This window comes from Kitasatospora sp. NPDC087314 (assembly GCF_044744365.1).
GTDB lineage: Bacteria > Actinomycetota > Actinomycetes > Streptomycetales > Streptomycetaceae > Kitasatospora.
Map to the genome: position 1 here is coordinate 112,057 of NZ_JBIUYE010000019.1, position 55,619 is coordinate 167,675.

Consider the following 55,619-nt stretch of genomic DNA (forward strand, 5'->3'; position numbering starts at 1 on the left):
GACGGCGGCGTCTCGGCCGGCGGTGATGGCGGCCGGGCAGGGGGTACGGCGGTAGCCGAGTTCCTCGCCGGCGGAGGTCCAGCAGAGGACGGCGAGCACCTCGACGTCGGTGCGGCGGGCTTCGGCGACGGCGTGGTGGAGGGCGGCGAGGCTGCCGAGCGAGCCGCTGACGCCGACGACGATCCGGCCCTCACGGTCGGGCCGCTCCGCCACCTCGTCCGTGCCGGCCATGCCGCTTTCCGCCATGGTTCGCCCCGCCTCTCGGTCCGTACCGCCGTGCCGTGCTGTCGCCTCCCAGCAAAGCGGGCGGGTGCCGCGCGCCCCGCGTCCGTTGACGCGGCTCTGACGCGCGGCCGGGCGTTCCGTACGCGTCCCTGATGCGGCTACGGCGCCCGGGTGGGTCGGACGGGACGGCATCGCCGTGCGCCGTTCGGATGCCGGCCGCGCCCGGTCGGCGGGGCGGACGTCCCCGGCCCACCGAGTGTGCAGGATGGCGGCCATGAAGAGCGCACTCCCCGTCCGCGCCGTCGGCGTCCTCCTCACCGCACTCTCCCTTGCGGCCTGCCCGAGCGCGGCCGGGACCGCGGTCGGCGAGGGCCGACCCGCCCGTACGACGTCCGCCTGGTTGCCCTGGTGGGGTGGGGACGGCGCGCTGGACGACGCCCTGCAGCACGCCTCGCAGCTCCACACCGTCAGTCCCTTCTGGTACGAGGCCACGTCCGACACCACCGTCGACGGCTACCAGGGCGCCGGCGATCAGCGGATCGTCGACCAGCTGCACGGCAAGGGGATCAAGGTCGTGCCCACCGTCATCGAGACCCCCGGTGCCGAGGCCATGGCGGAGCTCCTGGGCGACCCGGTACGCCGCACCGCCCACGCCGACGCCCTCATGGCGGTCGCCGCGAGCGCCGCGTACGACGGCCTCGACCTCGACTACGAACGCATGGCCGAGACCGACGACGAGCAGCTGCGCGAGCGGGTCCGCGTCGGCTACGACGCCCTCACCGACGAGCTGTGCGCCCGCCTGCACGCCGGCGACAAGCAGTGCGTCGTCACGGTCATGCCCCGCACCCGCGACTCGGGGCGGGCCTACGACTACGCGCACCTGGGCAGGGTCGCCGACCGGGTGCGCATCATGGGCTACAACCTCCACGACGCACTGGACCGGCCCGGCCCGCTGTCCTCGCTCGCCTGGTACGAGGAGTTCCTCGGCTACGCGACCGGCGTCGTCCCCCGCGAGAAGCTGGAGGTCGCGCTGCCCGCCTACGGCTGGGACTGGACCGTCGGCTCCACCGACCGCGCCAAGCACGTGACGTCCACGGAGGCCGAGGCGCTGCGCCGGGACAGGAAGGCCGAGTACGTCTTCGACGAGGCCTCCGGCACACCGCACTTCACCTACACCGACGGCGGCAGGCGGCACGAGGTCTGGTACCAGGACGCGCGCGGCAGCGCCGCCCACCTGGCGGTGATGGGGAAGTACGGCGTGCGCAACAGCGGCCTGTGGGCCCTGGGGTTCGAGGACCCAGGGCTGTGGCAGGCACTCGCGCAGCAGTAGCCCGCAGCGCGGGACGCCCGGTGCGCTGCCCTGGCCGCCAGGGCACCGTCACCGGACTCTCCGGACGTCGGTCGCCCGGAGAAACGCGAGCCGGTGGTTGAAGCGGATGGCGTAGTAGGTGTCCGAGCCGACCACCAGGATCCGGTCGTCGGGTGGCTCGCCGTCGATGGTGCGTTGGTGGAAGAAGTCGGCCGGCTGGGGCGTGTCGTCCACGGCGACGTACGCCTGGCCGGCCGCCACGGACGCCTGGAGCGCCACCACCGGAGGTGCTTCGACGGCCGGGTACGGGGTGTAGGCGGAAGCCTGCGGGTAGGCGCGGCCGTACACCGGGATCGTGTCCAGGCCCGGTCGTGGCGTGAGCACGGTCCGGCCGACCGGGCCCACCGACGGGGACGGTGACGGGCCCGCCGGCAGGGACAGGGACGGTGATCGCGGCTCGGTGCGGGTCCGGACGCCGCCGGGGTCGAGGAACCAGCACTTCCGTCCGTCGTACCAGATCGCCGTCCAGTCCCCCGCCCGGTCCGCGACCACGTAACGGGCACCGGTGACCGCCGTGTCCGTCCAGTCGTCGGGGCTGGTGGTGCCGCCGTTGACCAGCGGGGCGTCGGCGGACGGCCCGGTGCGCAGGTGGACGACGGTGCGCGGCTCGGTGTCCCGGCCCCCGGCGGGGAGGCGGCCGGCCTCCTCGGCGGCCGTGGCGATGGCCACCGTGTCGCCCGGCCGCGGCAGGTCGCCGGTGCCCGGCGGAGGCGTCGCCCCGAGCAGCTCCAGGTAGTGGTCCCAGTCCCAGAACGGGCCCGGATCCCAGTGCATGTCGGCCACGGCCTCCTGGGTCGGTGCCGGGACCTCCTCGTGGCCGATGACGTGCGCGCGGTCGAGCGGGATCCCGAACCGGCCGGCGAGGTAGCGCACCAGCTCCGCCGAGGAGCGGTAGAGCTGCTCCGAGTACCAGGTGGGCCGGTCGGTGGGCAGCGCGAAGCCCTCGTGCTCGATCCCGATGCTGTGCATGTTGACGGTCTTGTTGCCCGCATGCCAGGCGATGTCCCGCGTCGCCACCAGCTGGGTGACCTGGCCGTCGGACGCCCGCACGAGGTAGTGCGCGCTGACGCGCTCCCGGGGGTCCTGGAAGGAGTCCACCGCCGCCGTGTAGTCGCCCTCGGTGTCGTGGACGACGATCTGGCGGATCCCCAGCCCGTTCGCCGGGCGGTCGGTCGGGTTGTAGTTCCCGTACGAGGTCGGGTCCTTGGGGTCGGTCAGCGCGTACGCGGCGGGCGCGACATCGCACCCGAGCCCGGCCGGGCACTCGGCGGCGGGCTGTCCGGCCCGGCGCGGGGGCTGCTGCGGCCGACCGGTCACCGCGAGGTGCGGTTCGGCGGCGAGGCTCATCCGCGCGCCCTCGGACGTGGTCCGCTCGGCGCCCGTACGCAGGGTCTCGTACACCCGGTCCGCGAGCAGGCGACCCGCCGCCTCGTCCCCGTCGCCGGCCGCACCGCCGCGCCCGAAGAGCAGCACCGCCCGGTACCAGTGGCCCGCGTCGGCGTGGGCCGGGCCGCCGACCGCTCGCTGGTACGCCGCCAACAGCGCCGCACCACCGCGGATGTTCTGCGCGGTGTCACGTTTCAGCTCCTCGGCCGGGCGCCGGATCAGCTCCGCCGCCGTACGGAGGGTGTGGAGCGCCGGCGAGTCCCCGACCGGCGCCGCGGCGGCGCCGCCCGGACGTGTGGCGCCGCCCGTGCCGTCGCCCTCCCCTGCCGGGCTCCGCCGACCGGCCCGGCGCGCGTTGACGGCGGCGACGTCGACATCGGTCAGGCCCAGCACGCCGTGGTTCCCCGTCGTGCTCGCTCCGCCCTGGTGGGACTCCCAGCGGCTCTCCTGGTACGCCAGCGCCAGGAGCACGCCGAGCGGCACCCCGAACTCGGCTGCCGCTGAGGCGAACTGTCGCTGCATCAGGTTCTCGCGGCCCCGACCCCCGGCGTCCGCGCCGGACGCCACGACCGGCCATCCGGTGCCGACCGCGGGAGCCAGGAGCGCCGCGCACGTCCCCAGCAGCACCGACCACAACCGCACGCCCCGTCGCATGCGGTCACCCTAGCCAGCACGGGCTCCCGCACCGGCGCGGCGCGAACGACCCGCCCTCCGATCGGCCCAACCCGCCCGGGGCGCACCGTCGACCGGATCATCCGGTCCGACGGACACCGCACGGGACCAGCAGGACCAGCAGGACCACCGGGAGCAGCGGGACCGGCGGGACCGGCGGGACCGGCAGCCGCTCAGGCGTCGGGCGGTGCGGCCTCCCAGAGGTCGGCGAACATCCGGTCCAGGTGCTCTTCGCCGATCGGGGGAACGGGCAGCGGGTGGGTGGCCTGGGCACGGAAGCCGTCGAGCAGCAGAGCGAGGTAACGGCGCCAGAGGTCGGGGCGCAGTTCGGTGGTGGCGGGCAGGGCGCGGCAGAGCGGGCCGAGCATGAACAGCAGGTCCATGGTGACCACGTCGCGCCGCATGGTGCCCTGCTCCTGGGCGCGGGCGATGAGGGCGCCGACGGTGGCGGCGTTGCGGCGGCCGATCTCGATCATGCCGGGGATGGTGGGGATGGCCTGGGTGACCAGGTCGTTGATGCCCCGGTCGGCGGCGACGAGTTCGAAGATCCGCTCGTAGTAGCGTTCCAGGGCGGTCCAGGCGTCCTCGGCGGCGAGGGCTTCCTCAGCCGCCCCGGTCAGGGTGGCGGCGGCGTCGGCGAACACCTCGCCGATCAGCGCCTCGCGGGTCGGGAAGTGACGGTAGAGGGTGGCGTTGCCGACCCCGGCCTCCTTGGCGATCTGGTCCAGCGGGACGTCGAGGCCGTTCCGGGAGAACATGTCGCGGGCGGCGGCGAGCAGCAGATCGCGGTTGCGCTGCGCGTCGCGCCGGAGCCGTCCCGGGGGGTTCGCGCTGCTCGGTGCCATGCCCCGACCCTAGCAATCCCGGAGCCGGGCGGCCGGGCGGCGACCAGCTACCGTACGGAGGCGCCGGGCCCGCGAGAGCCGGCGGCAGGGCCCACGGGCCCGGGCCCGCGAGGGGCCACGAGGAGACGAGGGGGCGGCTGTGGCCGACGTGGTGGAGTTGCGGTACTACCCGGTGAAGGGGTGCGCCGGGGTCGAGGCGGCGAGCGCGGAGCTGACCTTCGCGGGACTGGCCCACGACCGGGCGTTCATGGTGGTGGACGAGGACGGCGTGTTCCGCTCCCAGCGCCGGGACCGCCTGCTGGCCGCCGTCCGCCCGACGGTCGGTGAGGACGGCCGCCGGCTGACCCTCGCCGCGCCGGGCGTCGAACCCGTGAGCGTCGCCGTGGACACCGAGGGCCCGCGCCGGGCGGTGCAGCTGTTCGGCGCCCCGTTCTTCGGGATCGATCAGGGCAAGGAGGTCGCCGACTGGCTGGCCGAGGTGCTGGGTGTGCGCAGCCGGCTGGTCCGGGTGCCGCCGGAGCACGACCGGGTGACCGACGGGCTGACTCCGGGCACCTCCGGCTACGCCGACAGCTGCGCGGTGCACGTGCTGTCCCGCGCCTCGCTGGAGCGCTTCAACGCGCTGAGCGGTGGAAGCCCGCTGTCGGTGGACCGGTTCCGCCCGAACCTGGTGGTGGACGGCTGGGACGAGCCGCACACCGAGGATCTGACCCGTCGGATCACCGTGGGCGGCGCCGAGTTGGGCTACGCCAAGCTCGCGATCCGCTGCGCGGTGACGCTGGTCGACCAGTCGACCGGCGCGAAGGCCGGTCCGGAGCCGCTGCGGACGCTGGCCCGATACCGCCGGGCGGCGGCCGGCGGGGTCGCGTTCGGCAGCAAGTTCGCCGTCCTACGGCCCGGCACGCTGCGGGTCGGGGACGAGCTGGTGGTGAACGCCTGGGGGCCGTCCGAGCTCTGAGTCCGCGCCGGGGCCGCGCCGGGGCCGTGTCTGGACCGACGGGCGCCACGGCGGCCCCGGCGGGGAAGTGCGCCGGGGCCGGGAAGGGTGGAGCGGGGGGTGTGCTTCAGCAGCCCTGGTCGATCAGCGAGAACGTGGCGTAGTGGTCGCCGGTGTAGTAGTCCTCCTGGGTCGCCTCCCCGGTGATGATCCGGCGGGTGCCACGGGTCGGGGCGCCGGGCGTGATGACGGTGTACTCGTGGTAGTAGCCGTAGGACTGGCTGGGCAGGACGTGCTCCCGGTTCTGGAACACCACACCGTCCTGCGAGTACGGGAACGGCCCGTCGCTGGCGATCAGGTTGAGGGTGTCGGTCGCCTCGGCCGGGAGGGCGGACAGACACACCGTGCCGCTCACGTCGGCGTGCGCCTCGGTGGCGACGGCGACGGGCGCGAGGGTCATCAGGGCGACGGCGGTGACGGCGGCAGCGCGGGTCTTCCACGCGCGTAGAGTGCGAGTCATGTCCCTCAGTGTGGCGAGCCACCGACAACTCCGGAAGCCCTTCGACGAACTGTTAACCGGCGGGTAACTCCTCTGTCCGACCAGCGACTTGACTCGTATTCCGGCCCCAGGTCGAGCCCCGCCGGCGCCGTTCACGAACCGCCCCGACACCCCATGGGTCGACCGCCGTCGAACCAGTGCCGCCGCCGCTGTCGGCATCCTCACACCTTCCCCACGTTCGCTTCCCGCTCCAGTCGCGCCGCATAGAGTCGGCGACGGATCATGTCGGGCCGGAACGACCGCTGACGGGGTGGGCATGGGTACGGGCAGGGGAATGAACACGGGCGCCGGAGCGGGTGCGGGCACGGGGGCGAGGTCGGCCACGGGCGCGGGCACTGCGCTGACGGCGCGGCAGCTGATCGGGCTGCTGGTCGACCCGGGCAGCTTCCAGGGCTGGGACGAGCCGCCGGCCGGCCCGCCCGCCGACCCCGGCTACCGCGCCTCCCTCCACCGGGCCCGCGAACGCACCGGCCTGGACGAGGCCGTCCTCACCGGCGCCGGACTGGTCGGCGGGCGACCGGTGGCGCTGGTCGCCTCCGAGTTCGGCTTCCTCGGCGGCTCGATCGGCGTCGCCACCGCCGAGCGCATCACCCGCGCCGTCGAGCGCGCCACCGCCGAACGGCTGCCGCTGCTCGCCCTGCCCGTCTCCGGCGGGACGCGCATGCAGGAGGGTTCGGCGGCCTTCCTGTGCATGCTGCGGATCACCGCCGCCGTCCAGGCACACCGCGCGGCCGGACTCCCCTATCTCACCTATCTACGGAACCCGACCATGGGCGGGGTCTTCGCCTCCTGGGGCACGCTCGGCCAGCTGGTGTTCGCCGAGCCCGGCGCCCGGCTCGGCTTCCTCGGCCCGCGCGTGTACGAGGAACTGCGCGGCGTGGAGCTGCCCCCGGACGTGCAGCGGGCGGAGACGCTGGCCGGGCGAGGCCTGGTGGACGCCGTCGTGCCGCCGCAGGAGCTGCGCGAACTGGTCCGCCGCACGCTCGCCATCCTGGCCACCGCCGGACCTGCCGCGCCCGCCGTGCCCACCGCGCCCGTCGCTGAGCCCACGGACACCTCCGGGACCACCGCTGAGCCAACGGACACCGCCGGGACCACCGCTGAGCCCACGGACACCACCGGGAGGCCCGAGCCTGAGCCCGCGCCCGAGGCCGCCCCCACCGAGCACCCCGACGCCTGGGACTCCGTCCACCGCACCCGACGCCCCGACCGCCCGGGCACCCGCGAGCTGCTGCGCCGCACCGCCGAGGAGCTGGTACTGCTGGACGCCCCCGGCGGGCGGGACGGCGCGCTGGTCCGCGCGCTCGCCGTCCTCGGAGGCCGGCCGGTGCTGGTCGTCGGCCAGCAGCGGCAGACCCCGGAGCACGAGCGCCCGTTCACCGCCGCCGACCTGCGGGCCGTCCGGCGCACCGCGCGGGTGGCGGAGCAGCTGGGGCTGCCGCTGGTCACGGTGGTGGACACGGCAGGGGCCGAGCTGTCCGCCCAGGCCGAGCTGGACGGGATCGCGGTCGAGATCGCGCACTGCCTGACCACCCTGCTCGCACTGCGCACGCCTGTCCTGGCAGTGCTGCTCGGCCAGGGTTCCGGCGGCGGCGCGCTGGCGCTGCTCCCGGCAGACCGGGTGATCGCCGCCGGGCACGCCTGGCTCGCACCGCTGCCGCCGGAGGGCGCCTCCGCGATCGTCCACCGCGACGGCGGGCACGCCGCCGAGCTGGCCCGCACCCAGGGCATCGGCGCCCGCCACCTGGCGGAGGTCGGGCTGGTGGACGAGGTGGTCGAGGAGCGGCCGGACGCGGCCGATGAGCCCGCCGCGTTCTGCGCCCGGCTCGGGCTGGCGGTCGGCACGGCGCTCGCCGGGCTGGCGACACGGCCGGAGCCGGACCGCCTCGCGGCGCGTGCCCTGCGTCACCGCCGGCTCGGCGACCTCCGCTGAGCGCCCGGCGGCCTCCACCGAGGACTTCGGCTCCCGCACCGCCTTCACCGATGACATAGAGGACATGACGGATATGGCGGTTGAAATGGGCGGATCGGGTGTGGCGCCGGTCTCACCGAATACAAGGTCATCCGCACGCAAAGTGCCGTCGGCAAATCGCCGAGTAACGGACAAATCGACCTGACCGGTGAGTGCGCTCACATCGAATCGCGGTCAACGACGGGCGATAGTGGCCCGGCCCGGACGGCCGCGCCTCTCACGGGGCGGGCAGGTGCCCAGCTCACCGCAGTCGGCGCGCCCTCGCGACCGAGCCTCCGAATCCAAGGCGGCCACGCCCCGTACGACGGCGCGTCGTACCAAGGGGGTCTTGGCAGCGGCCAATTCCGTCTGGCAACAATTGCTCCATCGCCAGCCGCTCCGGCCCTGTCCCGCCGGTCAGCGGCTAACTGCCGCATCACGCCCCGCGACCTTATCGGCCCCTGCCCGGCCACGGTCCAAGCGGGGCGTGGCCCGGCCCAACCCGATTGAGGTCCTGTTCTTCATGCCCACTTTCAAGCTCCGTATGCGTACTTCTGCCGCTGTTCTGGCCGGCGCCGCCGGTCTGACCGCCCTGGGTGCGGGTGTGCTGCCCGCCACGGCGAACGCCGCCACCGCCTCCCCGAAGGCCATCGCCGCCCAGATCGTCCCGGCCAACCAGCTGGCCTCGTTCAGCCAGATCATCGCCCACGAGTCCAGCTGGAACGTGACCGCGACCAACCCGAGCTCGGGCGCGTACGGCCTGGCCCAGGCGCTGCCGGGCTCCAAGATGGCCACGCACGGCTCCGACTGGAAGACCAACCCGGTCACCCAGATCAAGTGGGCGCTGGACTACATGAACACCCGCTACGGCAGCCCGAACGCCGCCTGGAACTTCTGGCAGACCCACCACTGGTACTAAGCCGACCGACTCGGCTCACCTGACTCCACCCGCATCCTGACCACTCCCCCCTCACCCCGGGGGTCGGACAGGGATCACCGGGGTGACCCCAGAGGGCCCGGGCCCGCGCGATCCGCGTGGCCCGGGCCCTCTCGTGGTTTCTCCCGGGCCCGTCCGGCCGACCCAGCCGGGGCGCACCGACCCGGTTCCCCCCGCTCAGAGCTCGCCGGTGAGCCCGAGCAGTTCCCGCATCCGCGCGTACTTGGCGGCCAGCCGCTCGGCGGTCGCGGCGTCCAGCGTGGCCAGCCGCGCCGGGTCCGAGTTGTGCGCGAGGTCGGCGCGCTTGACCAGCAGCGCGCCGGGCGTGGCGAGGATGCGCGCGGTGTACGCCTCGACCGGCTCGTCGCGGCGACGGGTGAGCGCAGCCACGATCGACTTGGCGGCTTCGGGCAGCGCGGCCTCCGCCAGCCACTCCCGGCTCAGCCGGTCGTCCTCGACGGTGTCGTGCAGCCACCCCGCCGCGATCTGGGCGTCGCTGCCGCCGCGCGCGGCCGTCCCGTGCGCGACCGCCGCGATGTGCTCGCCGTACGGGTGGCCGTTCTTGTCGACCTGCCCCTCGTGCGCACGGCGGGCGATCGCCTCCACCTCGGCCAGACTCAGGTATTCGGGCTCCATCGGTTCATCGTAGGCCCGTGGCCGGCATCGGTTCAGCCCGGAGCCTGTCCCACGATTCCCGCCGCGCGCCGACGCGACGCGAGGTGCGGGGCAAGCCCCAGGGCCGTGGTCGGCCCGTTCGCGCCCGCTGGTTTACTGCCCCGGGGCGGGCGATCCCCGCGCCACCCGGCAGACCGTCCGAGTGATCCGAGGAACCATGCCCTCCCTGCACCCCCTGCTGTCCGGATTCGCCCCGATCTGGGCGCTCACCGGTGTCGGTTACCTGGTCGGCCGGACCGGGCTGCTCGGGCCGCACGCGGAGCCGGTGCTCAACCGGTTCGTCTTCCACGTGGCGATGCCGGCCGCGCTGTTCCTGATGATCGCGCGCACCCCGCTGGAACGGTTCGCCAACCCGTCGATGCTCGCCTTCGCCGGCGGCACCGCCCTCGCGATCGGCCTCGGACTGCTCGCCGGGCGCCTGCTGTTCCGGCGCGAGTCCGGCGAGCTGGCGATCGGCGCGATGGCCTCCGGGTACGTCAACTCGGCCAACCTCGGCATCCCGGTGGCCATGCAGGTCCTCGGCGACGCCTCCTTCGTCGCGCCGGTGGTGCTGTTCCAGATCCTGGTGGTCACGCCCGCCGTCCTGGCCGTCCTCGACAGCGGCGCGGCCGGGCGCCGGGCCCTGCTCACCCTGCCGCTGCGCAACCCCATCCTGCTGGCCACCGCGCTCGGCGCCGCCGCCTCCGCCGCCGGCCTGCACCTGCCCGCCGAACTGAACCGCTCCTGCGAACTGCTCGGCGGCGCCGGCGTGCCGACCGCCCTGGTCGCCCTCGGCATGTCGCTGCACAACCGCCCGCCGGCCACCGGGCGTTCGCGCCACGCCGAGGTCGGACTGACGGTCCTGATCAAGACCCTGATACAGCCGCTGGCCGCCTTCGCCGTGGCCGGCCCGCTGCTCCACCTGCCCGCCCACCAACTGCTCACCGTGGTGCTCTTCTCCGCCCTGCCCACCGCACAGAACGTCTACGTCTACGCCCGCGAGTACGGGCAGAGCGCCGGGCTCGCCCGGGACGCGGTGCTCTGGTCGACCCTGCTGTCGATGGCGACCCTCTCGGTGATCAGCTGGTCCCTCGCGCCGTAGGACTCGTCCGGCGGTTCCGCCCGGCAGGTGACCGCCACCCGTACAGGGCACGACAGTCGTCCCCCGCAAGCCGTCCAGAACCGGGGAGGGGCATCGGGGCCCGCGGCCGGCGCCCGGTGGAATCCTGGCGCCCATGAGCCAACCGGCCCCCGTAGCCTCCGCGCGACCCCGACGTCTGCCTGCTGTGCGAGGAGCACCCAGGGCCGCACTACGGCGCGTCCCGGTTCCGACACCCCGCCGGTCACTCCCGTCTGGCGGCGGCCACCACCTCGGTCATGGCCTCCAGGAAGCGCCGGGCCGTCGCCAGCTCCACCGGGTCGAACCGCCCCATCTCCGCGACCAGATCGCCGATCAGCCCGCCGAAGAAGCCCTGGCCCAACGCCATCGCCCGCTCCTCGACCACCAGCCGGACCTTCCGCCGGTCCTGCGGGTCCCGCTCGCGGCGGATCAGCCCGAGCCGCTCCAGCCGGTCCACCAGGCCGGTGGTGCCCGCCGAGTTCAACCGCAGCGCCTCCCCGAGCCGGCCCGGGGTGACCACCCGGCCGGCCCGGGCGGCGTCCAGCAGGTGGATCAGCGCGCGCAGATCGGTCGGGTGCAGACCGTTGCGGGCCGCGAACTCGGCTCCGAACAGGTCGAGTTCGACGGTCAGGCCGCGCAGCAGGTGGACCAGTCGCATCGGATCCTCAGCCTCGGACACCCTCTCGTCCTTCCTCCGGCACGCATGTGCCAGTATTCTCTCGCTGAGCGAGATACTTGTACAGCGAGTGATTCCGTCATCCCCGCGGAGGCCCATCATGTCCGCCCGCACCGCCGCCTTCCTCACCGCCTACGACGCACTGCTGGCCCGCTGGCCCGTCCCGGTCGAGACGCACACCGTCCGAACCCCCCACGGCACCACCCGGATCAACGCCTGCGGCCCGCGCGACGGCCGCCCCCTCGTCCTCCTGCACGGCGGCGGCGCCACCTCCACGATGTGGTTCGCCAACGTCGCCGCGTGGACGGCCGCCGGGCACCGCGTCCTCGCCCTCGACCTGATCGGCGACCCGGGCCGCAGCGTCCACGACGGCGTCGCGCCCACCGACGTCCCCGGACTGCTCGGCTGGCTGGACGCCGTCCTCGACCGGCTCGACGTCCCCCGGGCCGACTTCTGCGGCCACTCCTACGGCGGCTGGATCGCCCTGGAGTACGCCCTGCACGCGCCCGAGCGGGTCGGCCGGCTCGCCCTCCTCGACCCCACCCAGTGCTTCGCCGGCTTCCGCCCCGGCTACCTGCTGCGCGCCCTGCCGCTCTTCCTCCCCCGCCGCGACGCCTCCCGGGCCCGCTCCTACCTCGACTGGGAGACCGGCGGCGGCCCCCGCCTGGACGCCGGCTGGCGGGAGGTCTACGCCCTCGGGTACGCCGACTTCCCCGCCGCTCGCGTCATCACCGGACCCCGCCCCGGCCCCGACCGCCTGCGCACCCTCACCACCCCGACCCTCGCCCTGTTCGCCGAGCACAGCCGCACCCACCGCGCCGCCCAGGTCGCCGAGGCCGCACGCCGGGCCCTGCCCGAGGCGACGGTCGCCGTCCTCCCGGGTCTCTCCCACCACAACCTCCCCATGGCGGGCGCGCCGGAGGTCAACCCCCGGCTGACCGCATTCCTCGCCGCCGCACGCACCTGACCCCCTGGCGCGGCCGACCAGTGCCGGCCGGTGCGACCGGTCGCTCCGACGACGAGGACCCGGTGGACGGCGCCCATGGCACCTGCGCCTTCCGTGCGGGGACGGTGGGGCGGGAGTGGGTGGTGGCGAGCCGCAGGTGTGTGGTGTGCAGCCGCGACGTACGGGCGCGGGACCACGGGAATCCTGAACTGGGCCCTTCCCGGGCCGGATTCATCCGGGGACGGAACCCTCCCACCCACCGGGCCTGCGGCACGACGGTGCCCCTGTCCGTCAACTCGGACAGGGGCGTCAAGTACCCAGCGTCGAGAGCGAGTTGGCTCTGCCGAACTCGGTCACCCGCCGGGCGGCGGAGGTCAGTAGATCAGGTACCCCGGGCGGTGTCCTTCGTCGTCGATCTCCCCGGTGGCCTGGGCCCGCAGCTTGCGGGACAGTTCCTCCAGGGCTCGGGAGGCCGCGACCTCCTCGCCGATCCGGGCGAGCGGGCGGTCGTCCGTGCTCTTCACGGATTCGCCGTGCGCGCTCAGGCCCGGCGCCCTGGCTCCGGTGAGTCTGGCCTCGCAGGCCGTGTGTACACCGTCTTCCTCGAAGCTCAGCTCCACGTCCCACTGGTTGTGCATGCCACACCTCCTGGCAACGGCCCCCGTCGCACCTGTCCGGACCGGCACGGGCGGTGAGCGGTGTCGGCCGCTCACACCAGCGTGCGCCTGTGGCACCCGGGGCGGCAAGCGCGGCTGCCCCGGGCGCCCCGCCCCGAACCCCCCGCCGCGACTCCCCCGACCCGCCCCGGCTTCCGGCGCCGCCAACCGGGCCGCGCCACCGCCCCGGCGGTACGCTGACGGAAACGCGCCGCGACCGCCGACCAAGCCCGGACCCGCCGGCGCGGCGCGGGCAGTGACAACCGGGTGGTCCCTCCGTGGCGGTCTTCCTCCTCGCCCTCAGCGCCGCCTGCTGCCTGGGCCTCGGCTTCGTCCTCCAGCAGCACGCCGCGCAGCGGGCGCCCCGTGCCGACCTGCTGCGCTGGCGGCTGCTCCTGGACCTGATGCGGATGCCCGAGTGGCTGCTCGGTACCGGGTTCATGGTGAGCGGACTGATCCTCTCCGCACTCGCCCTCAACCAGGGCGAGGTCTCGCTCGTCGAGCCGCTGCTCGCGACCAATCTGCTGTTCGCCATGGCGCTCTCCCGGGTGCTGACCCGTCAGACCCTCGGCCGCTCGGGCTGGATCGGCGTGCTGCTGCTCGGCCTCGGGGTGACGGCGTTCATCGTGGCTGGTCAGCCCACCGGCGGCGGAGCGCCGGCCGGGGAACTGCGGCACTGGCTGGTGGTCGGCACGGTGGTCGGGCTGACCCTGCTGCTGGTCTCACTGGCCCGGCGGCTGCCGCTGTTCGAGGAGGCCACACTGCTGGCCCTCGCCGCCGGGCTGCTCTACGGCCTTCAGGACGCGCTGACCCGCACCACCACCCAGCGCCTGGACCACAGCGGGCTGGACGCGGTCCTGCGCAGCTGGCAGCCGTACGCGGTGGTGGCGGCGGGTGTGGTCGGGCTACTGCTGGTGCAGAGCGCCTTCGAGGCCGCGCCGCTGCGGATGTCCCTGCCGGCTCTGACCGCCGCCCAGCCGCTGTCCGGGATCGCCTGTGCGGTCGGTTTCCTCGGCGACCGGCTGCGGGTGACACCGGGCGCGCTGGCCTGGGAGACGGTCGGACTGCTGGCCATCGTGATCGGGGTGGTCGTGATCGGCCGTCACCCGGCGATGCCGGGCAGTGTCGGCGACACCCTGGAGACGATCGGGGCTTCGCCGGAGGACGAACGGCCCGAGGACGGCACCGGCACCGGCGACAACACCGGCAACGGGCCGGGGACCGGCACCGGGAACGGCCCCCGAAACGGCGACTAGGTGGACGGATGTGCTGGAGCGACCAGGCGGACGCCGTGGCCGGCGGGGTGGTCGCGGGCGTCGGCGTGCTCTGCCTGGTCCGCGCCCGCCGGGCGGGTCGGCCGCGACGGCTGATACTCGCCGCGCTCCCGCTGGTGCTGGGCGTGCACCAGCTGATCGAGGCGCTGGTCTGGCTCGGCACCGACCGCGAGCTGCCCGCCGCCCTCGCCGATGCGGCCCGGACGGCCTGGGCGGTGATCGCCCTGCTCTGGCGGCTCGCCTTCGTCTCCACCTGGTGCGCCCTGGCCGCCGCCGTCAGCCGCCTGCTCCTGTACTGGTCGGGCCGACCGCCCGAACGCCGGGCCGAGCGCCGCCCCGTGGTCGTCGGCGGTCGATGAGCGGCGGACTTTCGCCGCGCAGCCTCCTTCGACCGAACAGCGGCGGTCTGCCGACGAACGGCGGCCGCCCTACGAGCGCGCCGGGGCCCGCTCCGGCCGGGGCTCGACGGCGCTGTCCGGGCGGCCGCGCAGGCGGTCCATCTCGCGCCACTCCGGCCGCAGCCCGGCCAGGCTGGTGGTGGCGAAGTACAGGACACCGCCGGCGAGCAGGGTGGGTATCAGCCCGACCAGGGCGACCGCCGCGCCGGCGAGGACGCCGCCGAGGGGGATGCCGGCCCAGGCGAGGGAGTCGCTGAGGGCGTGGACGCGCCCGAGGAGGGGGCGGGGCACCCGTTCGAAGAGCACCGCGCCGAGGATCGGGTTGAGGAAGCCGGAGCCGAGGCCGCCGACCGCGAACACCGTGAGCACCACCCACAGCGGCGCGTCGAACGCGAGCACCAGGTAGCGCGGCGCCCCGGCGAGCAGGAACCCGGCGAAGAACACCGTCCGCCGGGGCAGCCGGTGGGCGACGGCGGCCGCGGTCAGACTGCCGACGACGGCGGTGACACCGAAGGCGCTGGCGGTCAGGCCGATGGCGGCCGGGCCGTTGCCGGACTCCCGCGCCCAGACCGGGGTCAGGACGGTCATGAACCCGGCGTCGAGCAGGTTGGTGATGCCGATCATCACGATCACGGTGAGCAGCAGCGGCTCGGAGCGCAGGAAGGTGAAGCCCTCGCGGAACATCCGCCAGTAGCCGGCCGGTTCGGCCTCGGCCGAGGCCCCCTGCGCGCCGGAGGCGGTAGGCGCCGCCGAGCGCCCCATGCCGCGCGGCAGGGCGAAGGCGATGACGAGGGATCCCAGGGCGAAGGTGGCGGCGTTGACCACCAGCCCGGCCATCGGGCCGATCACCGCGACCAGCCCTCCGCCGATCGCGGGGCCGACCGTGGAGGCCAGCCGTTCGGTGACGCCGGAGAGGCCGGTGGCGCGCTCCATCGGCACCCGGGCGTGGTCGGCCGCCTCCGGGACCATCACCGACTTGGCCAGGTCTCCGGGCCCGCGCATCGCGCCGATCACCGCGACCACCGCCAGCAGCACCCCGAACGGCAGCAACCCCTGCGCGTGCAACAGCGGGACCAGCCCGGCCGCGACCGCGCTCACCGCGTCCGTCGTCCAGGACACCACGCGCGGCCCGAGCCGATCGACCAGCGGCCCGGTCAGCGCCTTGACCAGCACGTACGGCGCCATCTCGGCGAAGGCGACCAGGCCCGTCATGGTGGCGCTGCCGGTGGTGGCCAGGACGAACCAGGGCAGGGCGATGGCCGAGACCCGCGTCCCGGTCAGGGAGACGGCCGTGGCGGCGAGCACCCCGGCCAGCGGACGGAGGCTGCGCGCGGGCGCGTCGACGGCGGTGGTCACCGGGACTCCCCCTCCGCGGTGTCCGTGGTCGGGTCGGGCAGCACGTGGACCACCACGGACACCTGCTCGGCGCCCTCCGGGACCGGCCCCTGCGCGTCCAGCCGGCGGTAGCGCCGCACCACGGCGGAGAGCTCGCCGGCCAGCTGCCCGGACTCCTCGGGCGTGAGGCGGAGCACCATGTCGCTGAGATCGACCGCCTTGCGCCACTCCCGCGGCATCGTCTCGAAGGCGTCGATCGTGCGCTGGGCGGTCAGGGCGTGCGCGGTGAGGACGGACCGCAGGAAGCCGACGGCCGTCTCCGGCTCCTCGTCGGCCAGGTCGTCCCCCGTCCAGACGGTGAGTGTGTGCGCCGCACGCCACCACCGCTCGCGGGCGTTGCCGCGCTCCGGATCCTCCTCGACGAAGCCCGCGGCGGCGAGCTGACGGAGGTGGTAGCTGGTGGCCCCGGAGTTGAGCCCCAGCTGCTCGGCGAGCCTGGTCGCCGTGGAGGGGCCGTGCTTGCGCAGCAGCCCGACCAGCTGCATCCGCACGGGGTGGGCCATCGCCTTCATGCCCTTGGCCGTGAGGACGATCTGCGGGTCGTCACTGTGCATCCAGCCGCGTTCATCGGTCATGGCAGGAGCGTAGGACCGCAAAGGGTTCTTTGCAAAGGGTTTTTGCGAAGAAGTCTTTGCGGTTCGAGCGGGGGTCGTCCGACGGCCCCGCCGGAGGCCCCGAAGGGAACGGGAACGGTCAGTCGTGCGCGACCACCAGCAGCAGCACCACGGTCAGCCCGCCGCCCGGCGTCGTCTCGACCGCCAGCCGCCCGCCCGCCGCCAGCACCAGACTGTGCAGGGCGGGCCCGACCGGCCCGCCGGCGCGCACGCCCGCGAGCAGCCACTCGCGCGCCCCGGGCAGCTCGGACGGCCCCCGGTCGGACACCCGTATCTCCACCCGCCCGCGCGGCAGCGCCGCGCCGCTCGGCCCCGCCGACCGCAGCGCCGCCGCGGCCGCGCCCGACCCGCCCGTCATCCCGGCGCGGACCAGCACCCGCCCGCCGAGCGGATTGCGCCGGATCGCGTGGTCGACCAGCCCGGCGAGCGCGGCCTCCAGCCGCCGCGCGTCCCCGGCCACCACCGGCAGCCCGGGCGCCACCTGGACCGTCACCGCCGCCGCCCGGCCGCCGCCGCGCACCACCCGGCGCACCACCTCAGCCACCTGGACGTGCCGCGCCCGCGGCTCGCAGCCGGCCTGCCGGCCGGTCCACCGAACACGTTCCAGTTCCGGCCGGGACAGCGTCCGGGGCGCGGCCATCGCACCCGGGTGGAACGGCCCGGCCTCCTCGCCCACCGCCCTGCCACCGGGCCCGCCCGGCCCGCCGAGGGCGCCGAGCGCCCTGGCCCCCGACGCGACATAGCCCCAGAGCTTCCCGCGTGCCATCGCCCTACCCCTCGTGCATCGCCGGCGGCCGTCATCAGTACTGCGGCCGACCCGCGCGGACCGCTTCCCAGGCCCTTCCGCCAGCCTGAGCCCCCACCCGCCCCGGTGGCAATCCGGCTCCGGGACGCGAACCGGACACCGCCCCCCGTCGAGCGGCCGGTCCCGCACCCGCCGACCGGCGGGGCGGGCCCCGCGAGCGGGGCGGTCCGGGACGAGCAGGGACGAGCAGGGACGGACCGCCGAACCTAGACTGACCCCATGCCCCGGCTCAACGACCAGGTGCGGGAGCTGCTCCAGGAGTACGCCGACCTGATCAACATCACCGGCGGGGACGCCTTCCGGGCCCGCGCCTACGAAAAGGCCGCCCGGGCGGTGGGCGGCCACTCCGAGGACCTCGCCGGCCTGGACGTCAAGGGCCTGCAGCAGATCCCCGGCGTGGGCAAGTCCACCGCCGAGAAGGTCGCCGAGTACCTCGCCACCGGGCGGATCACCGCCCTGGAGTCCCTGCGGGCGAAGATCCCGTCCGGGGTCCGGGAGATGATGGCCGTGCCCAGCGTCGGCCCCAAGCGCGCCCTCGCCCTCTACCGCGACCTCGGCATCGCCTCCGTCGACGACCTGGCCGAGGCGGTGCGCTCCGACCAGCTGTCCGACGTGGCCGGCTTCGGCGAGCGCAGCGGCGAGAAGATCCTGCACGGCATCGAGTTGATGCGGCAGTCCGGCGGACGGACGCTGCTCGACGCGGCCACCGAACTGGCCGAGCAGTTGGTCGCCGCGCTGTCCGCCGTCCCCGGCTGCACCCGCTGCACGTACGCGGGTTCGCTGCGCCGGATGCGCGAGACGGTGGGCGACGTCGACGTGCTCGCGACCGCCGCCGACTCCGCCCCGCTGATGGCCGCGCTCACCGAACTCCCGTACGTGGCCGAGGTGATCGCGAGCGGGCCGACCAAGACCTCGGTGCGCACCACCGGGGGCGTCCAGGTGGACCTGCGGGTCGTCCCGGAGGAGGATTGGGGCGCGGCGCTCGTCTACTTCACCGGGTCGAAGGCGCACAACATCAGGCTGCGCACGATGGCCGTCCGGTCCGGGCTGAAGCTGTCGGAGTACGGGCTGTTCGAGGTCGACGGCGGCGCCAAGGTGGTGTCCGCCACCGAGGAGGAGGTGTACGCGGCGCTCGGCCTGCCGTGGATCGCGCCGCCGCTGCGCGAGGACCGGGGCGAGATCGAGGCCGCCCTGCGCGGTGAACTCCCGGACCTGGTCCAGGAGTCGGACCTCCGCGGCGACCTGCACACGCACACCGACCTGACCGACGGGCTGGCCACCCTGGAGGAGATGATCGACACCGCGGCCGCCCGCGGCTACTCCTACTACGCCGTCACCGACCACGCGCCGGACCTGGTGATGCAGCGGATGACCGACGAGAAGATGCTCGCCCAACGCGAGAAGCTGCGCCAACTCGCCGACCGGCACAAGAAGTTGCGCCTGCTGCACGGCACCGAGCTGAACATCGGCCCGGACGGCGGCGTGGACTGGCCGCCCGAGTTCCTGGCCGGCTTCGACGTCTGTGTGGCCTCCGTGCACTCACACTTCACCGCCGACCGCGCCGCCCAGACCCGCCGTCTGATCCGCGCCTGCGAGAACCCGTACGTGCACGTCATCGGCCATCTCACCACCCGGAGGATCGGCCGCCGCGGCCCGATCGACGTCGACCTGGACGCGGTGTTCGCGGCCGCCGCGCGCACCGGAACCGCGATCGAGATCAACAGCTCCCCGCAGCGGCTCGACCTGCGCGACGAGGACGTCCTGCGGGCGAAGCGGCACGGCGTCCGCTTCACGATCGACAGCGACGCCCATGCCACCGGGCACCTCGCCTACCCGCGCTTCGGCATCGGCACGGCGCAGCGCGGCTGGCTCACCGCCGAGGACGTGGTCAACACCTGGCCGTGGCAGCGCCTGAAGCGTTTCCTCCGCAAGGACGCGCTGCGCTGAGAACAGTGGGCGGCCCTCGCCGTGAGCACCCCGCGCCATGGCCGGCCCCGCCGTGGACAGCCTCGCCGCGCCCAGCACCCGCCCTGGGCGGCCCTCGTCCGGGGGCCGCCCACCCGCGTCACCGCTCCGCGAACGAGGCCCCCGGCGTGGCCAGCACCCGGGCCGCGCTGCGGTGCCCGAGGCCGGCCGCCAGGTGCAGGTCGCCGGTCTCCAGGAACCCGGCGAGGAACCCCGCGGCGAACGCGTCCCCCGCGCCGGTGAGGTCGCGCACCTCGCTGACCGGCGGCACCGGCACGGTGAACCGCGCTTCCCCGGGCACGTCGACGGTGGTCGCCTCGGCGCCCGCCTTGGTGACCACCGTGGTGGCCGCCAGCCCGGCCCGCTCCGGCCCCGGCAGCCCGCCCACCAGCAGGCCCAGGAACTCCGCCTCGGACCGGTTGGCGAACACGAAGGTCGGCGCCAACTCGGCCAGCAGCGCCAGGAACCGCTCCCGCCCGAACTGCTCCAGCATGCCCGTCGAGGAGGCGTCCACCGAGGTGGTGCCACCCGTCTGCCGGACCCGCGCCAGCGCGTCCACCGCCGAGCGGCCGACCGGCTCGCCGTCGAAGGAGTAGGCGGGCACATGCAGGTGGGTCAGGCCGGCCAGCCACTCGTCCGGCACCCGCTCCAGCAGCTTGGCCGCGCCGCGGTCGGGCAGCATGGTCCGCTCGCCGACCTGGTCGATGAGGACCACGATGCTGCCGGTCTGGCCGCGCCGGGCCACCCGTACGTCGACGCCGTGGCCGGTCAGTTCGGCGACGATGCCGTCCCCGACCGGGTCGGCGCCGACGCAGCCGATGAACCGGGCCGGGTACTGACCGGCGGCGAAGCTCGCGACGTTCGCCGCGCTGCCGCCGCGCCGCCGGAACACCTGGGCGCTGGAGTCGGTGCCGTGCCGCAGCGGGCCGTCGACCCAGACCACGATGTCCTCGACGAGGTCGCCGAGCACCCCCAGCACGGTCAGGCCTCGCTACCGGCGGCGGCCGCCGCCAGCGCGGTCGCGATCTGTCCGCCGAGCCGGACGTTGCCCCGGTAGACCTCGACGTTGACCTCCAGGCTGCGGCCGTGGGTGTCGCGCTGGATGAAGTCGAGCAGGAACGGCGTCGAGGCGTTGCCGGTGACGCCCTGGCGCTCGGCCTCCGCCCAGGCGCGGGCGAGGATGCCGTCGAGCTCCTCCGGCGGCAGCTGCTTCGCCGGGTCCACCGGGTTGGCGATCAGGACGGCCTGCGGCAGGTCGAGGCCGTCCCGGGCGTCGATGAGCCGCGCGGCCTCCTCGGGCGACTCGACGCTGTAGGCGATCTCGTGGCCGGAGTCGGTGACGTAGAAGCCGGGGTACCTGCGGGTGCGGTAGCCGATGACCGGGATGTTGAAGGTCTCGAAGCGCTCCAGGGTGGCCCGGATGTCGAGGATCGACTTCACGCCCGCGCTGATCACGGTGACGGGCGTGGCGGCCAGGGTGGTCATGTCGGCCGACTCGTCGAAGCTCTCCGAGGCGCCGAAGTGGACGCCGCCGAGGCCGCCGGTGGAGAAGACCCGGATGCCCGCCCGGTGGGCGAGGAAGGCGGTGGCGGCGACGGTGGTGCCGCCGTGGCGGCCGAGCGCGGCGACCACCGGCAGGTCGCGCAGGCTCACCTTGTCCAGGCCGTCCGTCGCGGACAGTTCGGTGATCTGCTCGGTGCTCAGCCCGACCGTGGGCACCCCGGCGTGCACGCCGATGGTCGCCGGGACGACGCCCGCCGCGCGCAGCTGCTCCTCGGCCTCCAGCGCGACGGCCAGGTTGCGGGGGCGCGGCAGGCCGTGGGTGAAGATGGTCGACTCGAGCGCGACGACGGGCCGGCCGCCGGCGACGGCCCGCGCGACCTCCTCGGAGACGCGGATGGCCCGCACGGAACGGGCGGACGGCGCGGAACGGGTGGCCGGCGCGGAGCCGGCGGCCTCGGGGGTGCTGGTGGGCAGTCCGGTCATGATCCGAGCTCTCTGTGAGATGCCACTGCGATGGGGCAACGTGTCGCTCAGCGTATGGACCGTTCGCATCGGAATCCAGAATGAGTCCTGGGGTTTCCGATAGTCTCCAGGCTATCGGTTCACCTAGGCTTCGGACCATGGGTTTCACCTTGCGTCAACTCGAGGTCTTCCTCACCGTCGCCGAGACACTGCACTTCGGGCGGGCCGCGGAACGGCTGCACATCTCCCAGCCGACGGTCAGTCAGGAGGTCGCCCGGCTGGAGCGGACCGTCGGCGTCGAGCTGTTCGACCGCAGCCGCCGCTCGGTCGCCCTGACCGAGGCCGGCGAGGTGATGGCCACCGAGAGCACCCGGCTGCTCGGGCAGGCCGAGACACTGCTGGCCCGGGTGCGGCTGCACGAGGAGTCCCGGCTGGGCACGGCCCGGATCGTCGCCTCCCCGAGCGTGGTGAACCGGCTGCTGCCCGCCGTGGTCATCCGCGCCGAACAGGAACTGCCCGCGCTCACCACCGCCGAGGTCGCCGTCGACACCGGGCAGGTCTCCGCCGCCCTGGCCGCCGAACTGGCCGACATCGGCCTCGGCCGCTTCCTCGACGAGGTGCCCGGCTACCGGCTGGAGCGGATCGCCGACGAGCCGGTGCGGGTCGCCCTCGGCCGGGACCACCCGCTGGCCGGCCGGGCCGCCGTCAGCCTGCGCGAACTGCGCGATCTGCCGCTCCTGCTGTGGCCGCGCGAACAGCACCCGCGCTACTACGACCACGTGCTCGGCCTGTGCGCGGACCACGGCGTCGACCCGCCGGTGCTGGTCAGCCCGCCTCGGATCGTCGGCTCCCGGCTCTACCTGCTCGCCCGCAATCGCGCGTTCTCGCTGGTGCCCGGCTCGATGACCGGCCACCTCACCGAGGACGTGGCCACCGTGCGGCTGGACGGCCGGGCCACCCTGCCCCTGGAGATGCAGTGGCGACTGGACGACCGCCGCCCCCGGCTGGCCGCCCTGCGCGACCTGATCCGGCAGGAGGCGGCGGTCCTGGAGGGTGACTGACCCGCGTCCTCCGCGCGGCACCGCCCGGTCCCGGCCCGGAGACTCCTTGACGCTGGCATGCCACCGCCGAAAGGATGCCCGGATCGTCCACCCCGGCCAGCGGCAGCGCCCGCCGGCCGCCCGACCCCGGGGACCCGCCTTGGCCGTCCGCCCGCTGTTCCGCCGCGCCGCCCGCTTACTCGGCGCCGCCGTCCTGACCCTCGCCGGCACCCTCACCGCCGCCGCCCCCGCCCACGCCGACTTCGGCACCGACTACCACGACCCCGTCACCGCCACCAAGCCGCTCACCCGCCCCGACACCCGCTCCTGCACCGTCGAGGTGATGCACGACCAGCAGTTCCGCAACGGCTACGGCAACCCGCCCGACACCCCGTACACCGCCACCCTCACCCCGCCCGCCGACTGCGCCGGGCCCTGGTCGGCGGTGATCCTGGACCTCCACGGTCAGGTCGCCGGGCGGCAGTTCGACCGCATCTTCAGCGCCCGCATCGGCGGCGTCCAGGTGCTGCTCTCCTCCACCCCCGAGCCGTCCAAGGACGGCATCGAGTGGAACCTCGAACACGACCTCACCCGCTACGCCCCGCTGTTCACCGCCGGCCCGCAGCCGTTCTCCTTCGACCTCGCCAACGTCACCGACGCCACCTACACCGGCGTCTTCACCATCAGCGCCAGCGTCACCTTCTACACCGCGGACGGTCACCGGCCCGCCGCCCGCACCGCCGACCAACTGCTCACCACCGGGCCGTTCGCCCTCACCCAGGCCGCCCCCGCCGCCACCCGCGACCTCACCTTCCCGCAGAACCTGGAACGCCTCACCGCCGAGGTCTACACCCGGGGCGGCGGCGCCTGCGAGGAGTTCGCCTACGCCTCCGCGCCCGACGCCTTCGTCGCCGCCAACCCGAGCCTCGGTGCCTGCGGCAAGGGCCCGTTCCGCGAACTGCGCCTCACCGTCGACGGACGGCCGGCCGGCGCGGTCTGGCCCTACCCCGTCATCTACACCGGCGGGTGGGACCCACTGCTCTGGCGGCCCGTCCCCGGCGTCTTCGCCTTCGACCTGCCCGCCTACCGGCTCGACCTCACCCCCTACGTCGGCCTGCTGCTCGACGGCCGCCCGCACACCGTCGGCATCGCGGTGAACGCCACCGAGGCGCAGAGCAACGACGTCTGGACCGGCCAGATCAACCTCTTCGCCGACGTCGACCACGGCTCCGCCCGCACCACCGGGCAGCTCGCCGAGTACCGGGTCGCCCCCGAGGCCGACGTCAACACCCGGCTCGCCGACCACGGCGGCGGCAGCGGCGACTGGACGGTCACCGCGGGCCGGCACGACCTCGCCCGCGGCTGGGTCCAGACCTCGCACGGCCGGATCACCACCGAGGTCCGCGACGACCTCGCCTTCCGCTCCGCCCAGCAGCTGCGCGACAGCGGCAACGACGTGACCCTGCACAACGGCACCGACCTCACCCGCACCACCGCCACCTGGGGCGGCGGCCCGCACCGCACCACGACCGTGCACGAGGACGAACCGCTGGACGTCACCTACCGGGTCACCCACGACGCGGCCGGGAACACCGATCAGCTGACCGCCATGGACCTCGGCTACCACCGCGAGGCCACCGCGGCCACCGGCGGCCACGTCACCGAGCGCTCGACCGTCGACCACACCCTCCGCCCCACCGCCCGCCGCCACGACGGCGACTCCACCGTCCGCACCGGCACCAGCACCGAGGACTACCGGAGCACCGGGCCCGACCGGCCGTACCACCGCACGCTCTCCTTCGTCGACGGGTGGCCGAAGCCGTAGCGGCGCCCGACAGCAGCGGAAAGATCATGGTTTGCGAAATCCACCCGATTTCGGCCGGTTGCCCCCTGGTGCGCACGGCGTGGGAGGCGCATGATGGGAGTGGACCTGCGAGGTAGCTGAAGGAGTTCGACCGCAGGAGGCAGTGGCGACAGATCGAGACGGATCAGGGTCTGCCGCTGGTACTACCTCGGTCGACGATCGAACTACCGGCCGGAGGACGTCATGTCCGGAGGCCACCCCCGCCTCGCAGGTTCCCGCGTCCACGGAGCACCCCCTCGGCTCCGTGGACGCACCCGTCGCTGCGGCACCGGACAGCCCATCTCCCCGGCGTGGACCGCGATCCCGACCCGGTTCGCCACCCCGAGCGTGCGCTGGATGCTCGCGACGTGCGTCCTCACCGTCCCCGGCGAGATGAACAGGTCGGCGGCGATGTCGGCGTTCGTCCGGCCCGCCGCCACCTGACCGGCGATCTCCACCTCCCGCTCGGTCAGCGCCACCAGCGCGCCCCACCGGGAGGGAAGTTCACGCCGGAGGTCCGGCGCGGTTCACCTGCGCGCGGTGAGGCCGGCGGCCATGAACGCTTCCGGTGGACGTCTCCCCGTCAGCCGGCGCGGGATCCTGGCCGGCGCCACCGGCCCCGGTCTCGGCGGTGCCGTCTCCCTCTCCGGCCTCGGCGGCCAGACCACCATCGACGTCACCTACTACTCCGTCAGCGGCCCCTACGGCGACCTCGTCCCCGTCGACCGCTCCACCCTGACCCGTCCGCGCGGCGCCCGCGGCCGAGGCCGCCGGCCCCGACCCGCACCCCCTGGGCGTGCGGCCGGTGCGGTTCCCGCCCACGCCACGCGCCCACGGTCCGTCCACGGCGTCCCGGGCCCTGGGCCCGCCACCGGGGCAGCTCTCCCGGGGGAGGCGGGATCCTCCCCCGGGTGGAGTCCGGAGGCGCCCAACTCCCCTCCACAGCGGGAGGTCCGGCGCGGCGTCCAGAGCGAGAGTGGTGGCACCGGAGATTCCACCCGCCGAGAAGGACGAGCCCGCCATGAACCGTCGCACCGCCGTCGCCGCAGCCGCCCTCTGCCTGCTGGCGACCGCCGCCGCCGCCACGCCCGCCGCCGCCACCGGCCCGGCCGCCGACCCCGCCGGCGGCGCTGCCGGGCCGGTGCGGGTGCACGGCGCCGGTGGGACGGTCCTGACCGCCGCCTTCGGCGAGTTCGCGGGCGATCCGGTCCGCTTCGAACTGGACGCCCGGGCGGGCGTCAACACCGACCCGAGGACGACCAGCGGGCACTTCCACGTCACCCACGTCCACACCGACGGCCGACCGGTGGCCGACTTCGAGGGGGACGTCACCTGCCTGGCCGTGGGCGGCCGGGAGGCGATCGCGACCGGTGTGGTCACCAGGGGCGAGGCGCCCTGGTTCCCGGGCCGGCCGCTGGTCGGGCAGCAGGTCGCGATCTCGGTGGAGGACGACGGGAGGCGCGGGGACCGGCTGGGTTGGATCTGGGGCATGTTCGGCGCGCCCGTCTCGGACTGCCAGGGCACGGTACCGTTCATCCGCACGACCAGTGGCGACTTCACCGTGCGCGGCTGACCCCGCCCGACCAGGGGCCTCCCGACGCCGTCCGGCGCCAACCACCGCCCGACCGCCCCTGGAGGCCCGCCCGATGCCCGTCGACCGCCCGACCGCGCCCCGTCCTGCGGCACCCGGGCCATCCGAACGGGGCGCGGGGTCCACCGACCGTACCGGGGAGGGCCGGTGAACCCCGCGCCCGACCGTCGCCACGCCCACGGCACCGGGCGCACGGACGGCGGCAACCACGCCGACTACGGCCGACTCGCCGCCATCGGCCCGTACTTCGCGCTCGACACCCCCGCCACGCCCGGCGAGGCCCCGCCCCCGGGCTTCCGGCCGCTGCCCGAGCTGTACGGCACCGGGCCGGACGCGCCGCTGGCCCGGCGGATCCGGGTGGTGGCGCAGCGGCTCGGCACCACCGAGCTCCGGGTGGCCGCGTCGATCCTGCACCTCGGACTGGCCGCCCGCTTCTGGTCGGTGGGCCTCGGGGCGGCGGTCCTGCTGGGGACGATTCCGACGCTGGAGCGCGCCTGGGTGCGGATCCCGGACCAGGGGCCGCTCGACCTCTGGACGCCGCCCGAGCCGGTGCCGTCTGCCCAGGGGCCGCTCCCCGCGCCGGGAACGCCCGCCCACCGGGGCTCGCTCGCCGACCGGCTGTACGAGGCCGTCCTGGTGGGACAGTTGGAGCCGCTGGCGGCGGCGGTGCGGTCCGCCGTCCCGCTCTCCGCACGGCTGCTGGCCGGGAACACCGCCTCCGCGCTGGCCGGCACCCTCCGGGTCCTGGACGCGCACGCGCCGGGGCCCGCCAGGGCGTTGGTGGCCGAGCTGCTCGCCCGTCCGCCGCTGGCCGGCACCGGGACCCTGTCGGCCGGGCCGCGCGGCGCCTTCCGGCGGACCAGCTGCTGCCTGTACTACCGGGTGGGGCCGGGTGCCGGGGTCTGCGGCGACTGCTGTTTCAGCCGGCCGCCCGCGCCGAAGCGGGGCTGACCGAAGCAGAGCCAACCGAAGAGGAGCGGACCGACCGGCTATGACCTTCGCTATCGAAGGTCATAGCCGGACCACCTGCCAGTCCGCCGCCGACGACGGCACCGCCGCCCGCTCCATCGCCGGGTCGGCGAGCAGCGCGCGGGCCAGCGAGCCCACCGGGAAGGCCGGGGTCGAGGCCGCCAGCACCCGCCCCTCGCCGGTGACCAGCACGGCCTCCCCGGGCAGCGCCCGCAGCGGCGGCACCAGCAGCCGCTCCAGCGCGGCCAGCGGGACGTCCCCCGCCACCACCCCGACGAAGCCCGGGGCCGTCACCGGCCGGGCGCAGCACAGCACGTACCGGTCCGCGCAGAGCAGGTCGACCTGCGGCCCCGCCACCGCCGCCCGCCCCTCGTCCCCGGGCGCGGCGAACCAGGGCAGCACCCGGTAGTCGTAGAACTCGGCGTCCGCCGGGTCGAGTACGAGGCGCAGCCGCCGCTCGCCGGTGCCGCGCGCGCCGCGGTACCACCACTCCACGTGCAGGTCGGCGTCGGCGAGCGTGCCCGGGGCGGCGACCGCGCCGCAACCGAGGTAGTGCGAGCCGGGCCGGTGCAGCAGGTCCCGCACCGGCCCCTGCAGGGCGGCGAGTTCGGCGGCGGCGGGCCGGCGCCCGTCGGCCGCGGCCCGGGTCCAGCAGTCTGCGGCGGCCGCCCGCAGGCCGTCCAGTTCGGCGAGCACCGACTCGACGGCGGCGGCGACGCGACGGGCGCAGGCGCCGACGGTGGCGGGCGGGGCGAGCGTGGTGGTCATGACGGCTCCGGCGGGGATGGGGGTTCCGGGGGGGCGGCGGCACGGGCGGGCCGCGGTGAGGGCTTGCCCGGCCGACACGCCCTAACCGTCGTCCGCCAACTGGAGGTGCCCCCGGACGAGGTGGTGCACGCACGCGACGGTGTGCGCCTCGGCGGCGGTCCGGGCGCCGGTCGCGTCGCCGGCCAGGACCGCGACCAGGATCTCCCGGTGCTGCTCGGCGAACCGTTCCTGGTCGGGGCCGTGCGGGGCGGGCAGCCAGAGCAGCGGGCCGAGTTCGGCCTGGAGCCGGACGGCGAGCTGGGTGAGGCGCACCGACTGGGCGGCGACGGCGAGTTCGATGTGGAAGCGGGCGTCGGCGCGGCGCTGCTCGGCGGGCCCGGCGGCGTCGCGCAGGTCGTGCACCAGCCGGGTGAGCCTGGGGGCGAGGTCGGCGGGGGCGCGTTCGGCGGCGAGCCGGGCGGCGGTGCCGGAGACGGCCAGCTCCTCGTCGCCGAGGTCGCGCAGGTCGACGGTGGCGAGGTCGCGCAGCCGGGCGAGTTGGAGGCGTTGGGAGCCCTCGGCGGGGGTGCGGACGAAGCTGCCGCCGTTGCGGCCGCGCCGGGTCTCGATCAGGTCGGCCTCGCGGAGCAGGGCGAGCGCCTCGCGGACGGTGCCGTTGGCGACGCCGAGCTGGTCGGCGAGGTCGTTCTCGCTGGGCAGTTGGTCCCCGTCGGCGACCAGGCCGAGGGCGATCGCCTCGGTGATCCGGCGGGCCACGGCGTCGGCGCGGCCGAGGTCGGTCAGCGGCGCGAGGACGGCGCTGAGCAGCGGGGTCGCGCTCCCGATGGTCGCCACGCCGGGCCCTCCTCGATCGCCTTGGGACTGGGTGTTTCCGGCAGGGTACCCCTTGGTCGGGCGCGCACCCTTGCCGCTAGAAACTCAATCTCGTATGTTTTCCCGCAACCTCGGCCCGAGCCTCACCCGAGACCCGAGCGCCACCGAGACCCACGCATCGCCCGAAACCCGAGCATCCCCGAGAATCCTCGCGCGTCACGCCACGTTCCCAGGAGCAGGTCATGACCGATGCCAGTGCACGTGCCACCTCCCCGACCGGCCCCCTCCCCCGGCAGGGCCCCGGCCCCGACGCCGACGCGGACCACCTGGCCGCCCTCGGCTACACCTCCGAGTTCAAACGCGACATGAGCCTCTGGGCGAACTTCTCCCTCGGCTTCACCTATCTCTCCCCGGTCGTGGGGGTGTACACACTCTTCGCCTCCTCCCTCGCGACCGCCGGCCCGCCGATGGTGTGGAGCTTCCTGATCGCCGGCGTCGGCCAGCTGCTGGTGGCGCTGGTGTTCAGCGAGGTGGTCGCCCAGTTCCCGGTGGCGGGCGGGGTGTACCCGTGGTCGCGCCGGCTCTGGGGCCGCACCTGGGGCTGGCTGACCGGCTGGGTGTACCTGCTCGCGCTGATGTCCACCATCGCGGCGGTCTCCTACGGCGCCGGCCCGTACGTGGCCGCGCTGCTGGGCGTCGAGCCGAGCACCGCGACGACCGTCTGGTGCGCGCTCGGCCTGCTGCTGCTCGCCACCGTGATCAACCTGGGCGGCACCAAGGTGCTGTCGGCGGCGGCCGTGTTCGGCTTCGCCGCCGAGCTGCTGGGCGCCCTCGCGGTCGGCGCCTGGCTGTTGCTGACCCACCGCTACCACGGGCTCGGCGTGGTCTTCGACCGCTTCGGCGCGGGCGAGGGCGGTTCGTACACCGATGCCTTCCTGGCCGCCGGCCTGATCGCGGTCTTCCTCTTCTTCGGCTTCGAGGCCTGCGGCGACGTCGCCGAGGAGGTGCCGAACCCAGGTCGACAGATCCCCAAATCGATGCGGCGCACCATCTACGTCGGCGGCGCGGCGGCGATCGGCGTCAGCCTGGCGCTGGTCATGTCGATCCAGGACGTCGGCGCGGTCGTGTCCGGCGACGACAAGGACCCGGTGGCCGCCGTGCTGCACGACGCGTTCGGCCCCACCGGCGCCCGGGTGGTGATCGGCGTGGTGCTGATCTCCTTCCTCTCCTGCGTGCTGAGCCTCCAGGCCGCGGCGAGCCGGCTGACGTACTCCTTCGCCCGGGACCGGATGATCGTGGGCAGCCGGCTGCTCGCCACCGTCTCGGACCGGCTACGGGTGCCGCCGTACGCCCTGCTGCTCGCGGCGGCGCTGCCCGGTGTGATCATCGTCGGCGCCTCGGCGCTCTCCGAGGGCGCCCTGACGAAGATCATCTCCTTCTCCAGCATCGGCATCTACCTCGCCTTCCAGATGGTGGTGCTGGCCGCGCTGCGGGCCCGGCTGCGCGGCTGGCGCCCGAGCGGGGACTTCCGGCTGGGCCGCTGGGGCCTGGCGGTGAACATCGGCGCACTGGTGTACGGCGTGGCCGCGATCGTCACCATCTGCTGGGGCCGCACCCCGGACGCCGCCTGGTACGACAACTACCTCGTGCTGCTCTCGGCGGTGGTGGTGCTCGCGGCCGGCGGGCTCTACCTGCTGCTGGCCCGCCCGCACCTGCGCAGCGACGCCCCGTCCGGCGACGCGGTCGCCGCCACCGGCGCGGTGGAGGACGCGTGACGGGCCTCCCCCTCGCCGGCATCCTGGTCGCCGACTTCGGCCGCGTCCTCGCCGCGCCGTACCTGACCATGCTGCTCGCCGACCTCGGCGCCGACGTGATCAAGGTCGAGCAGCCGGGCACCGGGGACGACACCCGCTCCTGGGGCCCGCCGCACGCCCAGGGCGAGGCCACCTACTTCCTCTCGGTGAACCGCAACAAGCGCTCCCTCACCCTCGACCTGCGCGACCCGGCCGACCACGCCCGCGCCGTCGAACTGGTGCGCCGCGCCGACGTCCTGGTGGAGAACTTCCGCCCCGGCACGATGGACCGCCACGGCCTCGGACACGAACGGGCCCGGATCCTCAACCCCGGGCTCGTCTACTGCTCGATCACCGGTTTCGGCGCCGGCCCGGGCGCCGCGCTGCCCGGCTACGACCTGCTGGTGCAGGCGGTCGGCGGCCTGATGTCGGTGACCGGCCCGGCCCCGGGCGAGCCGGTGAAGACGGGCGTCGCACTGGTGGACGTGCTGACCGGGCTGCACGCGGCGGTCGGCGTCCTGGCCGCGCTGCGCGAACGGGAGGCCACCGGGCAGGGCCAGCTGGTGGAGCTGAACCTGCTCTCCACCCTGCTGTCCGGCCTGGTCAACCAGTCCGCCGGGTACACCCTGGCCGGCACGGTGCCCGGCATCCTCGGCAACCGCCACCCCTCCATCGCCCCGTACGAGGTGTTCACCGCCGCCGACCGCCCGCTGGTCGTCGCGGTCGGCAACGACCGGCAGTTCTCCGCCCTCTGCCGGGGCTTGGACGCCCCCGCCCTCGCCACCGACCCCCGGTTCGCCACCAACAGCGACCGGGTCGCGCACGTCGACGCGCTCTGCGCCGAGCTCGCCGCCCGGCTCCAACGCCGCACCGCCGCCGAGTGGTTCGCCGTGCTCACCCCGCTCGGCGTGCCCTGCGGCCCGGTCAACGACCTGGCCGGCGCCTTCGCCCTCGCCGACTCCCTCGGTCTCGCTCCCCGGGCCACCCTGCCCGGCCCCGACGGCCGCCCGCTCGACCTGGTCGCCAACCCCATCGGCCTCTCCCGCACCCCGCCCCGCTACCACCTGCCCCCACCCCGGCTCGGCGAGCACACCGCCGAACTGACCGCCTGGCTCGACGCCGAGGACCCCGGCCGGCGCCCCGGCGGCCCCGCCGCACAGCCCCAGAACCCCGCCGCACGGCCCGACGGCCCCGGCGGGCAGCCCACCAGCCCCGACCGGCACCCCGAGGACCACCCATGAGCACCCGCACCACTCCCCTCGCCGACCCGCTCGATCTGATCGACCTCGCCGCCGTACTGACCGACGAGGAGCGCGACATCCAGGCCACCGTGGCCACGTTCCTGGCCGACCGGGTCCGCCCGCACCTGGCCGAGTGGTTCGAGAACGCCCACTTCGCCCGCGAACTCGCCCCCGAAATGGGCGCGTTGGGCCTGCTCGGCATGCATCTGGACGGCTACGGCTGTGCCGGCACCAACGCCGTCTCCTACGGCCTGGCCTGCCTCGAACTGGAGGCCGCCGACTCCGGCTTCCGCAGCTTCGTCTCCGTCCAGGGCTCGCTCGCGATGTACTCGATCCACCGGTGGGGCTCGGAGGAGCAGAAGCAGGAGTGGCTGCCCCGGCTCGCCGCCGGCACCGCGATCGGCTGCTTCGGCCTCACCGAGCCGGACTTCGGCAGCAATCCGGCCGGGATGCGCACCCGCGCGGTGCGCGACGGCGGCGACTGGATCCTCAACGGCTCCAAGATGTGGATCACCAACGGCGGCATCGCGGACGTCGCGACCGTCTGGGCCGACACCGATGAGGGCGTCCGCGGCTTCCTCGTCCCGCGCGGCACGCCCGGCTTCAGCACCCGCGACATCCGGCAGAAGATGTCGCTGCGCGCCTCCGTCACCTCCGAACTGCACCTGGCCGACGTCCGGTTGCCCGCCGAGGCACGACTGCCCGGGGCCGCGGGGCTGCGCGGGCCGCTGTCCTGCCTGAACGAGGCACGCTTCGGCATCCTGTTCGGCGCGGTCGGCGCCGGGCGGGACTCACTCCAGGCGGCCCTGCGGTACGCCGACTCCCGGGTCCAGTTCGACCGGCCGATCAGCGGCTTCCAGCTGACCCAGCGCAAGCTCGCCGACATGGCGGTGGCGCTCGGCAACTCCGCGCTGCTCGCCGTCCACCTCGGCCGGCTGAAGGACGGCGGGCGGCTGCGCCCCGAGCAGGTCAGCGTCGGCAAGCTCAACAACGTGCGGGAGGCGCTGACGATCGCCCGCGAGTGCCGGACGATCCTGGGCGCCAACGGCATCTCGCTGGAGTACTCGCCGATCCGGCACGCCAACAACCTGGAGTCGGTGCTGACCTACGAGGGCACCAGCGAGATCCACACCCTGGTGATCGGCCAGGCACTCACCGGGCAGGCGGCGTACCGGTAGACGCGAACGGGCCCGCGTCCGGCTTGTCCAGAGCCGGGCGCGGGCCGCCGATCCCCACCCGGCGCCGATGCCCTTGGCCCGGGTGGAGCTGCGCGTGCGGTGCGGTCAGACCGCGACCGCCTCCTCCGTCTCCTCCTCGACCTCCGCCGGGGCCTCCACCGGTCGGCGCCCGCGCCCCTCGTACAGCGCGGCGGCCACCAGCGCGGCGCCGCCCAGCAGCAACCAGACCACCAGCGTCAGGACGTGCCCGCCGAGGCCCGCGCCGCCGTCGAAGTACAGGATGCTGCGCGCGCCTTCCAGGAAGCCGGCACCGGTCCAGAAGCCGTGCAGGGTGCCGAAGAAACCATTCTGCAGCTCGGGCCGGAAGACGCCGCCGGAGCTGGTGAAGTTCAGCATCACGAACAGCACCATCAGGGCCAGCGTGGTCCACTTCTTCAGGAAGGCGTGCAGGCCGATGCCGATCAGGACCACCCCCGCCGAGTAGAGCCAGCCGAGCGCCCACACCGCGGCCAGGTCGTGGTCGACCACGTGGAAGACCGGCCCGGCGGTGACGGCCCCGATCACGCTCACCACCAGCGACACCGCCACGCCCACCAGCGCCCGGATCCGCAGGCTCAGCCCGGCGCCGGCCGCGCCGATCGCGGCGACGCTCGCGTAGGAGCCGATGCTCAGCGAGACCAGCAGGAAGAACAGGCCCTGACCGGTCGGGTCACCCTCGGCCGGCGTGGTGAGGTCGGTGACGTGCAGCGGGACGCCCTGCCGGTCGGCGACGTTGGCGAACACCGCCGTGGCGGCCACCACCGAGGTGTCCGAGTTCCCCTTGGCGACGAGCAGTTCAGGGCTCCTGGCGTCCGGGACGAACGCCCCGACCAGGTCGCGGTCGCGCAACTGCTGCTCGGCGGCCGTCCGGTCGGGCAGGGTGCGGACGTCGAGCGTGTCCCCGGCCTTGGCCCGGATCGCCTCCGCCAGGCCGTGCGCCTGCGGGGTCGTGCCGACGACGGCGACCTTCAGGTGGTGCGGCTCGGGCTGGTGGAAGGCGCCCTGGTAGGCGAGCGCCATGCCGAGGCACATCAGCAGCGGGGTGATCAGGTGGACGGCGAGGTGCTTGAGCGAGTGCCCCAGGGTGGGCGCTGCGGCGGGGGTCTGGGGTGTGCTCATGACGTTCGTACGGTCCTCCGGCGACATCGGTCAGTCGGGTGGCATATACGACCATTACAGGTGGTAAATGCAACCATCTATGGATGTAGCTTACAACCACTCGACGCCGATCGAAAGCCGGTCCCCGTGGCCGGGGGCTCGGAGCGAGCAGTCCGAACCCCCGGAACGGACCGGAGCGGGCAGCCCGAGGCCCGGCACGCGCAGCCCGGGCCTCAGGACAGCTCGAACACCCCGTACCCGAAGCCCTCCGCCCGCAGTTCCCCGTCCGCCACCCGCACGCCCTGCGCCTCCAGCGGGCGCACACCGCCACACTCCAGCCGCACCGACCCCGGCTCCCGGCGCGGGTTGACCGCCACCAGGTACCGCCCGGCCCGGGTGTACACCAGCGGGTACCCGGCGTTGCGGACCTCGACGCCGCCGGCCGCGCCCAATCCCGGGTGCGCGCGGCGCAGCGCGATCAGCCGCCGGACGGTGTGCAGCAGCGAGGTCGGATCGGCCCGCTGGGAGAGCACGTCCGGCCGCCGCGGGTCCGGGTCCACGGGCAGGTAGAGGCGCTCGGGCGGCGCGCCGGAGAAACCCGCCGTCGGTCCGGGCTCCCACTGCATCGGGGTCCGCGAGCCGGCCCGGTTGTACCGCGGGCCGAGCGCGCTGCCCTCGACGTCGGGCAGCCCGGGCAGGTAGCGCATGCCGATCTCGTCGCCGTAGTACACGGCCGGCAGGGTCGGCCAGGTGAGCTGGAACGCGAAGGCGGCGGCCAGTTGTTCGGCGGTGCGCGGGCCGGTGGCCAGCCGGGAGAAGTCGTGGTTGGCGGTCGGGAGGGCGATGTGGCCGCTGCCCTCGGTCAGTTCGGCGGCGGAGCGCCAGGCGTCCAGGAACACCTGCGGGGTACCGCGCCCCTCGGCCTCGAAGTAGCACGGGCCCTGGTGCCAGAACTCCTCGACGGTGCCGCCGCCGTTGTTCCAGAGCGAGCGCAGAGGCAGGCCGTGGTCGGCGCCGCCGAACTGCAGGAAGAAGTCCGCGTGGAAGCCCGCCGCGACGGCGGCCGCCGGATCGCCCCACTCGGCGAACAGGGCGGCCTGCGGGTGGGCGCGGTCCAGCCAGTCCCGCAGACCGGTCCACAGCTTGGCGGTCTCCACCAGGCCCGGGTCGTCCTTGACCAGCGAGGACGCCATGTCCACCCGGAAGCCGGCCATCCCGAGGCCGAGCCAGTGCGCCATGATCTCGCGCAGCGCCGCCCGGTTGGCGCGCGGGCCCTCGGCATCCACCGGCTGACGCCAGGGCTCCTCGGAACTGCCACGTGCGTAGCCGAAGTTGAGCGCCGGCTGGCAGTCGAAGAAGTTCGGCCGGTAGCAGCCGGGGCGGCTGCCGGGCGAGGCGACGAAGCCGTCCACCGGACGCTCGGACCAGATGTACCGGTGGTCGGTCGGGTCCTCGGCGGCAGCCAGGAACCAGGGGTGGCGGTCGGAGGTGTGGCCGGCGACCAGGTCGAGCAGGATCCGGATGCCCTTGCGGCGGGCGGCCTCGACCAGCGCGACCAGATCCTCGGTGGTGCCGTAGCGCGGGGCGGGGGCGAGGTAGTCGGTGACGTCGTAGCCGGCGTCGCGAAACGGCGAGGCGAAACAGGGGTTGAGCCAGACGGTGTCGACGCCGAGCCAGGCGAGATGGTCGAGGTGCTCGGCGATGCCCGCGAAGTCGCCGATGCCGTCGCCGTCGGAGTCCGCGAAGGTCTGCGGGTAGATCTGGTACAGGACGGCGTCGGCCAGCCAGTCGGGGCCGGGGCGGGTCGAGGTCATGGGGTGGGTCCTCCTGCCGGATCCGGGGCCGGGGACCATGATTCTCGCCCATCCCCGGCCATCCCGACAGCCCGCCGCCCACCGCCCACCGCCCACCGCCGCTGCCAGTATCGAGACCCCGATCCCGACCGCAGCGACCGCCTCAGGCCCGGGCGGCGGCGCACGCCTCGGTGAACGCCCGGGCCCGCCGGGTGATCTCCGCCCAGTCCCCCGCCGCGACCGCGTCCGGCACCACCACGTCCGTCCCCGCGCAGACCGCGAGCGCTCCGTGCGCCAGGAACTCCGCGGCGTTGCCCGCGTTCACGCCGCCGGACGCCACCAGCGGGACGTCCGGGTACGGGCCGCGCAGATCCTTGAAGTAGCCGGGGCCGAACGCCCGGGCCGGGAAGATCTTCACGGCGGCGGCGCCGAGGTCCACCGCCCGGGCCACCTCGGTCGGGGTGAGCGCCCCGAGCACCACCGGCACCTCGGCGGCCCGGGCGGCCTCCGCGACCTCGGGCCGGCAGCCGGGGGTGACCAGGAAGGAGGCCCCGGCGGCGATCCCGCGCTCGGCCTGCTCGGCGGTCAGCACGGTACCGACGCCAACCCGCCAACCCGCCTCGGCGGCGCGTAGCAGATGGTGCGTCACATCCGGTGTGGTGTAGGTGAATTCGGTCCAGTTGATGCCACCCTCGGCGAGCGCGGCGCACAGCGCGGCCGCGTCCGGGATCCGGGGCGCGCGGACCACGGCGATCACCGGGTCGTCGGTCAGGGCGGAAAGCGGGTTCTCGGCGGGCGGATGCACGGTGGCGGGATTCACAGGGCTCGGGTTCCTCGGTCGGTGCGGCGCAGGGCGCGCCCGGGCCGGGCGCCCGTGGTGCGGCCCTGCCGGACGACGGCGGTGCCGTTGACGTACACGTGCTCGATGCCCTCGGCGGGCAGCCGGGGGTGCTCGAAGGTGGCGGCGTCCCGGACCTGTCCGGGGTCGAGGAGCACCAGGTCGGCGTGGTGGCCGGGGGCGATCCGGCCGCGCCGGTGCAGTCCGAGCCGGGCGGCGGGCCGGCCGGTCATTCGGGCGACCGTCTCCTCCAGCGTCAGCACGCCCAAATCCCGGCTGTAGTAGCCGAGATAGCGGGGGAAGGTGCCCCAGGCGCGCGGGTGCGGCCGGGCGCCGACCAGCAGTCCGTCGCTGCCGACGGTGTGCGCCGGGTGGCGCATGATCGCCCGGACGTTCTCCTCGTGCCCGACGTGCTGGAGGATCGTGGTGGCCAGTTCGTCGCGGCGCAGCAGGTCGAGGAAGACCTCCGTCCCGCCGCGCCCCCGCTCGGCGGCGAGTTCGGCGACGGTCCGGCCGACCGTCGCCGCCAGCTCCGCCGCGCGGACGCCCGAGATCTGGATCGTCGCCCAGTCGGCGACCACGCCGTGGCAGCCGTCGCTGCCCTTCTCCTCCACGTCGTAGCGGATCCGCTCGCGGGCCGCCGGGTCGGCGAGCCGGGTGAGCGTCGCCGCCGGGCCGCCCTCGGTGGCCCAACTCGGCAGCAGGGCGGCCAGGGTGGTGGATCCGGGCAGGTAGGGGTAGCTGTCCAGGGTGAGGTCGACGCCGTCGGCGAGCGCCTCGTCGACCAGCTCCAGCAGTTCGCCGGCGCGGCCCCGGTTGACGCCGAAGTTCATCGTGGCGTGGGTCAGGTGCAGCGCGCAGCCGGTCCGCCGGGCGATCTCCACCATCTCCGCGTATCCCTCCAACGCGCCGGCGCCGTATGAGCGTTGGTGCGGTGCGTGGAAGCCGCCGTAGGCCGCGACCACGGTGCACAGCTCGACCAGCTCGGCGGTGTCCGCGTACATCCCGGGGGTGTAGCTGAGGCCGCTGGACATGCCGACCGCGCCGTCCAGCAGGCCCTGCGCCAACTGCTGGCGCATCCGGTCGAGTTCGGCCGGGGCGGGCGGCCGGTTCGCCCAGCCCATGGCGAGCATCCGCAGCGAGCCGTGCGGGACGAGGTAGCAGGCGTTGACGGCGGCGCCGGTGCGGTCGATCCGGTCCAGGTAGCCGGCGACGCCGCGCCAGTCCCAGTCGAAGCCCTCCGGATCCCCGTTCCAGCCGGCCAGTTGGCGGCGCAGCGCGGGCAGCGTGGTGTCGTCGACCGGGGCGTAGGACAGGCCGTCCTGGCCGAGGACCTCGCAGGTGACTCCCTGGGTGACCTTGGCCGGGTGCTCGGGTTCGAGCAGCAGAGCGAGGTCGGAGTGGGCGTGCATGTCGATGAAGCCGGGGGTGAGGACCAGGCCGTCCGCGTCCACCACCCGGGGCGCGTCGAGGCCCCGGCCGATCCCGGTGATCAGGCCGTCGGCGATCCGCACGTCCGCCCGGTAGCGGTCCGCACCGGTGCCGTCGACCACCGTGGCGCCCCGGAAGACCACGGCGTCCCCGGCGCCCTCAAGGCCCCCGGCGTCCCCGACGCCCACGCGCCCCGCTCTGCCGCCCGCCATCAGAAGAACGTCCTGACCAGCCCGGTGACCTTCGGCTCGGCCGCGTCGGCGGAGTCCAGCACCGGGATCGCCGTCCACTTGTCGAAGGCCGTGCACGGGTGCGAGACGCCGACCCGCACCACCGCGCCGACCGGGGCGAGGTCGCCCGCGTCGCGCAGGAAGGCGTGCTGGTCGTTGAGCGCGGTGATCCGGGCCGACGTCCCGGTCAACTCCGCGCCACCGCGCACGCGTTGCGGATCGGGCAGGCCCTCGTCGAAGGGCAGGTCGCGCTTGCCGGCGTCCAGCAGCGCCAGCTGCGGCTCGGGCCGGGACACCACCCGCGCCCAGCCGTGCAGCGCACTGCGGAACGGCGCGTCGCCGGCGCCCCGGGCCAGCGGGGAGATGCCCCGGTAGAAGCCGTCGTCGTGGGCGATGTACGCGCCCGAGCGCAGGACCACGAACGCCTCCGGCAGCCCTGTCAGTTCCTCGACGACCAGGTCGAAGTAGGCGCTGCCGCCGGCCGTCACCACCGGCTGGGCGTCGCCCGGGTAGGCGCGGGCGAGCCGGCCGTGCAGTTCGGCGAGCGTCCTCAAGTAGCCGCGGACGGTGTCCAGCCCGTCGACGGACGCGTCGTGGGCGAGCGCGCCCTCGTACCCGCCGACGCCCGCGAGGCGCAGGGTGGGGGCGCGCAGGACGGCGGCGGCGACCTCGACGGCCGCGTCCACGCCGCGGGCACCGGTCCGCCCGCCGGGGCCGCCGAGTTCGATCAGGACCTCGACCGGTCGTTCGGCCCCGGCGGCGCGCAGCGCCTCGTCCATCAGCCGGACGCTCTCGGCGGAGTCCACCCAGGAGACGAAGGCGAAGGCCGGGTCGGCGGCCAACTCGGCGGCGATCCAGGCCAGTCCGGCCGGGTCGAGCAGGGTGTTGGCGAGCAGGATCCGCTCGACCCCGAAGGCCCGGGCGACCCGCACCTGCGGCAGGTTGGCGAGGGTGATGCCGTGGCTGCCGGCGACGAGCTGCGCCTGCCACAGGGCGGGCGCCATGGTGGTCTTGCCGTGCGGCACGAGCGCGACCCCGGCCTTGGCGCACCAGTCGGCCATGGTGCGGATGTTGTGGTCCAGCGCGGCGCCGTCCAGGGTGAGCAGCGGGGTGCCCAGCCCGGCGAGGGTGGGCCCGGTGGCCAGCCAGTCCCGGACCGAGCGCCCCTGCGCGGCGCCGTCCGGGCGCCCCACCGAGGAGACGTCCGGCGGGACGGCCTTGAACCGCCAGTCGAGCGTCTCGTCGGCGAGGCCCGCCACCGCGCCGCCGTCGATGCCCGGCCCGGTGCCGATGCTTGCGAAGGTCTGCTCCACCGTCTTCCTCCATCTGCCGTGTTGCAACATGTGCAATGAGGGTTGCACATGTTGGCATCACGGTTCTAGCATCGGCGCCGGATCACGGTCAACGGAACGGCCGCCGCAGACGAGGAGCCCAGCAGATGCCGCGACAGGACACCCCGGGCCCGACCCGACCCGGTCCTTCCCCGACGGCCGTGTGCGTGGGCGAGTCCATGGCGGTGCTGCTGCCGGACCGGCCGGGCCCGCTGGAGGCGGTGGAGAACTTCCGGCTGTCGGTCGGCGGTGCGGAGTCCAACGTGGCCGTCGCACTGGCCGCACTCGGCGTGCCGACCGCCTGGATCAGCCGGGTCGGCGACGACGGCTTCGGCCGCCGGCTGCTCGACGAGGTCGCCGCCCGCGGTGTGGACGTCTCGGCGGTCGCCGTCGACCCGCACCGCCCCACCGGCCTCTACCTCAAGGAGGTCGGCGGCGCCACCGGGCACCGCCACGACCTCGGCCCCGGCCGGAGCCGGCTGCACTACCACCGGCGCGGCTCCGCGGCCGCCGCGCTCTCCCCCGCCCTGCTGGCCGACCAGGCCGCCGCCCGGCTGCTGTCCGGCGCCCGCCTCCTGCACCTGTCCGGCATCACCGCCGCGCTCACCGACGACTGCCTCGCCCTGCTGCGCGCCCTGCTCGCCGAGCGCCGCCCGGGGCGGATCGTCAGCTTCGACCTCAACTGGCGCCCCGCACTCTGGCACGACCGCGACCCGGCCGTCCTGCCGCCACTGCTGGACGCCGCCGACCTGCTGCTGCTCGGCGCCGACGAGGCCGAGGCCGCCTTCGGCACCGGGGACCCGGCCGCGCTGCGCCGCCGCTTCCCCACCCCCGCCACCGTGGTGGTCAAGGACGCCGCCCGGCTGGTCACCGCCCTGGAGCGGGACGGTACGGCGGTGGCCGAGCCCGCCCTGGCCGTCGACGTGGTCGAGGCCACCGGCGCGGGCGACGCCTTCGCCGCCGGGTACCTGGCCGGCACCGTCCACGGCCTGGACCAGCGCCGCCGGCTGCGGCTCGGCCACCTGAGCGCCGCCTGCGCGCTGACCGCCCACGGCGACCAGGCCGAGCTGCCGTCCGCCGCCGCGGTGACCGCGCTGCTCGACGCCTCGCCCGCCGACTGGGCCGCCACCCGGGTCTCGGCGGCGGGCATCACCGGCCCGGCCGTCCCCGCGGAGCGGTCCCACGACGCCCTGCGGGCCCGGGCACAATGAGCACGAACCCGAGCCCGAACGACCCCGGCGGAGCACGATGAGCCAGACCGTCACCCGCGCCCTGCGCCTCCTCGCCGAGCTCGGCGAGGGCGAGCGCTCCCTCGACCAGCTGGCCGAGGTGCTCGGCGTGCACAAGACGACCGTGCTCCGGCTGCTCCAGAGCCTGGAGGAGGAACGGTTCGTCTACCGCGACGCCGCCTACCGCTACCACCTGGGCGCCGGCCTGTTCGCCCTGTCCGGCCTCGCCCTGGAGCAGCGCGGTGTGCGCCGGATCGCCGCCCCGCACCTGGCCGAGCTGAACGCCGCCACCGGCCAGACCGTGCACCTGGCCGCGTACGAGGGCGGCGAGGTCGTCTACATCGACAAGTTCGACTCCCGGCACCCGGTCAGGATGTACTCCCGGATCGGCCTGCGCGCCGCCCTGCACAGCGCCGCCGTCTCCAAGGTGCTGCTCGCCGACCTGCCGCTGCCCGAACGCCGCCGGGTGGTGGCCGGGATCGACTTCACCCCGCACACCCCGCGCACCCTCAGTACGCCCGAGGCGCTGCTCGCCGAGTTGGAGAAGGTCGCCGTCCAGGGCTGGGCGCAGGACCACGCCGAGCACGAGGCGTTCATCAACTGCGTGGCCGCGCCGATCCGGGACGGCAGCGGCCGGGTGGTCGCCGCCGCGTCCATCTCCGTCCCGGACGTCGTCCTCCCCTACGAGCAGGTGCTGGACCTCCTCCCGCAGCTGCTCGCCACCACCCGCGGCATCTCCGCCGACTGCGGTTGCCCGGACCGCAGCTGATCCACCGTCAGAACGTAAGGAAGCTCATGAGCGACAAGACCGAGATCCGCACCGACGGCGCTCCCGCCCCCGCCTGGATGTTCTCCCAGGGCGTCCGCAAGGGCCCGATCCTGCAGGTCTCCGGCCAGGGCCCGCAGGACCCGGCGACCGGCGAGTACCTCCACCACGGCGACGTGAAGGCGCAGACCCGGCGCACGCTGGAGAACGTCAAGGCGATCGTCGAGGCCGGCGGCGCCACCATCGAGGACGTGGTGATGTTCCGCGTCTACCTCACCAAGCGGGCCGACTTCCCGCTGATGAACGAGGTGTACGCCGAGTTCATCGAGGAGAACGTCAAGCCCGGCGGCGTGAAGCCCTGCCGCACCACGATCTTCGTCGAGCTGCCGCAGGAGCCGATGCTGGTCGAGATCGACGCCCAGGCCGTCGTCGTCTGAGCCCCGCGACCGACGAACGGTCGCCCGAGCCGCACGGCCGGCAAGGCGCCTGAGCCTCATGACCGACGCGAGGACCCGGACGCCCCCCAGCCGTCCGGGCCCTTCGCCGCTTCCCGCGCTCACCGCCCCACGGGCACGCCCTGCTCGACCGCCGCGCCCGAGTGCGCCACGATCCGCCCCTCGCCCGCCGCGCCGCCGCGCCGGTCCAGCGCCGCGGAGAACACCGTCACGCCGAGGGCGACGACGGTCAGCAGCCCGCCCACCCAGTTCGGCGCGGCGTAGCCGAGCCCGGCCGAGATGACCAGCCCGCCGAGCCAGGCGGCCAGCGCGTTGCCCAGGTTGAACGCGGCGATGTTGGCGGCCGAGGCCAGCGTCGGCGCGCCGGCCGCCTGGTCCATGACCCGCTTCTGCAGCGGCGCGACGGTCGCGAAGCCGAACAGCCCGATCAGCGGGATGGTGACGATCGCGGCCACCTTGCTGTGCGCGGCGAAGGTGAAGGCGAACAGCAGCGCCGCGAGCACCGCGAGGATCACGGTGAGGCTGCGCATCAGCGCGCGGTCGGCGAACCAGCCGCCCAGCAGGTTGCCGACGAACAGTCCGACGCCGAACAGGAAGAGCAGCCAGGTGACGCTGCTCGGGGCGAAGCCGGCCAGTTCGGTCATCATCGGCGTGATGTAGGTGAACATCGCGAAGATGCCGCCCCAACCGAGCACGGTCATGGCGAGCGCCGACCAGAGCCGCAGGGTCCGGAAGGCGGCCAGCTCGGCGCCGAGCCGGGCGGCCTCGGCCCGTGGCTGGACGGGCACCAGCGCCGCGATCCCGGCGAGGCCGACCAGGCCGAGCCCGGCGACGACGTAGAAGGTGGAGCGCCAACCGAAGTGCTGGCCGAGCAGCGTGCCCATCGGGACGCCGAGCACGTTGGCGGCGGTGAGGCCGGTGAACATCAGGGCGATCGCGCCGGCCCGCTTGTGCGGGGCGACCAGGTCGGCGGCGACCACCGAGCCGATGCCGAAGAACGCGCCGTGTGCGAAGGCGCTGACGATCCGCCCGACCATCAGCAGCCCGAAGGCGGGCGCGACGGCCGCGATCAGGTTGCCCACCACGAACAGGCCCATCAACGTCAGCAGCATGCCCTTGCGGGGTGCCCGGGTGCCGAGGACGGTGAGCAGCGGTCCGCCGATCACGACGCCGAGCGCGTAGCCCGAGATGAGCAGGCCGGCGGTGGGGATGGAGACCGAGAAGTCGCCGGCGACCTCGGGCAGCAGGCCCATGATCACGAACTCGGTGGTGCCGATGCCGAAGGCGCTGATCGCCAGCGCCAGGAGCGCGAGGGGCATGAGGGACCGCTTTCCGAAGAGAGATCTTTGCGTGTGCAACTACCAGCGTCGACAATACGGCGGTCCGCAGATACTTGCAAGCGCCGCCTATCTTCAGCGACAGCAACTCGGCGACAACCCCGGCGCGCCACTTGCCACACCCCTCGACGGACATTAGGTTAGGCTCACCTAACTTGATGGAGGCCCCCCATGAGCCTGTCCGCCCGCGACGCCGAGGTGCCCGAGCCCACCACCGCCGAACGGGCCCACAGCCTGCTCAGCGCGACCTCCTCGCTCACCGTCCGCGCCTGCGGCGAGCACCACGACCTGGAGAGCCCGGTCTCCGTCCACGGCTCCCGACTGCGCCTGCGCGCCCCGCTGGGCACCCCGCTCACCACCGCCGCCGCCGGCGCCGCCGAGGGACTCGCGGTCGTCCTGGACGTCACCGACATCGCCCCCGTCGCCGTCCGCGACCGGGTCCGTGCCCGCCTCACGCTGGCCGGCCGGCTGCACCTGGCCCACCTCGCCGACGACGGCCTGAGCGTGCACCTGCGCGTGGACGTCGCCCACGCCGTCCTCGCCACCCCGTACGGCACCGGCGCGCTCACCGCCGACGACCTCGCCCTCGCCACGCCCGACCCGCCGGCCCGCTACGAGGCCGCCATGCTCACCCACCTCGCCGACGACCACGCCGACGCCCTCGCCGTCCTCACCCGCCTGCTCGACCCGGACCTGCTCGCCCAGCACCCGGACGTCCGCCCGCTCGCCCTGGACCGCCACGGCCTGGTGCTGCGCCTGGACCACCCGCACGGCCACCGCGACGTCCGCCTGGTCTTCCCCGAACCGGCCGCCGACACCGAGGACTTCGGCCACCGGATGCACCAGCTGCTGACCGCCGCCCAGCACGGCCTGCCCGCCCACCGGATCTGAACCAGCAGACCGATATTCTGACGTATCGTCAATTCCGCTCGACGGCGGCCTCCTCCAGGATCACCCGCCCCATCCGCGCGTACCGCTCGGGGCTGCGCCGACGCATGGTGAGCGCCAGCACGATCCCGCCCACGAAGGCCCCGATCACCAGGTACGGGATCAGCCGGAACAGCAGCGTCCCGGCGGCCGCCCCGGCCGCGGTGTCCTTGTTGAGCACGAGCAGCACCACCACCCCGGCCATCGCCACCCCGCCCAGCAGCGGTGCCACCAGCGTGCGGAACCAGTGCTTGGTCTCCGGGTGCCTGCCCTGCACGTGGAAGTACCCCACCACGGCGAAGGAGCAGAGCGTCTGCACGATCAGGATCGCCATCGTGCCGAGCAGCGCGAGCAGCGTGTACAGGTGCGTGTACGGATCCATCCCCGCCGCCAGGAACGCCGCCACCAGCGCGCCCGCGATCCCCGACTGCACCACCGAGGCGACGTGCGGCGAGCCGTACCTCGGGTGGGTGCGGCCGAGCGCCGGGAGCAGGAACCCCTCCCGCCCGATCGCGTACAGGTAGCGGGCCGCACACTGGTGGAAGGCCATCGCGCAGGCGAACGAGCCCGTGACGACCAGCCATTGGAACACCTTCACCGCCCAGGCCCCGAGGTACGCGCCCAGCGGGTCGAGGAACAGGCTGTTCCCGTCCTTGCCCGGCACCGCGCCGCTCGCCACGTCGATCGCGTGCCGAACCCCGTTGCCGGACACGATCATCCAGGACACGAACACGTAGAACAGCCCGACCCCGACCACCGAGACCAGGGTCGCCCGCGGCACCACCCGCTTCGGGTCCCGGGACTCCTCGCCGTACATCGCGGTCGACTCGAAGCCCACCCAGGAGCAGAACGCGAAGAACAGGCCGAGGCCGGCCGCCGCAGCGCCCGAACCCCCTACCCCCGTCAGCGCGTTCAGCGGGTTCACCGCCTCGCCGACGATGCCGTCCGGCCCGCCGCCGCCCACCAGCACGGCCAGCGAGACCGCACCCAGCACCCCGATCTCCAGCACCAGCGCAACCCCGAGCAGCCCCGCCGTCAGATGCAGGTCGAACCAGGCCATCACCCCGATCACCGCCAGCCCGAACAGCGCGTACCAGCCCCACCCCAGGTCCACACCGAGCTGCGAACGGACCAGTCCGCGCAGCGAGTAGGCGAAGAAGCCGATGACCGAGGCCTCGAACACGATGTACGCGAGCACCGCGAGCAGCCCCGAGGCCATCCCGGCGACCCGGCCGAGCCCGTGCGAGATGTACCCGTAGAACGCCCCGGCCGCGGTGATGTGCCGGGCCATCGCCACGTACCCGACCGAGAACACCGTGAGCACCACGGTCGCCAGGACGTACGCGGCGGGCGCGCCGACGCCGTTGCCCTGCCCGACGACGATCGGCAGGTTGCCGGTCATCGCGGTGATCGGGGCGGCGGTGGCGATCGCCATGAACACCACGCCCACCAGGCCGACCGAGTCCGCCTTCAACCGGTCGACCCCGCCTCCCCCGGTCTGCCCGTCGACCGTTTCCCCGCTCCGGACGGCCATCCGTCCTCCTCCGTGCGCCATGGCTCCACCGCCCGCCGAACCGCCGGGCGCCGACTGCCCGACAGCATCGGGGCGCGGCGAGAGCCCTCGCAAGAACAGATCGTCGGACCGGTCGCGGGCAGGTTGACGCCCTGTTCGGTTCCACTCACCCGCGCTCGAACGAGCCCGCCCGGAAAGGGCATTGGCCGAGAAAAGCATCGGCCGGAAAAGGCGATGGCCGGCCCGGCACACGAGGGAGGTCTCGTGCGCCGGGCCGGCCTGGGCGTGTCCCGCGCCCATGTCCGCCGCTGCGGCGATCACCCGGTCGAGCGGTCACCCGACATGACCATTCCGGGAGGTCGTTCCGCCCGTAGCAGCGGTGGCTTCTCAAGCGGTACGGGTCAGAGCGCGACGCCGTGGGCCCGCAGGTAGGTGACCGGGTTGATGTCCGAGCCGTACTCCGAGCCGTTGCGGATCTCGAAGTGCAGGTGCGGGCCGGTCACGTTGCCGGTCGCGCCGGAGAGGCCGATCTGCTGGCCGGCGGTGACGGTCTGACCGATCTTCACACCGATCGAGGAGAGGTGCGCGTACTCGGCGTAGTGGCCGTCGGAGAGCTTGATCTCGACCTCGTTGCCGTAGGCGCCGCCGTTGCCGGCCTTCACCACGACACCGTTGGCGACGGCGCGCAGCGGGGTGCCGGTGGAGGCCACGAAGTCCTGGCCGGTGTGGTGGCCGGAGGCCCACATCGAGCCGGCCACGCCGTAGGCGGTGCCCAGCTTCGGGTTGGCCAGCGGCGCGACGAAGCCGGACGTGGCGGCGGCTACCGGGGTGGCGGTGACCGCGGCGACCGGCGCGGCGGTCTGCACCTGGGTCTGGAGCTGGGCGGACGGCTTCGCGGCCTCGGTCCGGACCTCCAGCTGGGCCTTCGGCTTGGCGGCGGTGTCCGAGGCGGCCGGAGCGGCCGGCTTGGCCGGGGCGGCGTCCGAGGACGGCGCGGCAGCGGTGGCCTGGCCGGCGATCGCGAGCTGCTGGCCCGGGAAGATCAGGTTCGGGTTGCCACCGACGACCGAGCGGTTGTGCGCGTACAGCGCCTCCCAGCCACCGTCGACGTGCTTGGCGTCGGCGATCTTCGACAGGGTGTCGCCGCTGACGACGCGGTAGCTCTCCTGCGCGGGGGCCTGGGCGGCGGGAGCGGAGGCGGGAGCGGCACTGGTCGAGGTGGTGCTCTGCGCGACCGGGGCGGCCGGGACGGTGTAGGCCTGGGCGCTCATCGCGGTGACGAGCGGGAGGGCGAAGGAGGCACCGGTGACGGCGGTGGCGATGCCGATGCGGACGGCGCGGGGCAGGGCGATACGACGAGCCTGAGCAGGCATGGGATTTTCCTCTCCGACGCCTGCGAGGTGAGCTGTCGGGTTCGGGCTGGAGTTGCCCGGCCGCATGCGCGGCTTCACCCCTAGCCGGCCCTGGATCCGGTCACGCGAGAGCGTGCCGTTCCGGTCCGGCGACTTACCTGTGGGTCCCCCGCTCCTGCCGTACAGAGTTCAGTTCGAACCACCGGGCAGCGGCAGGACTCGGCGTTCCGCCCGGAGGATCCGTCCGGACTGGCCGGGCGGTCGCTGAACTAAAACCCATCCATTCGAGTGAAGCAATGTCGATCACTTGAACCGGCAACCACTGCGCGGACCATGGTGACCCTCCGAATGATCCGCCGCACTGTACGTGCACAATCCATTCACCCGGCGCCACTGATCCACGACGCTGCGCCCATCCCGCCAGCACAGCGCACCCGGCCGCTCACGCACCGCCCACCGTCAACACACCCCCCGGTGACCCTTGTCACGTACACCCCACTGGGCGCAGGATCAGGCCGTGACCACCTCTGAGTCCGGCATCCTGCGTCTGGGCACCGCGCAAGGCCGCTGGGTACTTCTGGCGACGGTGCTCGGCTCCAGCATGGCGCTGCTCGACGGCACCGTGGTGAACGTCGCGCTGCCCCGGATCGGCGCCGATCTCGGCGCCACGCTCGCCTCCCTGCAGTGGACGCTGAACGCGTACCTGCTCACCCTGGCCGGGCTGATCCTGCTCGGCGGCGCGCTCGGGGACCGGTACGGCCGGCGCCGGGTGTTCCTGATCGGCGTGGTCTGGTTCGCCGCCGCCTCCGCGGCCTGCGCCGCCGCCCCGGACATCCAGGTGCTGATCGCCGCCCGCGCCGTCCAGGGCGTCGGCGGGGCGCTGCTCACCCCCGGTTCGCTCGCCATGCTGCAGGCCGTCTTCCACCCGGACGACCGCTCGGCGGCGGTGGGTCTGTGGTCGGGCCTCGGCGGGGTGGCGGCCGCGGTCGGCCCCTTCGTCGGCGGCTGGCTGGTGGACGGCCCGGGCTGGCGGTGGATCTTCCTGCTGAACCTGCCGCTCGCGGCCGCCGTGGTCGCGGTCACCTCCCGCTTCGTCCCCGAGAGCCGGGACGAGAGCGCCGTCGGCCACTTCGACGTCCTCGGCGCGCTGCTCGCCGCGCTCGCCCTCGGGGCGATCACCTACGCGCTCACCGCCGCCGGGGAGGGACTGTCCCCCGCCGTCTGGGTCAGCGGCGCCCTCGGCCTGCTGTTCGGCGCGGCCTTCCTCGCGGTCGAGCGCCGCACCGCCGAGCCGATGCTGCCGCTCGGCCTCTTCTCCTCCCGGCTGTTCACCGCCGTGAACCTGGTCACCCTGTGCGTCTACGCGGCGTTCAGCGGGGTGTTCTTCCTGCTGGTGGTGCAGCTGCAGATCGTCGCGGGCTTCTCCCCGCTGGTCTCCGGCCTCGCGCTGGTCCCGATCACCGTGCTGATGCTGACGCTGTCGGCGCGCGCCGGGCGGCTCGGCAAGCGGATCGGCCCCCGGATCCCGCTCACCGTCGGCCCGCTGCTGTGCGCCGCCGGGGTGCTGCTGATGCTGCGCACCGGCCCCCACTCCTCCTACTGGGCGGACGTGCTGCCCGCCGTCGCGGTGATGGGCTGCGGGATGGTGCTGCTGGTCGCGCCGCTGACCGCGACGGTGCTGGCCGCCGTCGAGGTCCGGCACGCGGGCATCGCCAGCGGCGTCAACAACGCCGCCGCCCGCGCCGCCGGGCTGCTCGCGGTCGCCGCCCTGCCCGCGTTCGCCGGGCTGAGCGGCGACGCCTACCGGGTGCCGTCCGCGGTGGACTCCGCCTTCCACACCGCGATGCTGATCTGCGCCGGGCTGCTGGTCACCGGCGGGCTGACCGCCTTCGCCACCGTCCGCGGCAACGTCCTCGCGCCGGCGGACCACCCCGTCGCCGAGCCGGACTGCCAGTGGAACTGCGGCACCACCCCGCCGCTCGACCCGGGCCACGTGCCCACGGAAGAGGGCCCCGCCACCGGATCGGCGGCAGGGCCCTCGGCCGGCTGAAGCACCGGCTGGAGTACTGACTGAAATACCGTCAGAGAATGTCGCCCGGCGCGTACTTGGCAGCCTCCGGGTAGGCGGCCGCGACGGTCTCCACCTGGCGGACCACCTCGGCGACCTGGGCACCGGCCGCGCCGGTGAAGGACAGCCGGTCGGCCAGCAGCGCGTCCAGCGCGGCCCGGTCCAGCGGGATCCGCTCGTCGGCGGCCAGCCGGTCCAGCAGCTCGTTCTCCCGGGCGCCCGCACGCATCGCCAGCGCGGAGGCGACGGCGTGCTCCTTGATGACCTCGTGCCCGGTCTCCCGGCCGACGCCCGCGCGCACCGCGCCCATCAGCACCTTGGTGGTGGCGAGGAACGGCAGGTAACGGTCCAGCTCGGCCTCGACCACGGCGGGGAAGGCGCCGAACTCGTCGAGGACGGTCAGGAAGGTCTCCAGCAGGCCGTCGAAGGCGAAGAAGGCGTCCGGCAGCGCGACCCGGCGCACCACCGAGCAGGAGACGTCACCCTCGTTCCACTGGTCGCCGGCCAGCTCGCCGGTCATCGAGGCGTAACCGCGCAGGATGACGGCCAGGCCGTTGACGCGCTCGCAGGAGCGGGTGTTCATCTTGTGCGGCATCGCCGAGGAGCCGACCTGGCCCTCCTTGAAGCCCTCCGTGACCAGCTCGTGGCCGGCCATCAGGCGGATGGTCTTGGCCAGGCTGGACGGCGCGGCGGCCAGCTGGACGAGGGCGGTGAGCACCTCGAAGTCCAGCGAGCGCGGGTAGACCTGGCCGACGCTGGTCAGCACGTTCTCGAAGCCGAGGTGCCCGGCGACCCGGCGCTCCAGCTCGGCGAGCTTGTCGGTGTCGCCGCCGAGCAGGTCCAGCATGTCCTGGGCGGTGCCGACCGGGCCCTTGATCCCGCGCAGCGGGTAGCGGGCGATCAGCTCCTCCAGACGGCGGAAGGCGACCAGCAGCTCGTCGGTGATCGACGCGAAGCGCTTGCCCAGGGTGGTGGCCTGCGCGGCCACGTTGTGCGAGCGGCCGGCCATGACCAGCTCGGAGTGCTGGGCGGCCAGGCTGGCCAGTCGGACCAGCACGGCCACCGTACGGTCGCGCACGTGCTCCAGCGACTGACGGATCTGCAGCTGCTCGACGTTCTCGGTCAGATCCCGGGAGGTCATGCCCTTGTGGATCTGCTCGTGGCCGGCGAGTTCGCTGAACTCCTCGATCCGGGCCTTCACGTCGTGGCGGGTGACCCGCTCACGGGCGGCGATCGAGCCGAGGTCGACCTGGTCGATCACCCGCTCGTAGTCGGCGACGGCGTTCGCCGGCACCTCGACACCGAGGTCCTGCTGGGCCTTCAGGACGGCGAGCCACAGGTGGCGCTCGAGGACCACCTTGTGCTCGGGGGACCACAGCTGGGCCAGGGTCGCCGAGGCGTACCGGGAGGCCAGGACATTGGGGATCTGGGGCTTCGCGCTCACGCTTCGCAAGCCTAACAGCCGAGGTCAGCCGGAACGTCGGCGCATCGGGTAGGCTGGGTCAATTGAGCGTCCGTCAGGTGACGCTCGACAAACTTCTCGCCGCAAGGATACCACGCCGATGCACGGAATTCCAGCGGAACCGCCCCTCGCCGAGGCGCTGCGCGCCGAACAGGCCCACCTCACCCGGCTCTACGCCCGGTTGGACAGCACCCGCGCGCAGGCCCGCCGCGCCCGTGACGGCGCCCTCGACGGGGCCGGCGCCGGCGGCACCCACCAGGCCCGGCTGGAACGCGAGGTGCGCGCCCGCGAGGCCACCCGCCGCGCCGCCCGGCTCGACGCCGTCGAACGCGGCCTCTGCTTCGGCCGCCTCGACCAGCGCGACGGCACCGTCCACTACATCGGCCGCACCGGCCTGAGCGACGACGCGTACGAGCCGATCCTCCTCGACTGGCGCACCCCCGCCGCCCGGCCGTTCTACACCGCCACCCCCGCCCGACCCGGCCCCGTCGTGCGCCGCCGCCACCTGCACACCCGTGGCCGCACCCTCACCGGCCTGGACGACGAGGCGCTCGACCTCGACCGGATCGACGAGTCCGGCCGCCGCACCCTGGTCGGCGAGGCCGCCCTGCTCGCCGCCCTCGCCCGCGAGCGGACCGGCCGGATGGGCACCGCGGTCGCCACCATCCAGGCCGAGCAGGACCGGGTGATCCGCGCCCCGCTGCCCGGCGCCCTGGTCGTCCAGGGCGGCCCCGGCACCGGCAAGACCGTCGCCGCCCTGCACCGCGCCGCCTACCTGCTGTTCACCCACCGCGCCGCGCTGGAGCGCCGCGGCGTCCTGGTCGTCGGCCCCCACCCCGGCTTCCTGCACTACATCGACGAGGTGCTGCCCGCCCTCGGCGAGACCGAAGTGGTGCTGCGCACCGTCGGCGAGCTCTTCCCGGGCGTCACCGCGACCCGCAGCGACACCGCCGCCACCGCCGTCGCCAAGGGCGGCCGCTGGATGGCCGGGGTGCTGCGCCGGGCCGTCGCGGCCCACCAGTCGGCCCCCGCCGGCGGCCTCGACCTCGGTGAGGGCCTGCGGCTGTCCGCCCGCGCCTGCGCCGAGGCCCGGGACGCCGCCCGCGGCCTGCGCCTGCCGCACAACCGGGCCCGCGCGTACTACCTGCGCACCCTGCTCGACGCGCTCGCCGTCGCCCAGGCGCTCGCGCTCGGCCGCCCGTACGACGACGAGGAGGCGCACTACGCCCCGCGCGAGCTGTGGGCCCGCGCGGACGTCCGCGCCGCGCTCGACCCGCTCTGGCCTCGACTCACCCCGGAGCAGCTGGTGGAACGGCTGCTCACCGACCCGGGCCTGCTCGCCTCGGCGGCGCCCGACCACCACGACGCGCTGCTCCGCCCGCCCGGCGGCCCCTGGACGGTCGAGGACGTCCCGCTGCTCGACGAGGCCGCCGAACTGCTCGGCGACACCCGGCCCGCCGACCGCCCCGAGGACGACCCCGACGAAGCCGAACTCTCGTTCGCCCAGGGCGTGTTGACCATCACCGGCCAGACCGGCGATGTCCTGCTCGACCCGGCCCTGCTGGCCGGGCGCTTCCACCACGACGGCCCCCACCGCTCGACGGCCGAACGCGCCGCCGCCGACCGCACCTGGGCGTACGGCCACGTCGTCGTGGACGAGGCTCAGGAACTCTCCGCGATGGCCTGGCGCACCGTCCTGCGGCGCGTCCCGACCAGTTCGCTCACCATCGTCGGCGACCTCGCCCAGACCGGCTCGCCCGCCGGCGCCCGCAGCTGGGCCGAGATGCTCGACCCGCACCTGCCCGGCCGCTGGCGCGAGACCCGCCTGACCGTCAACTACCGTACGCCGGAGCCGATCATGGCACTCGCCGCCGCCGTCCTGCGCACCACCGCACCCGACCAGCAGCCGCCCGAGTCGGTCCGCCCGGGCGCCGAGCGCCCGTCCGCCGTCCAGGTCCCGGACGCCGGGTTCGCCGCCGCCCTCGCCGAACTGCCCGCCCCCGCCGGCACCTTGGGCGTGATCGCGCCGGACGACCTGGCGGGCGACCTCGGCGCGCTCACCGTCGCGGCGTGCAAGGGCCTGGAGTTCGACGCCGTCGTGGTGGTCGAGCCGGCCGCCATCCAGGCGCGGTCCGCGCGGGACCTCTACGTCGCGCTCACCCGCGCCACCCGCACGCTCACCCTGCTCCACCACCGCCCACTGCCACCGGCGATCGCCGAGGTGCTCTGACCCCGGCCGACCGGGCGTGGCGCCGCGCGCTAGGCGGTGCCCGCCCGGCCGGCCAGCACCGGCAGCACCTGCGCACAGATCGAGTGCAGGGCGATCCGCTGCTCGTCGGTCATCGCCTCGAAGGCCTGGTGGGTACGGGCCATCTCGCCGCGGATGCGGTTCAGGATCTCCCGGCCCTCCTCGGTGATCACCACGATCTTCACCCGGCGGTCACCGGCCGCCGCCTCCCGGTTTGCGAGGCGCAGCGACTCCAGCCGGTCCACGATCCCGGTGACGTTCGAGGCGTCGCAGCCCAGCCGTCCGGCCAGCGCCCGCATCGGCACCGGCTCCTGCACCGCGCCCAGCGCCTTGGCCTGGGAGGAGGAGAGCCCGTGCCGGGCGGCGGCCGCCGCGAAGTCCTGGAAATACGCGGCGCCGACGGCGGCCAACGCCTCCATCAACTCGGCGTTGGTCGGTACGGTCGTCGTCGCTGTCGAACCCATGGGGTCAGCGTACGGCGGAGTGCTTCAGCAACTCAAGCTTTGACCACGGCAACCGTCCGCGGCGGGGCGAAGAGGCCGGCCAGGAGGTGGGGCAGGACTAGAGCACCAGCTGGTCGAACAGCCGCCGCAGCTCCGCCTCCGGGTCGGCGGTCAGCCCGGTGTGCACCGGCCCCGGCTGGACGATCGCGCTGCGCGGCGCGGTCAGCCAGCGGAACCGCTGCCCGGGGCTGTCCCCCGCCGCCGGACCGGCCTGCGAGCCCCCCGCGCACACCGCCTCGATCCCGTACAGCGCCCGCCGCACCCCGTGCACGTCCGCCACCGGGTCCAGCGCCAGCAGCCGGGCCTGGTCCAGGTGCGTCCGGGCGGCCAGGTGCGCGTTCTGCCGGCAGTACAGCAGCACCCCGACGTTGACGCACTCACCGCGCTCGACCCGCGGCACCGCGCGGATCACGGCGTACTCGTAGTCGTGCAGCTCACCAGCCATCGACAGCTCGGGCGTCCTCGGCTCGATCATGCGGGCACCTCCGGCAGCCAGTCGCGCGGACCGGCCAGGCGCCCGGTCAGCTGGGCGCGGTACGCGGCGTGCACCGCCTCGGGCGAGTCGAAGCCGGGCTCGTCCACCAGCCAGACCTCCGGGATCTGCGCCACCGCCCCCTCGATCGCCGCCTCCGCGAGCGGCGCGAGCGCCTTGTCCGCGGCCGCCAGGTCGGGCTGGGCCCGCAGCAGCGCGTGGTCGGAGGCGTCGTACGGGCGGCGCACCCAGGCGGCGGCGCCCGCCCAGTGGTGGTGGAAGATCAGGCTCGCGCCGTGGTCGATCAGCCGCAGCCCGCCGGTCGCCACCAGCAGGTTGGGGTTGCGCCAGGAGCGGTCGACGTTGCCGATCAGCGCGTCGAACCAGAGCACCCGGCCGGCCGACTCCGGGTCCACCTCGAAGCAGAGCGGGTCGAAGTTGAGCGCACCGCTGACGAACGCCATCCCGAGATTGGTGCCGCCGCTGGCCCGCATCTGATCCTGGATCTGCTGGTCCGGCTCGCTCCGGGCGAGCACCGGATCCAGGTCGATCGTCACCAGCTCCGGCACCGGCAGACCGAGCCGCCGGCCCAGTTCCCCGGCCAGCACCTCCGCCACCAAGGCCTTGCGGCCCTGCGCCGCGCCGACCCATTTCAGCGCGTACAGCCGCCGGTCGTCGGCCTCGACCAGGCCCGGCATCGAGCCGCCTTCTCGCAGTGGCGTCACATAACGGATCGCCGTCACCTCGGGGAGCACGGCCGACAGCCTATCGGTGCCGACCCGCCACCTCCTTCCCTCCTCCGCCATCCGCCCCATCCCGGTGGCAGCCCCCGCTGCTCCGTGCGAGTGTGGCGGACAGTAATGGGGACCTTCACGCAGTCACGGGGACCTTCACGGTTACGACCTGCACGGCAAAGGGATGAGCGATGGAACGACCTCGGATCCTGATCGTGGGCGGTGGCTTCGCCGGCCTGGAGTGCGCCCGCCGCCTCGAACACAAGCTCGCGCCGTCGGAGGCCGAGATCTCGCTGGTCACACCGTTCAGCTATCAGCTCTACCTGCCCCTGCTGCCGCACGTCGCGGCCGGCGTACTGACCCCGCAGTCGGTGGCGGTCTCCCTGCGCCGCTCGCTGCGCCGCACCCACATCGTCCCGGGCGGCGCGATCGGCGTCGACCCGGCCTCCAAGGTGTGCGTGGTCCGCAAGATCACCGACGAGGTGGTGGCGCTGAAGTACGACTACCTGGTGCTCGCCCCCGGCAGCGTCACCCGCACCTTCGACATCCCCGGCCTCACCGACTACGCCCGCGGGATGAAGACGCTCGCCGAGGCGGCCTACGTCCGCGACCACGTGATCGCCCAACTCGACCTCGCCTCGGCCACCCTGGACCAGCGGGAGCGCGAGTCCCGACTGCAGTTCGTGGTGGTCGGCGGCGGCTACGCGGGCACCGAGACGGCCGCCTGCCTGCAGCGCCTGACCACCGCCGCGGCCCGCCGCTACCCGCGCCTGGACGCCCGGCAGATCAAGTGGCACCTGATCGACATCGCCCCGAAGCTGATGCCGGAGCTGGGCGACGCGCTGGGCACGGCCGCCCTGGAGGTACTGCGCCGCCGCGGCATCGAGGTGTCGCTCGGCGTCTCGGTGGCCGAAGTCGGCGCCGAGTCGGTCAAGTTCACCGACGGCCGGGTGCTGCCCTGCCGCACGCTGATCTGGACGGCCGGGGTGGCGGCGAGCCCGCTGATCGCCACGCTCGACACGGAGACGGTCCGCGGCCGGATCGCGGTGACGGCGGAGCTTCGGGTGCCGCAGTTCGAGGGCGTGTTCGCGCTGGGCGACGCGGCCGCCGTGCCGGACCTCGCGAAGGGCGACGGCGCGGTCTGCCCGCCGACCGCCCAGCACGCCGCCCGGCAGGGCCGTGTGGCGGCGAACAACGTGATCTCCGCG

At 74.4% G+C, this 55,619-nt stretch carries 49 protein-coding genes, 1 pseudogene and 1 riboswitch (2 of these 51 only partly in view); of the genes and pseudogenes, 23 read left to right on the forward strand and 27 right to left on the reverse strand.

Going from position 1 to position 55,619, the window contains the following annotated elements; translation table 11 throughout:
- Window positions 1-231 carry the beginning of a universal stress protein gene (locus ACIO5E_RS34130; protein WP_400675517.1) on the reverse strand. It extends 312 nt beyond the left edge of the window, so the window shows 231 of its 543 coding nt (coding positions 1-231); the start codon lies at window positions 229-231; the stop codon falls past the left edge of the window.
- Between the two features lie 268 nt (window positions 232-499).
- Between ACIO5E_RS34130 and ACIO5E_RS34135 the strand changes: the two genes are divergently transcribed.
- The gene (locus tag ACIO5E_RS34135) at window positions 500-1,555 is read left to right on the forward strand and encodes a glycosyl hydrolase family 18 protein (protein WP_400675519.1); all 1,056 of its coding nucleotides are present in this window, start codon (window positions 500-502) and stop codon (window positions 1,553-1,555) included.
- A 48-nt stretch (window positions 1,556-1,603) separates the two neighbouring features.
- On the opposite strand, the gene ACIO5E_RS34140 is transcribed toward ACIO5E_RS34135, so the two are convergent.
- Both ACIO5E_RS34140 and ACIO5E_RS34145 read right to left on the reverse strand, forming a co-directional pair.
- The gene (locus tag ACIO5E_RS34140; protein WP_400675521.1) at window positions 1,604-3,634 is read right to left on the reverse strand and encodes an N-acetylmuramoyl-L-alanine amidase; all 2,031 of its coding nucleotides are present in this window, start codon (window positions 3,632-3,634) and stop codon (window positions 1,604-1,606) included.
- Window positions 3,635-3,825: 191 nt separating this feature from the next.
- A complete protein-coding gene (locus ACIO5E_RS34145; RefSeq protein WP_400675523.1) occupies window positions 3,826-4,497 on the reverse strand; it encodes a TetR/AcrR family transcriptional regulator in 672 nt (223 codons plus the stop codon).
- Between the two features lie 139 nt (window positions 4,498-4,636).
- Here ACIO5E_RS34145 and ACIO5E_RS34150 point away from each other — a divergent pair, with 139 nt between their 5' ends.
- The gene (locus tag ACIO5E_RS34150; RefSeq protein WP_400675525.1) at window positions 4,637-5,455 is read left to right on the forward strand and encodes an MOSC domain-containing protein; all 819 of its coding nucleotides are present in this window, start codon (window positions 4,637-4,639) and stop codon (window positions 5,453-5,455) included.
- Window positions 5,456-5,561: 106 nt separating this feature from the next.
- Here the strand turns inward: ACIO5E_RS34150 and ACIO5E_RS34155 are convergent, their stop codons facing one another.
- Window positions 5,562-5,954: a ribonuclease gene (locus ACIO5E_RS34155; RefSeq protein WP_400675527.1), complete on the reverse strand. Its 393-nt coding sequence runs from the start codon at window positions 5,952-5,954 to the stop codon at window positions 5,562-5,564.
- 313 nt (window positions 5,955-6,267) lie between these two features.
- Between ACIO5E_RS34155 and ACIO5E_RS34160 the strand changes: the two genes are divergently transcribed.
- Window positions 6,268-7,926, forward strand: a complete 1,659-nt coding sequence (locus ACIO5E_RS34160) for a carboxyl transferase domain-containing protein (RefSeq protein WP_400675529.1) — start codon at window positions 6,268-6,270, stop codon at window positions 7,924-7,926.
- Between the two features lie 562 nt (window positions 7,927-8,488).
- Window positions 8,489-8,863: a transglycosylase SLT domain-containing protein gene (locus ACIO5E_RS34165; RefSeq protein ID WP_400675531.1), complete on the forward strand. Its 375-nt coding sequence runs from the start codon at window positions 8,489-8,491 to the stop codon at window positions 8,861-8,863.
- A gap of 195 nt (window positions 8,864-9,058) precedes the next feature.
- Here ACIO5E_RS34165 and ACIO5E_RS34170 read toward each other — a convergent pair whose 3' ends face one another.
- On the reverse strand, window positions 9,059-9,517 hold the full coding sequence (locus ACIO5E_RS34170; protein ID WP_400675533.1) for an HD domain-containing protein: 459 nt from the start codon (window positions 9,515-9,517) through the stop codon (window positions 9,059-9,061).
- Between the two features lie 196 nt (window positions 9,518-9,713).
- On the opposite strand from ACIO5E_RS34170, the gene ACIO5E_RS34175 reads away from it, so the two are divergent.
- Window positions 9,714-10,637, forward strand: coding sequence for an AEC family transporter (locus tag ACIO5E_RS34175; protein WP_400675534.1), 924 nt, complete (start codon window positions 9,714-9,716; stop codon window positions 10,635-10,637).
- Between the two features lie 241 nt (window positions 10,638-10,878).
- Here ACIO5E_RS34175 and ACIO5E_RS34180 read toward each other — a convergent pair whose 3' ends face one another.
- Window positions 10,879-11,313, reverse strand: coding sequence for a MarR family winged helix-turn-helix transcriptional regulator (locus ACIO5E_RS34180; protein ID WP_400675656.1), 435 nt, complete (start codon window positions 11,311-11,313; stop codon window positions 10,879-10,881).
- Between the two features lie 118 nt (window positions 11,314-11,431).
- On the opposite strand from ACIO5E_RS34180, the gene ACIO5E_RS34185 reads away from it, so the two are divergent.
- Complete coding sequence (locus ACIO5E_RS34185) at window positions 11,432-12,298, forward strand: alpha/beta fold hydrolase (protein WP_400675536.1); 867 nt, start codon at window positions 11,432-11,434, stop codon at window positions 12,296-12,298.
- Between the two features lie 353 nt (window positions 12,299-12,651).
- Here ACIO5E_RS34185 and ACIO5E_RS34190 read toward each other — a convergent pair whose 3' ends face one another.
- Window positions 12,652-12,915, reverse strand: coding sequence for a dsRBD fold-containing protein (locus ACIO5E_RS34190; protein ID WP_400675538.1), 264 nt, complete (start codon window positions 12,913-12,915; stop codon window positions 12,652-12,654).
- Between the two features lie 296 nt (window positions 12,916-13,211).
- Here ACIO5E_RS34190 and ACIO5E_RS34195 point away from each other — a divergent pair, with 296 nt between their 5' ends.
- On the forward strand, window positions 13,212-14,189 hold the full coding sequence (locus ACIO5E_RS34195) for a DMT family transporter (RefSeq protein WP_400675540.1): 978 nt from the start codon (window positions 13,212-13,214) through the stop codon (window positions 14,187-14,189).
- Window positions 14,190-14,197: 8 nt separating this feature from the next.
- Window positions 14,198-14,566, forward strand: a complete 369-nt coding sequence (locus ACIO5E_RS34200; protein ID WP_400675542.1) for a DUF6629 family protein — start codon at window positions 14,198-14,200, stop codon at window positions 14,564-14,566.
- 69 nt (window positions 14,567-14,635) lie between these two features.
- On the opposite strand, the gene ACIO5E_RS34205 is transcribed toward ACIO5E_RS34200, so the two are convergent.
- The 3 genes from ACIO5E_RS34205 to ACIO5E_RS34215 form a co-directional block, all read right to left on the reverse strand.
- On the reverse strand, window positions 14,636-15,961 hold the full coding sequence (locus ACIO5E_RS34205) for an MFS transporter (protein WP_400675544.1): 1,326 nt from the start codon (window positions 15,959-15,961) through the stop codon (window positions 14,636-14,638).
- Complete coding sequence (locus tag ACIO5E_RS34210) at window positions 15,958-16,575, reverse strand: ArsR/SmtB family transcription factor (RefSeq protein WP_400675546.1); 618 nt, start codon at window positions 16,573-16,575, stop codon at window positions 15,958-15,960. Before ACIO5E_RS34210 ends, ACIO5E_RS34205 begins: the two co-directional genes overlap by 4 nt.
- A 118-nt stretch (window positions 16,576-16,693) precedes the next feature.
- Window positions 16,694-17,380, reverse strand: coding sequence for a hypothetical protein (locus ACIO5E_RS34215; protein WP_400675548.1), 687 nt, complete (start codon window positions 17,378-17,380; stop codon window positions 16,694-16,696).
- Window positions 17,381-17,638: 258 nt separating this feature from the next.
- On the opposite strand from ACIO5E_RS34215, the gene polX reads away from it, so the two are divergent.
- A complete protein-coding gene (gene polX, locus ACIO5E_RS34220; RefSeq protein ID WP_400675550.1) occupies window positions 17,639-19,366 on the forward strand; it encodes a DNA polymerase/3'-5' exonuclease PolX in 1,728 nt (575 codons plus the stop codon).
- A gap of 118 nt (window positions 19,367-19,484) precedes the next feature.
- Here polX and ACIO5E_RS34225 read toward each other — a convergent pair whose 3' ends face one another.
- Both ACIO5E_RS34225 and ACIO5E_RS34230 read right to left on the reverse strand, forming a co-directional pair.
- A complete protein-coding gene (locus tag ACIO5E_RS34225) occupies window positions 19,485-20,354 on the reverse strand; it encodes a carbohydrate kinase family protein (protein WP_400675552.1) in 870 nt (289 codons plus the stop codon).
- A gap of 11 nt (window positions 20,355-20,365) precedes the next feature.
- Window positions 20,366-21,370 carry a pseudouridine-5'-phosphate glycosidase gene (locus tag ACIO5E_RS34230; protein ID WP_400675554.1) on the reverse strand — a complete coding sequence of 335 codons (1,005 nt, stop codon included), beginning with the start codon at window positions 21,368-21,370 and terminating at the stop codon, window positions 20,366-20,368.
- 137 nt (window positions 21,371-21,507) lie between these two features.
- Here ACIO5E_RS34230 and ACIO5E_RS34235 point away from each other — a divergent pair, with 137 nt between their 5' ends.
- Entirely contained in the window at window positions 21,508-22,410 is a 903-nt protein-coding gene (locus ACIO5E_RS34235) for a LysR family transcriptional regulator (RefSeq protein ID WP_400675556.1), read from the forward strand.
- Between the two features lie 139 nt (window positions 22,411-22,549).
- Entirely contained in the window at window positions 22,550-24,214 is a 1,665-nt protein-coding gene (locus ACIO5E_RS34240; RefSeq protein ID WP_400675558.1) for a peptide-N4-asparagine amidase, read from the forward strand.
- Between the two features lie 296 nt (window positions 24,215-24,510).
- Here ACIO5E_RS34240 and ACIO5E_RS34245 read toward each other — a convergent pair.
- Window positions 24,511-24,708 (reverse strand): annotated as a pseudogene (locus ACIO5E_RS34245) (response regulator transcription factor); the annotation flags it as partial.
- A 545-nt stretch (window positions 24,709-25,253) separates the two neighbouring features.
- Between ACIO5E_RS34245 and ACIO5E_RS34250 the strand changes: the two are divergent.
- Together ACIO5E_RS34250 and ACIO5E_RS34255 are read left to right on the forward strand one after the other, a co-directional pair.
- Entirely contained in the window at window positions 25,254-25,805 is a 552-nt protein-coding gene (locus tag ACIO5E_RS34250; RefSeq protein WP_400675560.1) for a hypothetical protein, read from the forward strand.
- A 165-nt stretch (window positions 25,806-25,970) separates the two neighbouring features.
- Entirely contained in the window at window positions 25,971-26,774 is an 804-nt protein-coding gene (locus ACIO5E_RS34255; RefSeq protein ID WP_400675562.1) for a (2Fe-2S)-binding protein, read from the forward strand.
- Window positions 26,775-26,834: 60 nt separating this feature from the next.
- Here the strand turns inward: ACIO5E_RS34255 and ACIO5E_RS34260 are convergent, their stop codons facing one another.
- Both ACIO5E_RS34260 and ACIO5E_RS34265 read right to left on the reverse strand, forming a co-directional pair.
- Window positions 26,835-27,560 (reverse strand): hypothetical protein, encoded by a 726-nt coding sequence (locus ACIO5E_RS34260; protein WP_400675564.1) that lies wholly within the window; start codon window positions 27,558-27,560, stop codon window positions 26,835-26,837.
- An 81-nt stretch (window positions 27,561-27,641) separates the two neighbouring features.
- Window positions 27,642-28,394: a FadR/GntR family transcriptional regulator gene (locus ACIO5E_RS34265; protein ID WP_400675566.1), complete on the reverse strand. Its 753-nt coding sequence runs from the start codon at window positions 28,392-28,394 to the stop codon at window positions 27,642-27,644.
- A 221-nt stretch (window positions 28,395-28,615) separates the two neighbouring features.
- Here ACIO5E_RS34265 and ACIO5E_RS34270 point away from each other — a divergent pair, with 221 nt between their 5' ends.
- The 3 genes from ACIO5E_RS34270 to ACIO5E_RS34280 are packed head-to-tail and all read left to right on the forward strand — an operon-like array spanning window position 28,616 to window position 32,585.
- Window positions 28,616-30,148 (forward strand): APC family permease, encoded by a 1,533-nt coding sequence (locus tag ACIO5E_RS34270; protein ID WP_400675568.1) that lies wholly within the window; start codon window positions 28,616-28,618, stop codon window positions 30,146-30,148.
- A complete protein-coding gene (locus ACIO5E_RS34275) occupies window positions 30,145-31,407 on the forward strand; it encodes a CaiB/BaiF CoA transferase family protein (RefSeq protein ID WP_400675570.1) in 1,263 nt (420 codons plus the stop codon). The genes ACIO5E_RS34270 and ACIO5E_RS34275 overlap by 4 nt, the downstream gene beginning before the upstream one ends.
- Complete coding sequence (locus tag ACIO5E_RS34280; RefSeq protein WP_400675572.1) at window positions 31,404-32,585, forward strand: acyl-CoA dehydrogenase family protein; 1,182 nt, start codon at window positions 31,404-31,406, stop codon at window positions 32,583-32,585. The genes ACIO5E_RS34275 and ACIO5E_RS34280 overlap by 4 nt, the downstream gene beginning before the upstream one ends.
- Before the next feature lie 105 nt (window positions 32,586-32,690).
- Here the strand turns inward: ACIO5E_RS34280 and ACIO5E_RS34285 are convergent, their stop codons facing one another.
- The 5 genes from ACIO5E_RS34285 to ACIO5E_RS34305 all read right to left on the reverse strand — a co-directional run bounded on the left by ACIO5E_RS34285 (window position 32,691) and on the right by ACIO5E_RS34305 (window position 39,327).
- A complete protein-coding gene (locus tag ACIO5E_RS34285; protein ID WP_400675574.1) occupies window positions 32,691-33,743 on the reverse strand; it encodes a hypothetical protein in 1,053 nt (350 codons plus the stop codon).
- 212 nt (window positions 33,744-33,955) lie between these two features.
- On the reverse strand, window positions 33,956-35,536 hold the full coding sequence (locus ACIO5E_RS34290; protein ID WP_400675576.1) for an alpha-amylase family glycosyl hydrolase: 1,581 nt from the start codon (window positions 35,534-35,536) through the stop codon (window positions 33,956-33,958).
- Window positions 35,537-35,678: 142 nt separating this feature from the next.
- Window positions 35,679-36,335 carry a bifunctional 4-hydroxy-2-oxoglutarate aldolase/2-dehydro-3-deoxy-phosphogluconate aldolase gene (locus tag ACIO5E_RS34295; RefSeq protein ID WP_400675578.1) on the reverse strand — a complete coding sequence of 219 codons (657 nt, stop codon included), beginning with the start codon at window positions 36,333-36,335 and terminating at the stop codon, window positions 35,679-35,681.
- Window positions 36,332-37,972, reverse strand: a complete 1,641-nt coding sequence (locus tag ACIO5E_RS34300; RefSeq protein ID WP_400675580.1) for an amidohydrolase family protein — start codon at window positions 37,970-37,972, stop codon at window positions 36,332-36,334. The genes ACIO5E_RS34295 and ACIO5E_RS34300 overlap by 4 nt, the downstream gene beginning before the upstream one ends.
- 23 nt (window positions 37,973-37,995) lie before the next feature.
- A complete protein-coding gene (locus tag ACIO5E_RS34305) occupies window positions 37,996-39,327 on the reverse strand; it encodes an alanine racemase (protein WP_400675581.1) in 1,332 nt (443 codons plus the stop codon).
- A 125-nt stretch (window positions 39,328-39,452) separates the two neighbouring features.
- Here ACIO5E_RS34305 and ACIO5E_RS34310 point away from each other — a divergent pair, with 125 nt between their 5' ends.
- Genes ACIO5E_RS34310 through ACIO5E_RS34320 form a run of 3 tightly spaced genes read left to right on the forward strand, consistent with a single transcriptional unit; the run spans window position 39,453 to window position 41,777 of the window.
- Window positions 39,453-40,556, forward strand: coding sequence for a sugar kinase (locus ACIO5E_RS34310; RefSeq protein ID WP_400675583.1), 1,104 nt, complete (start codon window positions 39,453-39,455; stop codon window positions 40,554-40,556).
- A gap of 37 nt (window positions 40,557-40,593) precedes the next feature.
- The gene (locus ACIO5E_RS34315) at window positions 40,594-41,343 is read left to right on the forward strand and encodes an IclR family transcriptional regulator (RefSeq protein ID WP_400675585.1); all 750 of its coding nucleotides are present in this window, start codon (window positions 40,594-40,596) and stop codon (window positions 41,341-41,343) included.
- A 26-nt stretch (window positions 41,344-41,369) separates the two neighbouring features.
- Window positions 41,370-41,777 carry a RidA family protein gene (locus ACIO5E_RS34320; protein WP_400675587.1) on the forward strand — a complete coding sequence of 136 codons (408 nt, stop codon included), beginning with the start codon at window positions 41,370-41,372 and terminating at the stop codon, window positions 41,775-41,777.
- A gap of 119 nt (window positions 41,778-41,896) precedes the next feature.
- Here ACIO5E_RS34320 and ACIO5E_RS34325 read toward each other — a convergent pair whose 3' ends face one another.
- Window positions 41,897-43,114 carry an MFS transporter gene (locus ACIO5E_RS34325; RefSeq protein ID WP_400675589.1) on the reverse strand — a complete coding sequence of 406 codons (1,218 nt, stop codon included), beginning with the start codon at window positions 43,112-43,114 and terminating at the stop codon, window positions 41,897-41,899.
- Between the two features lie 189 nt (window positions 43,115-43,303).
- Here ACIO5E_RS34325 and ACIO5E_RS34330 point away from each other — a divergent pair, with 189 nt between their 5' ends.
- The gene (locus ACIO5E_RS34330; RefSeq protein ID WP_400675591.1) at window positions 43,304-44,023 is read left to right on the forward strand and encodes a DUF2470 domain-containing protein; all 720 of its coding nucleotides are present in this window, start codon (window positions 43,304-43,306) and stop codon (window positions 44,021-44,023) included.
- A 28-nt stretch (window positions 44,024-44,051) separates the two neighbouring features.
- Here the strand turns inward: ACIO5E_RS34330 and ACIO5E_RS34335 are convergent, their stop codons facing one another.
- Window positions 44,052-45,593, reverse strand: coding sequence for an APC family permease (locus tag ACIO5E_RS34335; protein ID WP_400675593.1), 1,542 nt, complete (start codon window positions 45,591-45,593; stop codon window positions 44,052-44,054).
- Window positions 45,594-45,973: 380 nt separating this feature from the next.
- Window positions 45,974-46,945 carry a peptidoglycan DD-metalloendopeptidase family protein gene (locus tag ACIO5E_RS34340; protein WP_400675595.1) on the reverse strand — a complete coding sequence of 324 codons (972 nt, stop codon included), beginning with the start codon at window positions 46,943-46,945 and terminating at the stop codon, window positions 45,974-45,976.
- A gap of 2 nt (window positions 46,946-46,947) precedes the next feature.
- Window positions 46,948-47,129, reverse strand: a riboswitch (cyclic di-AMP (ydaO/yuaA leader).
- 312 nt (window positions 47,130-47,441) lie between these two features.
- Between ACIO5E_RS34340 and ACIO5E_RS34345 the strand changes: the two genes are divergently transcribed.
- Window positions 47,442-48,974 (forward strand): MFS transporter, encoded by a 1,533-nt coding sequence (locus tag ACIO5E_RS34345; protein WP_400675597.1) that lies wholly within the window; start codon window positions 47,442-47,444, stop codon window positions 48,972-48,974.
- A 31-nt stretch (window positions 48,975-49,005) separates the two neighbouring features.
- Here the strand turns inward: ACIO5E_RS34345 and purB are convergent, their stop codons facing one another.
- Window positions 49,006-50,445 carry an adenylosuccinate lyase gene (gene purB / locus ACIO5E_RS34350; protein WP_400675599.1) on the reverse strand — a complete coding sequence of 480 codons (1,440 nt, stop codon included), beginning with the start codon at window positions 50,443-50,445 and terminating at the stop codon, window positions 49,006-49,008.
- Between the two features lie 109 nt (window positions 50,446-50,554).
- Between purB and ACIO5E_RS34355 the strand changes: the two genes are divergently transcribed.
- Window positions 50,555-52,684: a HelD family protein gene (locus tag ACIO5E_RS34355; RefSeq protein WP_400675601.1), complete on the forward strand. Its 2,130-nt coding sequence runs from the start codon at window positions 50,555-50,557 to the stop codon at window positions 52,682-52,684.
- Between the two features lie 29 nt (window positions 52,685-52,713).
- Here ACIO5E_RS34355 and ACIO5E_RS34360 read toward each other — a convergent pair whose 3' ends face one another.
- The 3 genes from ACIO5E_RS34360 to ACIO5E_RS34370 all read right to left on the reverse strand — a co-directional run bounded on the left by ACIO5E_RS34360 (window position 52,714) and on the right by ACIO5E_RS34370 (window position 54,432).
- Window positions 52,714-53,166, reverse strand: a complete 453-nt coding sequence (locus ACIO5E_RS34360) for a MarR family winged helix-turn-helix transcriptional regulator (protein ID WP_400675603.1) — start codon at window positions 53,164-53,166, stop codon at window positions 52,714-52,716.
- 97 nt (window positions 53,167-53,263) lie between these two features.
- A complete protein-coding gene (locus tag ACIO5E_RS34365) occupies window positions 53,264-53,680 on the reverse strand; it encodes a DUF3037 domain-containing protein (protein WP_400675605.1) in 417 nt (138 codons plus the stop codon).
- Window positions 53,677-54,432: a HipA family kinase gene (locus ACIO5E_RS34370; protein WP_400675607.1), complete on the reverse strand. Its 756-nt coding sequence runs from the start codon at window positions 54,430-54,432 to the stop codon at window positions 53,677-53,679. The genes ACIO5E_RS34365 and ACIO5E_RS34370 overlap by 4 nt, the downstream gene beginning before the upstream one ends.
- Window positions 54,433-54,602: 170 nt before the next feature.
- On the opposite strand from ACIO5E_RS34370, the gene ACIO5E_RS34375 reads away from it, so the two are divergent.
- A protein-coding gene (locus ACIO5E_RS34375) for an NAD(P)/FAD-dependent oxidoreductase (RefSeq protein ID WP_400675609.1) crosses the window boundary here: on the forward strand, window positions 54,603-55,619 show its 5' portion. It continues 342 nt past the right edge of the window; 1,017 of the gene's 1,359 nt are visible here — the first part of the coding sequence; it begins with the start codon at window positions 54,603-54,605; the stop codon falls past the right edge of the window.

What these genes read in the sequence shown, in the direction of transcription:
- ACIO5E_RS34145 (WP_400675523.1), bottom strand. Translation starts at nt 4,497, where the DNA reads ATGGCACCGAGCAGCGCGAACCCCCCGGGACGGCTCCGGCGCGACGCG.
- ACIO5E_RS34165 (WP_400675531.1), top strand. Translation starts at nt 8,489, where the DNA reads ATGCGTACTTCTGCCGCTGTTCTGGCCGGCGCCGCCGGTCTGACCGCC.
- ACIO5E_RS34270 (WP_400675568.1), top strand. Translation starts at nt 28,616, where the DNA reads ATGACCGATGCCAGTGCACGTGCCACCTCCCCGACCGGCCCCCTCCCC.
- ACIO5E_RS34285 (WP_400675574.1), bottom strand. Translation starts at nt 33,743, where the DNA reads ATGAGCACACCCCAGACCCCCGCCGCAGCGCCCACCCTGGGGCACTCG.
- ACIO5E_RS34325 (WP_400675589.1), bottom strand. Translation starts at nt 43,114, where the DNA reads ATGCCCCTCGCGCTCCTGGCGCTGGCGATCAGCGCCTTCGGCATCGGC.
- ACIO5E_RS34365 (WP_400675605.1), bottom strand. Translation starts at nt 53,680, where the DNA reads ATGATCGAGCCGAGGACGCCCGAGCTGTCGATGGCTGGTGAGCTGCAC.
- ACIO5E_RS34280 (WP_400675572.1), top strand. Translation starts at nt 31,404, where the DNA reads ATGAGCACCCGCACCACTCCCCTCGCCGACCCGCTCGATCTGATCGAC.
- ACIO5E_RS34355 (WP_400675601.1), top strand. Translation starts at nt 50,555, where the DNA reads ATGCACGGAATTCCAGCGGAACCGCCCCTCGCCGAGGCGCTGCGCGCC.
- ACIO5E_RS34190 (WP_400675538.1), bottom strand. Translation starts at nt 12,915, where the DNA reads ATGCACAACCAGTGGGACGTGGAGCTGAGCTTCGAGGAAGACGGTGTA.
- ACIO5E_RS34210 (WP_400675546.1), bottom strand. Translation starts at nt 16,575, where the DNA reads ATGACCGATGAACGCGGCTGGATGCACAGTGACGACCCGCAGATCGTC.
- ACIO5E_RS34340 (WP_400675595.1), bottom strand. Translation starts at nt 46,945, where the DNA reads ATGCCTGCTCAGGCTCGTCGTATCGCCCTGCCCCGCGCCGTCCGCATC.
- ACIO5E_RS34310 (WP_400675583.1), top strand. Translation starts at nt 39,453, where the DNA reads ATGCCGCGACAGGACACCCCGGGCCCGACCCGACCCGGTCCTTCCCCG.
- ACIO5E_RS34360 (WP_400675603.1), bottom strand. Translation starts at nt 53,166, where the DNA reads ATGGGTTCGACAGCGACGACGACCGTACCGACCAACGCCGAGTTGATG.
- ACIO5E_RS34290 (WP_400675576.1), bottom strand. Translation starts at nt 35,536, where the DNA reads ATGACCTCGACCCGCCCCGGCCCCGACTGGCTGGCCGACGCCGTCCTG.
- ACIO5E_RS34185 (WP_400675536.1), top strand. Translation starts at nt 11,432, where the DNA reads ATGTCCGCCCGCACCGCCGCCTTCCTCACCGCCTACGACGCACTGCTG.
- ACIO5E_RS34155 (WP_400675527.1), bottom strand. Translation starts at nt 5,954, where the DNA reads ATGACTCGCACTCTACGCGCGTGGAAGACCCGCGCTGCCGCCGTCACC.
- ACIO5E_RS34320 (WP_400675587.1), top strand. Translation starts at nt 41,370, where the DNA reads ATGAGCGACAAGACCGAGATCCGCACCGACGGCGCTCCCGCCCCCGCC.
- ACIO5E_RS34335 (WP_400675593.1), bottom strand. Translation starts at nt 45,593, where the DNA reads ATGGCCGTCCGGAGCGGGGAAACGGTCGACGGGCAGACCGGGGGAGGC.
- ACIO5E_RS34230 (WP_400675554.1), bottom strand. Translation starts at nt 21,370, where the DNA reads ATGACCGGACTGCCCACCAGCACCCCCGAGGCCGCCGGCTCCGCGCCG.
- polX (WP_400675550.1), top strand. Translation starts at nt 17,639, where the DNA reads ATGCCCCGGCTCAACGACCAGGTGCGGGAGCTGCTCCAGGAGTACGCC.
- ACIO5E_RS34215 (WP_400675548.1), bottom strand. Translation starts at nt 17,380, where the DNA reads ATGGCACGCGGGAAGCTCTGGGGCTATGTCGCGTCGGGGGCCAGGGCG.
- ACIO5E_RS34330 (WP_400675591.1), top strand. Translation starts at nt 43,304, where the DNA reads ATGAGCCTGTCCGCCCGCGACGCCGAGGTGCCCGAGCCCACCACCGCC.
- ACIO5E_RS34180 (WP_400675656.1), bottom strand. Translation starts at nt 11,313, where the DNA reads ATGCGACTGGTCCACCTGCTGCGCGGCCTGACCGTCGAACTCGACCTG.
- ACIO5E_RS34315 (WP_400675585.1), top strand. Translation starts at nt 40,594, where the DNA reads ATGAGCCAGACCGTCACCCGCGCCCTGCGCCTCCTCGCCGAGCTCGGC.
- ACIO5E_RS34250 (WP_400675560.1), top strand. Translation starts at nt 25,254, where the DNA reads ATGAACCGTCGCACCGCCGTCGCCGCAGCCGCCCTCTGCCTGCTGGCG.
- ACIO5E_RS34175 (WP_400675534.1), top strand. Translation starts at nt 9,714, where the DNA reads ATGCCCTCCCTGCACCCCCTGCTGTCCGGATTCGCCCCGATCTGGGCG.
- ACIO5E_RS34140 (WP_400675521.1), bottom strand. Translation starts at nt 3,634, where the DNA reads ATGCGACGGGGCGTGCGGTTGTGGTCGGTGCTGCTGGGGACGTGCGCG.
- ACIO5E_RS34235 (WP_400675556.1), top strand. Translation starts at nt 21,508, where the DNA reads ATGGGTTTCACCTTGCGTCAACTCGAGGTCTTCCTCACCGTCGCCGAG.
- ACIO5E_RS34135 (WP_400675519.1), top strand. Translation starts at nt 500, where the DNA reads ATGAAGAGCGCACTCCCCGTCCGCGCCGTCGGCGTCCTCCTCACCGCA.
- ACIO5E_RS34170 (WP_400675533.1), bottom strand. Translation starts at nt 9,517, where the DNA reads ATGGAGCCCGAATACCTGAGTCTGGCCGAGGTGGAGGCGATCGCCCGC.
- ACIO5E_RS34160 (WP_400675529.1), top strand. Translation starts at nt 6,268, where the DNA reads ATGAACACGGGCGCCGGAGCGGGTGCGGGCACGGGGGCGAGGTCGGCC.
- ACIO5E_RS34200 (WP_400675542.1), top strand. Translation starts at nt 14,198, where the DNA reads ATGTGCTGGAGCGACCAGGCGGACGCCGTGGCCGGCGGGGTGGTCGCG.
- ACIO5E_RS34260 (WP_400675564.1), bottom strand. Translation starts at nt 27,560, where the DNA reads ATGACCACCACGCTCGCCCCGCCCGCCACCGTCGGCGCCTGCGCCCGT.